This is a genomic window from Streptomyces sp. NPDC046866, assembly GCF_040704625.1.
Lineage (GTDB): Bacteria > Actinomycetota > Actinomycetes > Streptomycetales > Streptomycetaceae > Streptomyces.
In genome coordinates, this window is sequence record NZ_JBEYXN010000019.1 from 112,756 (window position 1) to 167,426 (window position 54,671).

General features: G+C 72.7%; 58 protein-coding genes. 20 read left to right on the forward strand and 38 right to left on the reverse strand.

What is annotated here, in order from left to right; translation table 11 throughout:
• Positions 1–93: 93 nt before the first annotated feature.
• The 6 genes from AB0953_RS25195 to AB0953_RS25220 form a co-directional block, all read right to left on the reverse strand.
• Complete coding sequence (locus tag AB0953_RS25195) at positions 94–906, reverse strand: phosphatase PAP2 family protein (RefSeq protein WP_366861831.1); 813 nt, start codon at positions 904–906, stop codon at positions 94–96.
• Between the two features lie 87 nt (positions 907–993).
• A complete protein-coding gene (locus AB0953_RS25200) occupies positions 994–1,977 on the reverse strand; it encodes a YihY/virulence factor BrkB family protein (protein WP_366861832.1) in 984 nt (327 codons plus the stop codon).
• Between the two features lie 40 nt (positions 1,978–2,017).
• A complete protein-coding gene (locus AB0953_RS25205) occupies positions 2,018–3,823 on the reverse strand; it encodes a diacylglycerol kinase family protein (RefSeq protein WP_366861833.1) in 1,806 nt (601 codons plus the stop codon).
• 43 nt (positions 3,824–3,866) lie between these two features.
• A complete protein-coding gene (locus AB0953_RS25210) occupies positions 3,867–4,169 on the reverse strand; it encodes a hypothetical protein (protein WP_366861834.1) in 303 nt (100 codons plus the stop codon).
• A gap of 131 nt (positions 4,170–4,300) precedes the next feature.
• Entirely contained in the window at positions 4,301–5,056 is a 756-nt protein-coding gene (locus AB0953_RS25215) for a restriction endonuclease (protein WP_366861835.1), read from the reverse strand.
• 480 nt (positions 5,057–5,536) lie between these two features.
• On the reverse strand, positions 5,537–6,082 hold the full coding sequence (locus AB0953_RS25220; protein WP_366861836.1) for a GNAT family N-acetyltransferase: 546 nt from the start codon (positions 6,080–6,082) through the stop codon (positions 5,537–5,539).
• Between the two features lie 252 nt (positions 6,083–6,334).
• On the opposite strand from AB0953_RS25220, the gene AB0953_RS25225 reads away from it, so the two are divergent.
• On the forward strand, positions 6,335–7,117 hold the full coding sequence (locus AB0953_RS25225; RefSeq protein WP_366861837.1) for a YafY family protein: 783 nt from the start codon (positions 6,335–6,337) through the stop codon (positions 7,115–7,117).
• Positions 7,114–7,605 (forward strand): nuclear transport factor 2 family protein, encoded by a 492-nt coding sequence (locus AB0953_RS25230; protein ID WP_366861838.1) that lies wholly within the window; start codon positions 7,114–7,116, stop codon positions 7,603–7,605. Before AB0953_RS25225 ends, AB0953_RS25230 begins: the two co-directional genes overlap by 4 nt.
• 238 nt (positions 7,606–7,843) lie before the next feature.
• Here the strand turns inward: AB0953_RS25230 and AB0953_RS25235 are convergent, their stop codons facing one another.
• The 17 genes from AB0953_RS25235 to AB0953_RS25315 form a co-directional block, all read right to left on the reverse strand.
• Positions 7,844–9,529 (reverse strand): ABC transporter ATP-binding protein, encoded by a 1,686-nt coding sequence (locus tag AB0953_RS25235; RefSeq protein ID WP_366861898.1) that lies wholly within the window; start codon positions 9,527–9,529, stop codon positions 7,844–7,846.
• 60 nt (positions 9,530–9,589) lie between these two features.
• Positions 9,590–10,006 carry a lasso peptide biosynthesis B2 protein gene (locus AB0953_RS25240; protein ID WP_366861839.1) on the reverse strand — a complete coding sequence of 139 codons (417 nt, stop codon included), beginning with the start codon at positions 10,004–10,006 and terminating at the stop codon, positions 9,590–9,592.
• A gap of 75 nt (positions 10,007–10,081) precedes the next feature.
• On the reverse strand, positions 10,082–10,339 hold the full coding sequence (locus AB0953_RS25245) for a lasso peptide biosynthesis PqqD family chaperone (RefSeq protein ID WP_366861840.1): 258 nt from the start codon (positions 10,337–10,339) through the stop codon (positions 10,082–10,084).
• 4 nt (positions 10,340–10,343) lie between these two features.
• Positions 10,344–12,212 carry a lasso peptide isopeptide bond-forming cyclase gene (locus AB0953_RS25250; protein ID WP_366861841.1) on the reverse strand — a complete coding sequence of 623 codons (1,869 nt, stop codon included), beginning with the start codon at positions 12,210–12,212 and terminating at the stop codon, positions 10,344–10,346.
• A gap of 111 nt (positions 12,213–12,323) precedes the next feature.
• Positions 12,324–12,431: a keywimysin-related RiPP gene (locus AB0953_RS25255; RefSeq protein ID WP_158688462.1), complete on the reverse strand. Its 108-nt coding sequence runs from the start codon at positions 12,429–12,431 to the stop codon at positions 12,324–12,326.
• A 918-nt stretch (positions 12,432–13,349) separates the two neighbouring features.
• A complete protein-coding gene (locus AB0953_RS25260; protein ID WP_366861842.1) occupies positions 13,350–13,490 on the reverse strand; it encodes a hypothetical protein in 141 nt (46 codons plus the stop codon).
• Between the two features lie 28 nt (positions 13,491–13,518).
• Positions 13,519–14,163, reverse strand: coding sequence for a LysE family translocator (locus AB0953_RS25265; RefSeq protein WP_366861843.1), 645 nt, complete (start codon positions 14,161–14,163; stop codon positions 13,519–13,521).
• Positions 14,164–14,267: 104 nt separating this feature from the next.
• Positions 14,268–15,209, reverse strand: coding sequence for a serine protease (locus tag AB0953_RS25270; protein ID WP_366861844.1), 942 nt, complete (start codon positions 15,207–15,209; stop codon positions 14,268–14,270).
• A gap of 221 nt (positions 15,210–15,430) precedes the next feature.
• On the reverse strand, positions 15,431–16,225 hold the full coding sequence (locus AB0953_RS25275; protein ID WP_366861845.1) for a cytochrome c oxidase assembly protein: 795 nt from the start codon (positions 16,223–16,225) through the stop codon (positions 15,431–15,433).
• Positions 16,226–16,236: 11 nt separating this feature from the next.
• Positions 16,237–16,728 carry a DUF2243 domain-containing protein gene (locus tag AB0953_RS25280; protein WP_366861846.1) on the reverse strand — a complete coding sequence of 164 codons (492 nt, stop codon included), beginning with the start codon at positions 16,726–16,728 and terminating at the stop codon, positions 16,237–16,239.
• A 116-nt stretch (positions 16,729–16,844) separates the two neighbouring features.
• Positions 16,845–17,564: a hemerythrin domain-containing protein gene (locus tag AB0953_RS25285; protein WP_366861847.1), complete on the reverse strand. Its 720-nt coding sequence runs from the start codon at positions 17,562–17,564 to the stop codon at positions 16,845–16,847.
• Between the two features lie 122 nt (positions 17,565–17,686).
• Entirely contained in the window at positions 17,687–18,877 is a 1,191-nt protein-coding gene (locus AB0953_RS25290; protein WP_366861848.1) for a zinc-dependent alcohol dehydrogenase, read from the reverse strand.
• 20 nt (positions 18,878–18,897) lie between these two features.
• Positions 18,898–19,365, reverse strand: coding sequence for a hypothetical protein (locus AB0953_RS25295; protein WP_366861849.1), 468 nt, complete (start codon positions 19,363–19,365; stop codon positions 18,898–18,900).
• Positions 19,366–19,463: 98 nt separating this feature from the next.
• Entirely contained in the window at positions 19,464–19,895 is a 432-nt protein-coding gene (locus AB0953_RS25300; protein ID WP_366861850.1) for a hypothetical protein, read from the reverse strand.
• Positions 19,896–20,212: 317 nt separating this feature from the next.
• Complete coding sequence (locus AB0953_RS25305; RefSeq protein WP_366861851.1) at positions 20,213–20,527, reverse strand: hypothetical protein; 315 nt, start codon at positions 20,525–20,527, stop codon at positions 20,213–20,215.
• Positions 20,528–20,622: 95 nt separating this feature from the next.
• On the reverse strand, positions 20,623–21,489 hold the full coding sequence (locus AB0953_RS25310) for a hypothetical protein (RefSeq protein ID WP_366861852.1): 867 nt from the start codon (positions 21,487–21,489) through the stop codon (positions 20,623–20,625).
• Positions 21,490–21,911: 422 nt separating this feature from the next.
• A complete protein-coding gene (locus tag AB0953_RS25315; protein WP_366861853.1) occupies positions 21,912–22,358 on the reverse strand; it encodes a DUF1772 domain-containing protein in 447 nt (148 codons plus the stop codon).
• Between the two features lie 89 nt (positions 22,359–22,447).
• Here AB0953_RS25315 and AB0953_RS25320 point away from each other — a divergent pair, with 89 nt between their 5' ends.
• Positions 22,448–23,026: a TetR/AcrR family transcriptional regulator gene (locus AB0953_RS25320; protein ID WP_366861854.1), complete on the forward strand. Its 579-nt coding sequence runs from the start codon at positions 22,448–22,450 to the stop codon at positions 23,024–23,026.
• A gap of 109 nt (positions 23,027–23,135) precedes the next feature.
• Here the strand turns inward: AB0953_RS25320 and AB0953_RS25325 are convergent, their stop codons facing one another.
• Positions 23,136–24,317, reverse strand: coding sequence for a PP2C family protein-serine/threonine phosphatase (locus AB0953_RS25325; protein ID WP_366861855.1), 1,182 nt, complete (start codon positions 24,315–24,317; stop codon positions 23,136–23,138).
• Entirely contained in the window at positions 24,307–24,531 is a 225-nt protein-coding gene (locus AB0953_RS25330; protein WP_366861856.1) for an STAS domain-containing protein, read from the reverse strand. Before AB0953_RS25330 ends, AB0953_RS25325 begins: the two co-directional genes overlap by 11 nt.
• A gap of 323 nt (positions 24,532–24,854) precedes the next feature.
• Here AB0953_RS25330 and AB0953_RS25335 point away from each other — a divergent pair, with 323 nt between their 5' ends.
• A complete protein-coding gene (locus AB0953_RS25335; protein ID WP_366861857.1) occupies positions 24,855–25,559 on the forward strand; it encodes a DUF2071 domain-containing protein in 705 nt (234 codons plus the stop codon).
• 263 nt (positions 25,560–25,822) lie between these two features.
• On the opposite strand, the gene AB0953_RS25340 is transcribed toward AB0953_RS25335, so the two are convergent.
• Positions 25,823–26,431, reverse strand: a complete 609-nt coding sequence (locus AB0953_RS25340; protein WP_366861858.1) for a hemerythrin domain-containing protein — start codon at positions 26,429–26,431, stop codon at positions 25,823–25,825.
• Positions 26,432–26,457: 26 nt separating this feature from the next.
• Positions 26,458–27,654, reverse strand: a complete 1,197-nt coding sequence (locus AB0953_RS25345; RefSeq protein ID WP_366861859.1) for a hypothetical protein — start codon at positions 27,652–27,654, stop codon at positions 26,458–26,460.
• Positions 27,655–27,921: 267 nt separating this feature from the next.
• Between AB0953_RS25345 and AB0953_RS25350 the strand changes: the two genes are divergently transcribed.
• Entirely contained in the window at positions 27,922–28,158 is a 237-nt protein-coding gene (locus AB0953_RS25350; protein WP_366861860.1) for a hypothetical protein, read from the forward strand.
• A gap of 374 nt (positions 28,159–28,532) precedes the next feature.
• Positions 28,533–28,910 carry a hypothetical protein gene (locus AB0953_RS25355; protein WP_366861861.1) on the forward strand — a complete coding sequence of 126 codons (378 nt, stop codon included), beginning with the start codon at positions 28,533–28,535 and terminating at the stop codon, positions 28,908–28,910.
• Between the two features lie 230 nt (positions 28,911–29,140).
• Here AB0953_RS25355 and AB0953_RS25360 read toward each other — a convergent pair whose 3' ends face one another.
• Positions 29,141–29,650, reverse strand: a complete 510-nt coding sequence (locus AB0953_RS25360) for a hypothetical protein (protein ID WP_366861862.1) — start codon at positions 29,648–29,650, stop codon at positions 29,141–29,143.
• A gap of 291 nt (positions 29,651–29,941) precedes the next feature.
• Here AB0953_RS25360 and AB0953_RS25365 point away from each other — a divergent pair, with 291 nt between their 5' ends.
• Positions 29,942–30,916, forward strand: coding sequence for a hypothetical protein (locus tag AB0953_RS25365; protein ID WP_366861863.1), 975 nt, complete (start codon positions 29,942–29,944; stop codon positions 30,914–30,916).
• Between the two features lie 254 nt (positions 30,917–31,170).
• On the opposite strand, the gene AB0953_RS25370 is transcribed toward AB0953_RS25365, so the two are convergent.
• Positions 31,171–32,304 carry an NAD(P)/FAD-dependent oxidoreductase gene (locus AB0953_RS25370; protein ID WP_366861864.1) on the reverse strand — a complete coding sequence of 378 codons (1,134 nt, stop codon included), beginning with the start codon at positions 32,302–32,304 and terminating at the stop codon, positions 31,171–31,173.
• 595 nt (positions 32,305–32,899) lie between these two features.
• Between AB0953_RS25370 and AB0953_RS25375 the strand changes: the two genes are divergently transcribed.
• The 4 genes from AB0953_RS25375 to AB0953_RS25390 all read left to right on the forward strand — a co-directional run bounded on the left by AB0953_RS25375 (position 32,900) and on the right by AB0953_RS25390 (position 37,032).
• Positions 32,900–33,880 (forward strand): ion transporter, encoded by a 981-nt coding sequence (locus tag AB0953_RS25375; protein WP_366861865.1) that lies wholly within the window; start codon positions 32,900–32,902, stop codon positions 33,878–33,880.
• 195 nt (positions 33,881–34,075) lie between these two features.
• Positions 34,076–35,995 (forward strand): NAD(P)-binding protein, encoded by a 1,920-nt coding sequence (locus tag AB0953_RS25380; RefSeq protein ID WP_366861899.1) that lies wholly within the window; start codon positions 34,076–34,078, stop codon positions 35,993–35,995.
• 86 nt (positions 35,996–36,081) lie between these two features.
• Positions 36,082–36,462, forward strand: coding sequence for a nuclear transport factor 2 family protein (locus AB0953_RS25385; protein ID WP_366861866.1), 381 nt, complete (start codon positions 36,082–36,084; stop codon positions 36,460–36,462).
• Positions 36,463–36,618: 156 nt separating this feature from the next.
• The gene (locus AB0953_RS25390; RefSeq protein WP_366861867.1) at positions 36,619–37,032 is read left to right on the forward strand and encodes a VOC family protein; all 414 of its coding nucleotides are present in this window, start codon (positions 36,619–36,621) and stop codon (positions 37,030–37,032) included.
• 71 nt (positions 37,033–37,103) lie between these two features.
• On the opposite strand, the gene AB0953_RS25395 is transcribed toward AB0953_RS25390, so the two are convergent.
• Both AB0953_RS25395 and AB0953_RS25400 read right to left on the reverse strand, forming a co-directional pair.
• Entirely contained in the window at positions 37,104–38,516 is a 1,413-nt protein-coding gene (locus AB0953_RS25395) for an alpha/beta hydrolase (RefSeq protein WP_366861868.1), read from the reverse strand.
• An 83-nt stretch (positions 38,517–38,599) separates the two neighbouring features.
• Positions 38,600–39,145: a hypothetical protein gene (locus tag AB0953_RS25400; protein WP_366861869.1), complete on the reverse strand. Its 546-nt coding sequence runs from the start codon at positions 39,143–39,145 to the stop codon at positions 38,600–38,602.
• A 270-nt stretch (positions 39,146–39,415) separates the two neighbouring features.
• Between AB0953_RS25400 and AB0953_RS25405 the strand changes: the two genes are divergently transcribed.
• Positions 39,416–39,757, forward strand: coding sequence for a HopJ type III effector protein (locus tag AB0953_RS25405; protein WP_366861870.1), 342 nt, complete (start codon positions 39,416–39,418; stop codon positions 39,755–39,757).
• Positions 39,758–39,825: 68 nt separating this feature from the next.
• On the opposite strand, the gene AB0953_RS25410 is transcribed toward AB0953_RS25405, so the two are convergent.
• On the reverse strand, positions 39,826–40,245 hold the full coding sequence (locus tag AB0953_RS25410; RefSeq protein WP_366861871.1) for an arsenate reductase ArsC: 420 nt from the start codon (positions 40,243–40,245) through the stop codon (positions 39,826–39,828).
• Positions 40,246–40,366: 121 nt separating this feature from the next.
• On the opposite strand from AB0953_RS25410, the gene AB0953_RS25415 reads away from it, so the two are divergent.
• Together AB0953_RS25415 and AB0953_RS25420 are read left to right on the forward strand one after the other, a co-directional pair.
• Entirely contained in the window at positions 40,367–40,681 is a 315-nt protein-coding gene (locus AB0953_RS25415; protein WP_366861872.1) for a metalloregulator ArsR/SmtB family transcription factor, read from the forward strand.
• A gap of 49 nt (positions 40,682–40,730) precedes the next feature.
• The gene (locus AB0953_RS25420; RefSeq protein ID WP_366861873.1) at positions 40,731–41,519 is read left to right on the forward strand and encodes an aquaporin; all 789 of its coding nucleotides are present in this window, start codon (positions 40,731–40,733) and stop codon (positions 41,517–41,519) included.
• Between the two features lie 87 nt (positions 41,520–41,606).
• On the opposite strand, the gene AB0953_RS25425 is transcribed toward AB0953_RS25420, so the two are convergent.
• From AB0953_RS25425 to AB0953_RS25435, 3 genes are all read right to left on the reverse strand, one after another.
• The gene (locus tag AB0953_RS25425) at positions 41,607–42,053 is read right to left on the reverse strand and encodes a sulfite exporter TauE/SafE family protein (RefSeq protein ID WP_366861874.1); all 447 of its coding nucleotides are present in this window, start codon (positions 42,051–42,053) and stop codon (positions 41,607–41,609) included.
• A 172-nt stretch (positions 42,054–42,225) separates the two neighbouring features.
• The gene (locus tag AB0953_RS25430) at positions 42,226–42,720 is read right to left on the reverse strand and encodes an N-acetyltransferase family protein (protein WP_366861875.1); all 495 of its coding nucleotides are present in this window, start codon (positions 42,718–42,720) and stop codon (positions 42,226–42,228) included.
• Complete coding sequence (locus AB0953_RS25435; RefSeq protein ID WP_366861876.1) at positions 42,717–43,079, reverse strand: metalloregulator ArsR/SmtB family transcription factor; 363 nt, start codon at positions 43,077–43,079, stop codon at positions 42,717–42,719. Before AB0953_RS25435 ends, AB0953_RS25430 begins: the two co-directional genes overlap by 4 nt.
• 111 nt (positions 43,080–43,190) lie before the next feature.
• On the opposite strand from AB0953_RS25435, the gene AB0953_RS25440 reads away from it, so the two are divergent.
• Positions 43,191–44,546, forward strand: coding sequence for an FAD-dependent oxidoreductase (locus tag AB0953_RS25440; RefSeq protein WP_366861877.1), 1,356 nt, complete (start codon positions 43,191–43,193; stop codon positions 44,544–44,546).
• Between the two features lie 137 nt (positions 44,547–44,683).
• Here the strand turns inward: AB0953_RS25440 and AB0953_RS25445 are convergent, their stop codons facing one another.
• Positions 44,684–45,532: an SDR family NAD(P)-dependent oxidoreductase gene (locus AB0953_RS25445; protein ID WP_366861878.1), complete on the reverse strand. Its 849-nt coding sequence runs from the start codon at positions 45,530–45,532 to the stop codon at positions 44,684–44,686.
• 103 nt (positions 45,533–45,635) lie between these two features.
• Here AB0953_RS25445 and AB0953_RS25450 point away from each other — a divergent pair, with 103 nt between their 5' ends.
• Positions 45,636–46,247, forward strand: coding sequence for a CGNR zinc finger domain-containing protein (locus tag AB0953_RS25450; RefSeq protein WP_366861879.1), 612 nt, complete (start codon positions 45,636–45,638; stop codon positions 46,245–46,247).
• Between the two features lie 45 nt (positions 46,248–46,292).
• Here AB0953_RS25450 and AB0953_RS25455 read toward each other — a convergent pair whose 3' ends face one another.
• Complete coding sequence (locus AB0953_RS25455; RefSeq protein ID WP_366861880.1) at positions 46,293–48,113, reverse strand: serine/threonine-protein kinase; 1,821 nt, start codon at positions 48,111–48,113, stop codon at positions 46,293–46,295.
• Between the two features lie 281 nt (positions 48,114–48,394).
• On the opposite strand from AB0953_RS25455, the gene AB0953_RS25460 reads away from it, so the two are divergent.
• From AB0953_RS25460 to AB0953_RS25475, 4 genes are all read left to right on the forward strand, one after another.
• Positions 48,395–49,441: a PI-PLC domain-containing protein gene (locus AB0953_RS25460; RefSeq protein ID WP_366861881.1), complete on the forward strand. Its 1,047-nt coding sequence runs from the start codon at positions 48,395–48,397 to the stop codon at positions 49,439–49,441.
• Between the two features lie 131 nt (positions 49,442–49,572).
• Positions 49,573–49,746, forward strand: a complete 174-nt coding sequence (locus AB0953_RS25465; RefSeq protein ID WP_366861882.1) for a CsbD family protein — start codon at positions 49,573–49,575, stop codon at positions 49,744–49,746.
• Between the two features lie 353 nt (positions 49,747–50,099).
• A complete protein-coding gene (sulP, locus tag AB0953_RS25470; RefSeq protein WP_366861883.1) occupies positions 50,100–51,848 on the forward strand; it encodes a sulfate permease in 1,749 nt (582 codons plus the stop codon).
• Positions 51,849–51,990: 142 nt separating this feature from the next.
• A complete protein-coding gene (locus tag AB0953_RS25475) occupies positions 51,991–53,763 on the forward strand; it encodes an alpha/beta-hydrolase family protein (RefSeq protein ID WP_366861884.1) in 1,773 nt (590 codons plus the stop codon).
• Positions 53,764–53,810: 47 nt separating this feature from the next.
• On the opposite strand, the gene AB0953_RS25480 is transcribed toward AB0953_RS25475, so the two are convergent.
• Positions 53,811–54,593: a CPBP family intramembrane glutamic endopeptidase gene (locus tag AB0953_RS25480; protein WP_366861885.1), complete on the reverse strand. Its 783-nt coding sequence runs from the start codon at positions 54,591–54,593 to the stop codon at positions 53,811–53,813.
• Positions 54,594–54,671 lie beyond the last annotated feature (78 nt).

The window sequence follows — 54,671 nt, forward strand, 5'->3', positions numbered from 1 at the left end:
ATACCGCTCAGAAAACGGCTCGTCCGAAGCAGTACAGAAGGTCTTGGCCGGCCCCTGCCGCCGGCAAGCAGGAGGCGGGCGTCGCCGACGGGGTCAGGGGCGGGCCCGGGGACCCAGCGGCGGCTCGGGGTGTGCGGAGCGGATCTCCGGCTCCAGGCCCTGCGCGGGCGTGGTGCGGCGCCGTCCGACGTCCGCCCGCCAGGCTTCGAAGGCCAGCGTCGTCGCCGTCACCACGGCCAGCCCGAGCAGCCAGCCCCCCGCCACGTCGCTCACCCAGTGCACGCCGAGCGCGACGCGGGTGTATCCGACACCCACCACCGAGACCGCCGCGAGCGCCCACGGCAGCGGACGCCAGCGGCGGGGCACCAGCGGCAGCAGGGCCAGCAGCAGCACCGCGCAGGAGGTGGTGGCCGTCATGGCGTGTCCGGAGGGGAAGGAGAACCCGGGCGCGTGGGAGACGGGGTCGGGCAGGTGCGGCCGGGCCCGTGCGACCACGTTCTTCACCAGCAGGCCGAGCAGGCCGCCGGCCGTCGCGGTGACGGCCGCCCACAGGGCCAGCCGTACGGCGCCGCGCACGAGGAGCCACACCACCAGCACCGCCACGAGCAGCCGCATCGTCACCGGATCCCACACCACGTGGGTCAGGAAGTCGAGCACCCGCACCCACCCGGGATGCTCCAGCGCCGCCGTGTGCAGCCGCTCGGCGGTCCCGTGGTCCAGTCGGATCAGCGGCGCCCACTGCGACTCGACCAGCACCACGGCGAGCGCGAAGGGCACCGATACGAGGGCGGTCGCGGTCACCGTCGTCAGCAGCCGTGCGCCGAACCGGGTGTCCGGTCCCGGGCGGACGGAGGCGAGTCGGGCGAACAGGCGCCTCGCGGTGGAGGGCCGTGCCGTGCGTGCCATGGTCGTGGTGCTTCCTTTCAGGTGTTCTCCGCCGCGCGCCAGGGACTGCCGGCTGCCCTGCCGGGCGTGTCCGGGCACGGCGCGCGTTCAGACGCCGGGATCCTCCGTGACCGGTTCGGTCACCCCGGCCCGCACGGCCTCCAACTGCGCTGCGAAGGCCAAGCCCAGGAACAGCGCCATGGAGGTCAGGTAGGACCACAGCAGCAGGGAGACGAAGGCGCTGAGGGGCCCGTACACCGTGGCGAACGAGCCGTTGGAGCCGACGTACAGGCTGAGCCCCCACGTCGCCAGCAGCCACAGCACCAGGTACACCGTCGCGCCGAAGGCCAGCCAGGTGTAACCGGGCTGGGTGCGGCGGGGTGAGAGGCGGAAGATGGCGCTGGTGGCGAGGAGGGCCAGCACGATGCCCACGGGCCAGCGCAGCAGGTCCCAGGCATGGAGGGCGTCCGGGCCGAGTCCGTACACCTCGGCCACGGCGCGGCTGAGGTGAGCGCCGAGGACGGTGACGGCGAAGCTGAGCCCGAGCGGCAGGCCGGCGAGCAGGGACATGACCAGCCCTCGCGTGTACTTGTGCAGGAACGGCCGGTCGCGTTCCGTTCCGTAGATGCGGTTCGCACCCCGTTCCACCTGGCACAGCGCGGTGGTGACGTTCACGATCGAGAACAACAGACCGAGCCAGAGGGCGGCTTGGCTTCCGTCCCCGGGCTGGTGCCGGCTCTGCTCCAGGGCGTCGTCCACCACTTCCTGGCTCGGCCCGCTCGCCAGCCGCCGTATCGTCAGCTCCGCTATCCGCCCGATGGCCTCGGTGTGCAGCGTGTCGGACAGTCCGATGACCGCGATGGCCAACGGGACGATGGACAGCACGGTCTGCAGGGCCAGCGCTCTGGAGTGGCTGAAGCCGTCGGCGTACCGGAAGCGGATGAAGGAGTCCCGTACGAGGCTCCAACCGCCGTGGCGCCGCAGCGCGGCCACGGCTTCCTCGGCGGACAGCTCCTCGCCCTCCACCTCCGGCACGGCCGGCGCCGCCGCCGCCACGTCCTGGCGTTGCGGTACCCGTGTCGCGGTTCCCATGCTCGCACCCCCTGTCGAAGTCGTTACTCCATGGCCCGGCTCAGCCGCCGAGGGCATGCGGGACCGGCTCGGAGCAACCGGCGTCCGCGGCGGTGCCCCGGGCCGCGGCCGACTGCCGCTGCTCCCCCGGTGTGGACGGCGTGCGCGGCGGGAGCCAGATGCGCAGCGCGCCCGGTTCCACTTCCGCGCTGAGCCGGGTGCCGGCGCCGATGACGTCGCCGTCGAGCTCGCGCGGCTGGGGCCGGGCGAAGCGGATGTCGACGCGTACGGCGCTGAAGTACTCCAGCGCGCCGCCCGCCACGGTGCCGTACGTGCCGCCGGGCCCGGACTCCGCCCGGCCCGGCAGCATCCGCGCCCCGAGGTGCTTCGCCGCCGCGAGCCAGCCACGGACCCCGCCGGGGGCGAGCAGCACCACGTCCAGCCGGCCGCTGTCGGGCCGGGCGTCGGGCAGCAGGGGCAGCCCGCCCTGCAGACTGCCGACGTTGCCGATGACGACCATGCGGGCGCGGCGCTCCCGTACGGGGCCCCCGTCGAGGCGGATCGACAGGCGCATCCGGGGATCGCCGAGGTGGCGGGCGGCGGACAGGACGTACGCGGCCCAGCCGAGGCGCTGCTTCACCCGTTCGGAGGCGTCGCCGACCATGGCGGCGTCGAAACCGGCTCCCGCCATGACGGTGAAGCGGCCCGACCCGAACCCGTCGGCCCGGATGCGTCCCACGTCGATCCGCGCGGTCTGCCCCGACAGGGCCGCCTCCAGCGCGGCGGCCGGATCGGCGGGGAGGCGCAGGTTGCGCGCCAGCAGGTTGCCGGTGCCACAGGGCACCACTGCGAGCGGGATCCCCGTACCGGCCAGCAGCTCGGCGCAGGCGCGTACGGTGCCGTCGCCGCCGCAGACCACGACGAGGGCGGTGTCCTCTCCGGCGATCCGCTCGCCGAGGCCGCCGGCGGCGTGTTCGGCGGACGTCGCCGTCCACGACTGGGCGGCGTAGCCGTGGCGGCGCAGGATGTCCCGCACGCGCTCGGCCAGTTCCGCTCCGCAGCCGTGCGGGTGGCGGACCACCACGGCCCGGCGGGCCGCCCCGTCGCGGGAGGCGGCACGGGCGGCCGGGAGGCTCTCCGAGGGCAGGCGGCCCGCCGGGACGGCGCCGAGGACGGCACGGGCCGGCGGGCGGGGCGGGGCGGGCAGCAGCAGCGCGTGCGCCATGACCAGCAGGGTGCAGGCGCCGTTGAGCAGGCCGCCCACCACGTCGGAGGGGTGGTGCATCCCCCGGTAGACCCGGGAGAACGCCACGAGCAGCGGGATCAGGAGCAGGGCGGTGACCAGGGCGTGCCGCAGCCATCGTCGCTCGTCGCGGATACGGAGCGCGGCGAGGAGGGCGAGGCCGCCGAACAGGGCCACCGACGCGCCGACGTGCCCGGACGGGAAGCTGGAGGTCGGCGGGGCGGCGTCCAGGTGGGGCACGTGCGGACGCGACCGTTCCACCACCATGGTGACCAGCAGGAAGACCGCAGACTGGGCGGCGACCGCCCCGGCCAGGAACACCGCCTCCCGCAGCCACCGCCCCCGCGAGAACGCCAGCATCGCGGCCGCGGCGAGGACGGTGAGGGCGATGATGCTCTGGGTGCCGGCCAGCAGGGACAGCCACTCCGAGAAGGGCGTGGCGGGTCCGCCGCGGTGCGCGGCCAGGCCGCGGTTGATGCCGTCTTCGGCCGACACGGGCCACTGGTCCGCCAGCGGACCGGTGACCATCAGCCCCACGCCGACCATGAGGGCGGTCTGCAGGGGCAGCAGCCACAGTACGGAGAGGCGGCCCGATCCCGCGGGCCGGCTGCGTTCAGGTCTCATTGACAGCGTGTAACCGCGCCGCGGGCCGCTCATGCGTGTCAGTTCACGACCCTGGCCTGCCGCCGCAACCCCGTCCCCTGTCCCGATACAGGCACCGTGCGGAGGGGGGCTGCCTGCACAGGCGGAGGGCTCCGGCCCGTTCCAGCGGGCGCAGGACCTGCTTGCCGGGCGCGGCGGGAGTGAGGTCTTGCTGGTGGTGTTCAAGGGCGAGGTTGCGGGCGTCCAGGAGGGAGTTGAGGCCCGAGGAGTCGCGGAAGGACAGGGGATGGAGGTCGACCACCACCTTCTGGGGCCGGGGTTGGTCGGTCAGGGCGCCCAGCAGCGTCACCTTCCCCCTGCCGACCATCCGACGGGCCGGTCAGCGTGGCAGGCGATTCCCAGCAGTGGCGCCCCACGACCACCCGCCGGCCGGCCGAGGTGACGGCGCCCGGCCCGTGACCGTCGCCCTCCCCGCAGGCAGCACCCCATCGCAGAGCGTCATGCCGCACCTGTCGGGGGAACGGGGCCGGGCGCCGGGGCCCCGGCGCCCGACGCCCAAGGCGGAGGGGTTTGCTGTTCCGTCCAGGCGGCCAGCGCCTCGCCGTCGACACGGACGATCCCGCAGGTGTCGGCGTACTCGACGGCGGGCGCAGTGAAGGAGCTCGTCGTCACGATCACGGCGACGTCCGCCCCGTGGACCGCGAAGCAGGTCCCGCCGAAGCGCTGGAGGTCCTGCGAGCCGACCCGGTGGTCCTGCGCGTAGTGCTTGCACTGGATCACCACGCGCCGACCGTCCGCCGCCGTCGCGACGACGTCGGCGCCCAGATCGCCCGCGCCGCCGACCACCTCCACCGAGGTGCAACCGTCCCGGGCGCACAGCGCCGCCACGGTGTGCTCGAACCCGTCGGCGTCGGCCCCGGCGTGGTCGAGGGCCTCGCCCCCGATGTCGGGGAGGTCCGCGGTTGCCTGCGCGCTCCCTTCGGCCCCCAGGGTGCGCGCCCGGCGCCGGGGCCGAACCGGGTCAAGGCTCCACTTCGCCAGGAGTACGCCGAGCAGCAGGAGGGCCAAGGCGGCGATCGGGGCCAGTGGGATCCCGATGCCGTCCGCCGACACCGCCTTCGCGAAGGCGGCCACGCCCGCGACGGCGGTGCCGAACAGTCCGAGTGCGAGCACCGCGTCCCGTCCCGGACCTGGGCGCCGCACGGGTCCGGCGCCCCGTACGGACACGGCCCCGTTCTCCTCGGGTGCGGTCATACGGGTCCCCCTTCTCCCCCCCGGCGACGCCGCAGTTCCCGTCCCTCCGGCACGGGGAGGGGGCCGCCGGGCGCCTAAGCCTGTCGAACGCTCGTATGGCCGCGAGTACGGATTCCAAACCGGGACTTCGTGAGGGCCAGCCCGCGCTTGACCAGCACATCCACCTGGCCGGCGTGAGTGGTGACCCCCTGCGCGAAGCCCCGTACGGTGGCCGGGTCAGCCAGATCACAGGCAAACGCCGCCACGCACGCACCGCTGTCGGCCGCCCATAACGGGGAGCCTGGCTCCGGCGTCGAACGAGGGCGTCCGGCCGTACCAGCTCGGCGAAGTGGGCTCGCGATGCACCAGCAGGACGTCGCTGCAGGGCTGCCGTGCCGCCGGCGCACCCGCCGCCAGGGACTCGGCGACCTGTGCCGCTCCCCCGCGCACGATACGGACTCCTTTTCCCTCTCCAGCAGCGGATGACCGCCCTGAACGGCGTCACGATGCTCGCAGCAGCCCCCACGTCTGCAGGGCATAGGGCCGCCCCTTCTCCTCCCCCTTGATCAGCGGCACGTCGAGCAGGCTGAATCCCGCCTTGGCGGCCACGGCAACGCTGGCGTCGTTTTCGGCCTCCAGCTCCAGGATCACCTGCTCCGCGCCCAGTTGCTCGAAGGCGTAGGCAGCCATCACCCGTACCGCCCGCACGGCCAGCCCCTGACCCCGGTGCGCCGGGCCCACCGCATAGCCGATCTCCGTACCCTCGGGGGCGCGCCGCAGCATCACCTCTCCGAGCGGCGCCTGGCCGTCAAGGGTGATGGCGAGCAGGATGGCCGTGCCTTCCGCCCGCAGCCGCCGGTCCCGGTCCAACCGTGCGCGGGCAGCCGCTTCGTCGAAGGGTGAGACCATCGGCGTCCAGTACGCGATGTCGGGGTGGTCGAACAATGCCGGCATCGCGGCCAGGTCTGCTTCTGTCCAGTCGCGCAGGACGAGGCCTTCGCCCCTGAGCTCGATCCGGTCGGGGAAGGGCGGCGTGGTGCTGCTCATGGTGCGGATCCTCCCTTGGGTGCGGGAGGAGGCAGCCTAACCGGGGCATTCATCGGCTCACAAGATCGTCTGGTTCCGGGGCACGCGTGCAGAAACCCATCCGCGTTTGGGAGCGCGACGCCTCACCGCGGTCGGGCGAGGTGATGGCTGGGCTCCGCGGCCTCGGCCGGGGGGTGCAAGCTCCGGCTCACCGAGCAGCCTGGAGCGCAACCGCCGGCCCTCCCGGCGGCAACTCGACTACGGTCGTTCCCCGTGAACCGAACCGATCGTCTGTACGCCCTGGTGGAAGAACTGCGTGCTGCCTCCCCCCGGCCCCGCAGCGCGCGCTGGCTGGCCGGCCGGTTCGAGGTCAGCACCCGGACCATCGAACGTGACCTCGCCGCCCTGCAGCAGGCCGGAGTACCCCTCTACGCCGAGACCGGCCGCACCGGCGGCTACGTACTCGCCAAGGACCAAACCCTCCCGCCGCTGACGATCACCTCGGCGGAGGCGACGGCGCTCGCAGTGGCCCTGCACGCCCTGGCCGGTACGCCGTTCGCCGGGGACGCCCGGTCTGCCCTGCAGAAGATCCTCGCCGTCATGCCGCAGAGGGAGCGCCACGGCGCAGGTGAACTGGCCGGCCGGGTCCGGCTCGCCGCGCGCGCCCGGCAGCCCGTCCGGCAGCCCGTCGGCGTGCCCCATGCCCTGCGGGAAGCGCTCTCCATGCGCCGCGTCCTGCGCCTGTCCTACGCCGACGCGCAGGGCGCCGCGACCGAGCGCCGTGTAGAGCCCCAGGGCTTTCTCGGCGGCGACCACTGGTACCTCATCGGATGGTGCCGGCTCCGGTCCGCCGTCCGCGGCTTCCGGCTGGACCGCATCCGGCACGTCGAAGTACTGGCCGAGGAGGTCCCGCCCCGGGTGCTGGACCTCGCCGAGCTCGACACCCTGGGCCGGGAGTTCGTCGGCCTCGACGAACTCGTAAACACCGACAGGGGGGTGTCGCCGGAGGCGTGGAAGCTGATGGCCGACCGACGACAGGAAGGCACTTCCCCATGACCCGCACGACCGCCACCGCCGCATCCACCGCTTCGGCCGACACACCGACGGCTGCCGCGACGACGACGACCGCCACCTCAACCGCAACGGGCTCTTTGACCCGCGCAGAGGGCACCGCGCTGCTGGACGGGTGGACACGGCTGTGGAACGGAGAGCTCTCCCTCGCCGACAGCCTCATCGCGCCGGACTTCCGGCTCCGGTTCGCCAACTCGGTGCCCGGCACCGGCCCCGACGCCACGCTCGACCGCCCGGACCTGACGGCGTTCATCGCCGCCCACCGCCGGGAACGGGAGGGCCTCACGTATGCGGTGGACGGTCCGCCGGTGGTCGACAGCGCCCGTACGGAAGTGGCCGCCCGCTGGACCGCCACCTACACCGACGGCTCGGGTCGGCCCGTCGCCAAAAGCGGCATCGACCTGCTGGCCATCACCGACGGCCGCATCGCAGCCGTCTGGTCCCTGACCGGAGACCGCCTCTTCGCGCCGTGACCGTCCACCGCCCGGCCGTGCGGCCGGGTTCCCTCCGCGGCCGTCCGTGCCGGCCCTCGCCCTGGCCCGCCGGGCCTCCGGTGGGGGCCGGCCGGCCGACGGCACCGCCCGGCTGCCGGTGGTGGTCGTCGCGGCGGCGGGGTGCGGCGGTCTGCTGGCCCTGGTGACCTGGCAGACGCTGCGCGGCCGGCCCCTGCGCCGAACCGGACGGGCCGACCTGACCGGTCAACGGAACCGCTCACCGGCCGTTCAGCAGCTGCGTGGTGGCCAGTTCGTGGTAGAGGGTGTCCGCTGCGAGGAGTTCGGCGTGGGTGCCCACCGCCCGTACGCGGCCGGCCTCCATCACCACGATGCGGTCGGCCGTGGTGACCGTGGACAGGCGGTGGGCGACGACGAGGACGGTGATGCGACCGGCGATGTCGCTGATGGTGTCGCGCAGTGCCGCCTCGTTGGCCGCGTCGAGCTGGGAGGTGGCCTCGTCCAGCAGCAGCAGTCTCGGGCGGCGCAGCAGGGCCCGGGCGATCGCGACGCGCTGGCGCTCCCCGCCCGAGAGCCTGCTGCCGCGGTGGCCTACGTCGGAGTCGAGGCCACGGGGCAGACGGTCCGCCAGCGCGTCGAGGCGGACCAGGCGCAGGGCATGGCGGAGTTCTTCCTCCGTGGCCCCGACCACGCCCAGCGTCAGGTTCTCGCGCAGGGTGCCGGCGAGGACGGGCGTGTCCTGTTCCACGTAGCCGATGGCCGCGCGGAGTTCGGCAAGGGGCCACTGCCGCACGTCCTTCCCGTCCAGCAGGACGTGGCCGGCGTCCGGGTCGTAGAAGCGTTCGATGAGGGAGAAGACCGTGGTCTTGCCCGTGCCGGACGGCCCGACGAACGCGGTCAGGCCTCCGCCGGGAACGGTGAAGGAGACGCGGTGGTGGACCTGGGGCAGCCCCGGGCGGTAGGCGAAGCGGACATCGCGGAAGGCCACGCGGGCGGGCAGCAGATCGGCTTCCGGCCGGATCGCACCGCCTTCCGTGCCGCAGTGGGCGTCCTCGACCTCCAGGCGTTCGACCTCCAGGATCCGCAAAGCCGCGGCCGACCCGATCTGGAACTGGCCGACGCCTTCCACAAGTTGGCCGATCCGGGGTGCCAGCGCGAACAGGTAGAGCAGAAAGGCCACCAGCGTGGAGAGGTCGATGGCGCCGGAGGTGACGCGTGCGCCCCCCACGCCCAGCACGACCAGGAAGGAGACCTGCACGACGATCGCCGACAAGGTCGCGGACACCGCTTCCCAGGCGGCAGCGCGGACACCGGCGCGCCGGGCGTCCTCGGCCGCCCGGTACAGCGCCCCCGCCTCCTGCCGTTCGGCACCCGACGCCTTGATCGTTCGGAAGGCGCCCAGGGCCCGTTCCAGCGCAGCGCCCATGCGGCCGACAGCCTCCTGCGTGTGCCGGGTCGCCCGACCGATCCGCGGGGCCACGACGGCGACGACGATGCCGACGAACGCGATCACGCCGAGCGTGACGCCCAGCAGCACGACGTCGAGCAGGCCCATCATGACCACCGTCGCCAGGGTGATCAGGGTGCCGGTGACCGCGGCCGACACCGCCTGGGGAGCGCTCTGCCGCAGCAGCGCCGTGTCGGACGTGACGCGGGAGATCAGGTCCCCCGGCTCGGTGCGCTCCACCACCGGCACGCGCAGCGCCAGCAGACGGTCGGTCAGCCGGCGCCGGGCGGCGCAGACGACGGACTCCGCGGACCGGTCCAGCACGTAGTGCCCGAGGCCGACGAGGATCCCGCCGGCCGCCACCAGGACACTCAGGGCGACCACCGGGCCGTACGCCGGGCCTCCTCGGCCCATGTCGTCCATCACCTGTTTGGCCGCCATGGGCTGGGCGAGGCCCATCACGCTGCCGAGCAGACCCAGCAGGACACCCGCCGCCATGCGGCCGCGCTGCGGTCGGAGGTGCCCGAGGAGGGCGAGCGACGCAGGGGTCGTCACCGCTCACTCCACCGTGAAGAAGCGCTGGAAGTATCCGGCCGACGTGCCCTCCCCGACGGGCTCGCCCTCGGCCTCCACCCAGGCGTGCGCGGCGAACGGCGGACGGGTGCGTACCCCGACGCACCAGGTGGGCCACTGGCCGCGGCAGCGGCACAGCAACACGGTGGCCAGAGAGCGCGGCAGGCAGCCCTTGTGCCCGCCCGCGGCCAGGCTCACGGCGAGCACCGTCTCCCGGGCCGCCTCCGCCTCGGCCAACGTGGCGGGGCGGGCTCCGCGGCGGATCCGGGTCAGCACGGCCCGGATCCGCCGGGGCGGCAGCCTGGCCAGCACATGGGCGCAGCCGATGACGATGCGCGCCCCGAGGCGGCGGGCCAAGGGGACGGAACGGGGGCGGTAGGGAACGGCTTCCGGGGTCGACATCTGCGTATCCCTTCTGCGGGCGGGCCGACGGCCGACGGCCGGAGTGGGGGCCGGGGGCCGGGGGCCGGGGGCCGGCTACAGCGTGATGAGCCCCGCGGAGCGGAGGTCCTCGACGATGGCCGCGACGTCCTGGGCGGCCACGTCGGTGTCCACGTCCTCGTACTTCTCGACGAGCACCGCCGCCGCCCGCTCCGCGCCGTGGCCGTCCAGGAGCTCGCGGAGCACGACGGCCGCCGTGGGGTTCAGGGTCCAGTACTCGGCGCTCTTCTGGTCGAGCAGGGCCATGCCGTACTCGGTCTCGGTCAACAGCACCCCGGGCTTCAACGTGTACATCGGCTCACCTTTCGGTCACGGGCTGCGTCCGGGACGGTGCCATCTCCCGGGAGCGCAGCCATACTTCGCAGGCCACCGTCGGATGCAGCAGATAGCTCTCCGTCTCGGCCGACAGCGCGCGGCGGCACCACTCGCGCAGGACCTCCACGTCGACGAGGCCCAGCCGGGCGAGGCGCGACTCCTCGCACAACGCCAGGAGGCGGGCGCGGTGGCGGCGCAGCCCCGCCTCCTCCTCGAACGTGGCATTGGCCTTGGTGCCGCGGGTACGGCTGGCCTCGGGGACGATGCCGCGCATGGCCTCGACGATCAGCGGCTTGTACCGCCAGGGAGTGATCCGCTCCTGGGGCCGGACGGCGAGGGCCGCCTCGATCACCCGGTCGTCGTAGTAGGGGGCCGCCACGGTGATGCCCAGCGGGGCGGCCATCTGGCCGATGTGCCGCGTCCACTGGGAGATGCCGTCCATCGCGGCCAGCTCGCGGTGCTCGCCGTGCCCGCGGCCACGGGGCTCGGCTTCCGGGAGCCGGGCGCGGAGCAGTTCCCGTACCGCCTCCACGGCCTCGGGCGTGGCCCAGCCCGGCATGCGCGGCGGCGCCGACCAGTCGAGGAGCGGTTCGTCCGCCGGGGCGGGGGGCGCGTCCAGGTCGCGGGCGACCCTGCCCAGCCAGGCGCGGTAGGAGCGGCGGTCCAGGAGCTGGCGCAGCACGCGCCACCGGGACCACTGGTACTTCGCGCTGTATCCCCGCAGGTCGCGCAGCGCGGTGAGGGGATGCGTGCCCATCAGGGCGTGCAGGCGGGCAGGGGCCCCGGCGAGGAGCTCGTCGCCCCCCAGGCCGGTCAGGTGCAGGCTCGATCCCCGGGCTGCGGCCAGGGCGATGATGTGCATGCGGCGGTTGCGGTCGACGGTGAGGATGCTGGGGGTGTCCAGGAGGTCCTCGAGGGTGTCGATGCCGTCGAACGTCATGGCCAGGTCCTGCGCGGGGACGATGTGGTGCTCGACCGCGCCCAGTGCCCGGGTGGTCCGGCGGGCCCAGTCCACGTCGTCGCCGAGTTCGTCGTGCAGGGCTGCGGTGTACGCCACGACCTTCGCGTCCCCGCGGGCTGCGGCGCAGCACACGGCGGTGGAGTCGAGCCCGCCCAGGTCGGCCGTCACCAGCGGCCGCCCGCGCGTCCGCGTGGCCACGGCGGCGGTCAGCGCCTCCCGGAAGCGCCCGGCACCTTCGGCCAGGGAAAGGTGCGGAGCCGGGGGCGACCACCAGCGGCGCTGCTCGGCCCGTCCGTCAGGGTCGAGGGTCAGGCAGTGGCCGCCGGGCACGGCGTGTACGCCCTTCCACATCGGGGAGCCCGACAGCGGGTGCGGCACGCCCAGGGTGAGCAGTTCGAGGGCGAGCCTGCTTTCGTCGAGTGGGGCGCCGACCAGTTCGGCGAGTACGTCGGCCCGGTCGCAGGCCAGGCTGAAGCCGCCGGATCCTGTGAGGGCGGCATCGGTGAAGAACACCCGCTTCATGCCGACGACGCCGCCCTGCACCCGGACCCGCCCGCCGCGGCTGGCCACGAGGTGGAGGCTGCCGGCCCAGGCGGCACTGGCGCGGTCGAGAGCCGAAAGGGACGTGTCCTCGGCGGCCTTGGCTGCGCGTCGGGCCGCTTCGGCCGTGACGGAGTGCTCACCGAGCACGGCGATGCGGGTCCCTCCGCACTCGCCCACCGTCATGCGGGAGGGCTCCCAGCGGCCCACCAGCCAGGGGCGCCCGGATCTGTGGCGCAGGCCCCGGGTGGCGTGCGCGAGGGCTTTGGCGGCGACCGCGGCTGCCGCATCGGTGTCGGGCAGGACGGCGAACCAGGTGTGCAGGGCCTGGAGTGACAGAGAGTCTTCCACGGCTGCGGCCTTCGCTCGGCGACGTGTGGGGCGGGGACGGGGTGGGGTGGCGGCGGGGGCCGCCACCCCTCGGCCCGGCCGCCGGTTCAGCGGCGCGGCCGGGCCCTCACGTCAGAGGAGCTGCTTGCCGCCGAGGACGTCCTTGGGCCCCGTGTTCTTGATGCCGGTCACCTTGCGGAAGCTGCCGGCCTTGGTGAGGGTGGGGCGCTCGTACGTCATGGTCGAACTCCTTTTCGCTTCGGGGGACGTGCGGCGTGCATGCGCATGCGGCGGGCTGCCGGTCCGGAGACCGGTCATTCCGCTGAGTCACGCTACGGAGGTCAACGGATCATCACAACGGCGGAAGGAGTCCGCGCCGCGGCACGCCCGCAGCGCGCGAAACGCCCTGCGCGCCGCCCTGCGATTCCGCCCGCCTCCGGATCCGCGGGAGAATCCGACCCGCGCGCCACTCCCGCAACAGCGAGGCCGTAAAAGCATACTTTCGGCGGTCAGTGCGGGGCGGCCGCTGGGCGGCTCATGACCGGTCACAGCTGCCCGCGGCCCTTCAGGCCGCGGCGGCCACGGGCGAAGGCAAGCCGCACGTTTCATGGTCTTGCGGCGCACGACCTCGGCGACCACCTCGTCGGCGCCGTCGACCCGCAGAAGACCAGCCCCGGCTGATCGCAGCGGCCCGCGCCGTCGCGCCGGCGCGCACCGAAACGGCGCGGGACGGAGCGCCACGGGCTGCGCGCCGCCAGGAGTACACAGCCGGCTTCTACGGGCGTTGCCCCAGGTCGTGCGCGCTCTGGGCGGCTGCGTCATGGCGGACCCGGTGGTGCGGTCCGCACGGTCGCACGCCGTCACGCTCAGCCGGTACGAGGGCCAGTCCGGCGGGGGTGAAGGCAGGCCCCCAGGGCGGCTCCACGAAGCAGGTGTCGCGCGGGCCGTGCGCGGGGTGCCTGCTCAGGAGGTCGGCGTAGTCGCAGAGGTGCGGCGGGTGTTGGTCCTGACACGGTCGAGGTTGTGGCGGGTGGCGTCGTGGACGTCGGGGCCGAGTTCGGCGGCGTGCACCGTGACGCCGAGCCGGGTGTGCCGAAGTGGTGGCTGAAGTCGCCCGAGCCGCAGAAGAGGTCCAGGACGAGCGGATCGGGGCCCTCGTCAGGAGAGCCCCTCGGGGCGTCCGCACATGAGCCTTCCGGCTCCGCAGAGTTGCTCGCGGCTGAGCTCACTGGTGCGCAGTTCGCCGAGGAGCCGGTCGCGGAAGGCGAAGTAGGCGGCATGGAGGGGGCCGGACTTCACGACGTCGTAGGGCAGGCGCGGGTACGGCTCAGGCCGAGACAGGCGTACGGGTCAGGGCGGTGCGCAGCGCGAAGATGCCGAGCAGGCCGCCCGAGGCGAACCGCTGAGCGGTCATCACGCGGGGCCGGGCGGCCAGAAACCCCGACACCCGTGCTGCGCCCAGCATGATCAGAGCGTTCACGGAGATGCCCACGATGATCTGCACACCGCCGAGCTGGAGCAGTTGCGCCCAGTCCGGGCCCGCCTGCGGATCCATGAACTGGGGCAGAAGAGCCGCGTACATGAGAGCGATCTTGGGGTTGAGCAGGTTGGTCAGGAGCCCCATCGAGAACAGGCGGGCGTCAGAGACCGGAGGCAGGTCCTGGGCCGGGGCGAAGGGCGAGCGGCCCCCGGGCTTGAGCATGCCCCAGGCCAGGTAGGCAAGGTAGGCGGCCCCGGCGAGCTTGACCACCGTGAACGCCAGCGGCACGGCGGCGAACAACGCGGACAGGCCCGCGGCCGCGGCCAGCAGGTAGCACAGGAAACCCACGGCGGTCCCGCTCAGGCTGACCAGGCCCGCCCTGCGGCCTTGGGTGATCGCGCGAGAGGCGAGGTGGACCATGTTCGGTCCCGGAGTCAGGGCCATACCCAGTTCGACCAGGGCCACTCCCCCCACTGCGGCCAGACTGATCACCGGTCAACTCCTTGGCTTTTGCCGGGTACCGAGTACCCGGAATCGGGCGGCGCCCGGCTGCGACGGGCGGCCGCGACGCATCGGCAGTGCCTGCATCGCCTGCCTCAGGATACGGCCCTGCCGTTCGGTGTCTGCGTGCACCCTGACTCCGGTCGGCCGACAACCTCAGCAGGCCCCCCGATCGCATCGGCGACGGCACCGCGTGGCGAACTCGGCGGTTGCCGCCGGGGCCAGGAGTTGTGCGTGATGGTCTGCCGGATCCAGTCCGCGTACGCGGGCGCGCTGGTGTAGAGGCCCGGCCCGGCCGAGCACGGGACACCGGGGGCGCCCGGACCCGAGGTCACTCCGATGAGCTCCCACCGCCCGTGCCGGCCCTTCTGGAGCTGCGGCCCGCCGGAGTCGCCGAAGCAGGCCATGGCCGCGGGCGTGCGGCTGATCGTGCACAGCCGGGTCCGGTCCGCGAAGCCGGGGGCGCATTCGGTCTCGGCGCCCCGGCGCGTCTGGAGCTCCCGCAGCTGCTCCGGGAAGTTCAGTTCCGTGTCGGAGGTCGTGCCGAATCCCAGGATCCGGGTCGGGGTGCCGGGTCGCCCGGCCCGTTGCGCGATCCGGACCGGCCCCTCGGATACGGGGCGGTCCAGGCGGACCAGGGCGATGTCGTCCGTGTTGGCGGCCTTCCCGTCACCGTTCACGTAGCCCGGGTGGACGAAGGTCCGGTCGATGGCCCGGACGGTCCCGCCGGACTTCCGGTCCGTGCTGCCGATCCGGACGGTGCCGTCCAGCTGAAGCCCGTCGCCCCGGAGGCAGTGGGCCGCCGTCAGCACCCACTGCGGATCGATCAGCGAGGCACCGCAGTTGCCGTCGTACAGCCCCTGCTCGGGTGCCGACTCCGGGATCACCGCCATGAACGGGTAGTGCTCCGTCGGCTCCGTCCCGTTGACGATGGCTCCGGCGCTGCCGGCCATCAGCGTGGCGCACGTCGCCACCGCGAGTGCGCCGACCGCGGCCCTGCGCGCCGCCCGGCGGCGGACCGACTTCATGCTGAACATCCGGGGTTCCCCTCGTCGTTCGTACGTCCCGATGGTTCAACCCTGTTCGTTCCGACGGCGGCGGGACCATCCGGCTGGCACCCGGAGACGGTCGGCCGTCGAACGGCCGGGCCTACGACGTCCTCGTCCACCTCAACCGGGTCCGGGTGGCCGACCAGCTGTGAACCGCAACCCGGGAGCGGCGACCGCGTGGGGCACTTCGCGCCGTTGGCTCCACGCGATCAGGTCCTCACGGCGGCTCTCTGGTGGCGCAAGCGGGCGCGGCCGGCAGCCGCGTACCAGGAGCCGGCCAGGACGACGGCCAGCGCGGCTTCGACCAGGTCGCCCCCGTAGTACATGAGCTGGGCCGCGGTCTGCAGGTCGGTGGTGCCGAAGGCGGTGCCGGGCGGCCCGGTCGCATACGTGCTCCTGGCGAGTGCTGCATGCCCGGCGCCGGCGGCCAGCAGGGTCGCCCCGCGCACCGGCAGGCTCCAGCGGCAGCGCACGGGGTCGAGCTGGCAGACGGCGACGGTGAACAGCAGCCCGGCTGCCAGGACGTGGGTATGGACCAGGACCCCCAGCCACGGCAGGTGCTGCCCACTGGCGAACAGCCCGGTGCGGTACAGCAGCCACAGCCCGCCGACATCGAGCAGCGCCGCCAGCGGAGGGAAGAGGAGCCAACCCACCGCAGCGGAGTGCGTCAACGTCAGGAGCGCCCGGCGCCCGGCGCCGGGGGCCAAGGCGCGCAGGAGCAGGGTCAGAGGGCGGCCGAGGACGAACAGCAGCGGGGCCGCCATGCCGACGATCAGGTGCTGCACCATGTGGGCGGTGAACGGCCCGCCCGGCAGCGGGCCCGCGGCAGCCCACGCCAGGCCCGTGCTGCCGGCGGCGAACCACGCATCACGCCCCCAGGGCCAGGCGTCCCCGCGGCGCCGCAAGCGGGCCGCCCCTGACGCGTACGCGGCGGCCGCCCCCAGCGCGGCCGCCGCGGTGACCAGCTCTGCCGCTCCAGGGGCCGTGGCCGTGCCGGGGTGCACGTGCGCAAGGATCACGAGGCTGCCCCGGTCCGGCCGCGGCCGGCCGCACGGAGGGACAGCGCCACGCCGATCAGCAGCAGCACCATGCCGCCGAGGTTCCACGCCCAGTCATAGGGCGTGACGTCAACGCCGTAGCGGATCTGGTGCAGGCGCAGCAGTTTGTGGTCCACGATTCCGTCGAAGAGCTGGAAGACTCCCGCGCCCAGGAAGAACCCCGCCCAGGCGTGGGCCGCGGCCAGGGCGCGACGGCGCCGCAGATCCGCGAAGAGGAAGAACCCGGCGACCAGGGCCAGCAGCTCGGCGGTGTGCAGCAGCCCGTCCGACAGCAGTCCCACGCCGGGGGTCGAGCGGTCGTAGAAGTGGTGCCAGCCCAGGATCTGGTGGAAGACGATCTCGTCCACCGCGGCCGTCACCGCCGCCCCGATCACTCCGCACACCACCGTCGACCTGCGTGGCTCAGGACTCGCGTCGGGGACCGCCGGCGGGTGGGCGGATGTGCTCATGGGCCTGCCTCCTGACCACGACTGCGGCTGCGGCTGCGGCTGCTGTCCCGTACGCCTACCCCCTCGCACCGGCAGCGGTCCCACCGGCAGGCATCCGGGTGAGCCGCCCCCACTCGTCAACGATGAGCCGAAGAAGGCCGTCTGCGGCTGCGGCGCCGTGCGGCGGCACCGGCCAGGCAGGCGGCCAAGGCGGCTGCTGCCAGCGCTGCCGCGGTCCACCGGCCGTGAGAGCGCAAGGGCGCGCACAGATCTGCGCACAGGTCTCGTACGCGGTCGAAGACGCTCAGCGGCACCCCGGCCAGGGCGTTGCCGGGGGGCCGGCGCGACACGGCGGGGTGGGGCCGGGTGGGAGCGGTGCGTCGTACCGTCTCCCATGCCGAGCCGAGCCGCCGCAGCCGGGCGGTGTCGTGCTTCAGAGCCTCCTGGAGGCGCGGAAGCAGCACGTCTTCCTCGTCTCGGATGTCCTCCCGGATCAGGGCGAAGGCGGCTGTGACGAGCTGGTCGTGCCGGCGGTCATGCGGATCAGTGGACTCGATCGCCATCGCCAGGTCGTTGATCTGCTGGTGTTCCGCTTCGACCCGGGAGGTGAGTTCCTCGCCGTCGGCTGCGAGCCGGCGCAGGGCGGGCCACAGGACGGTCTCCTCCGCGAAGGCATGGCTGAAGGTCAGCTGGAAGATGTCCCTGAGGACTGCTTGCTGCGCCGACAGGGGCAGGTCCGTCGACTCGTACAGGCGCATCAGCCGGTCGAGTTCCCCGTGGTCGCGGCGCTGGCGGACCAGGACGCTGGCCTCCCCGCCGAGCTGGTCCGGGCTCTGCTGCGCAAGGGGCAGGGGCATGGGAGTGGCCTTCCGTCAGGCTGTGCTGCCTTGGTCGATGAGCAGGCCGCGGATCCACAGGGGGAGGTAGATCGGGGCGGCGAGCTGCACGGGGGTGCGGGAGGCGGCTCGGGTGCGGGTGGTCATGAGGGTTCTCCCTCCGCCCGGGCCGGGGGACGGTGCTGCGTTCCCGGTCGGATGACGGCGCGTACGCATCCGTCGGTCTTGTGCTTGAACATGTCGTAGGCCCGGGGCGCCTCGTCCAGGGGCACCGTGTGCGTGGCCAGCTGGGAGGTTTGTATGTCGCCGGCGGCCATGCGGTCCAGGAGCATGGGGATGTAGCGCTGGCCGTGCATCTGGGCGCCGCGCACGGTGAGGCCCTTGTTGATGATCGCGCCGAGCGGGAACTTGTCGACGGCTCCGGTGAACACGCCGAGGACGAACACGGTGCCGGCCTTCCGGCAGGCGTGGATGGCCTGGCGTACGGCTGTCGGCCGGTCGGTGTGCAGGCGCAGCTGCTGTTTGACCTGGTCGTACAGGTGCGCCGGGCCTTTGCTGTGGGCCTCCATGCCCACCGCCTCGATGCAGACGTCCGGGCCGCGGCCGCCCGTGCGCTCGCGCAGTTCGGCCGCGATGTCGGTGGAGGCGTAGTCGAGGGTCTCGGAGCCGACGAACCGCTCGGTCATGGCGAGGCGTTCGGGAACGCGGTCGATGGAGATGACGCGTTCGGCGCCGAGCAGGATCGCCGCCCGGGCCGCCATCTGGCCGACTGCGCCGCAGCCCCAGACGGCCACGGTGTCGCCCGGCTGCACACCGCCGAGGTGGGCGCCCATCCAGCCGGTGGGCACCGAGTCCGAGGCGAACAGGGCGCTGGTGTCGTCGACGCCTTCGGGGACGCTGAAGGCACCGTAGTCGGCGAAGGGGACGCGTACGTATTCGGCGTGGCTTCCCCGCAGTCCTCCCATGGCGTGCGAGTAGCCGAAGATTCCGGCCGACTCGTACCCGAAGAGCGCCTGCCCGATCCCGGGGTTGGTGTTGGTGTTGTCGCACAGGGACCACAGGTCGTGGGCGCAGTACCAGCACCGTCCGCATCCGACGAACGAACAGACCACCACCCGGTCGCCCACCCGGTGTCTGCGCACCTCCCGGCCCGTCTCGACGACCTCGCCGATGAACTCGTGCCCGATGACGTCACCGGCCTGCATGGCCGGGATGTAGCCGCCGATCAGGTGGAGGTCCGAACCGCACGTCGTGCCGGCGATCAGCCGTACGATCACGTCCTGGTCGTTGCGCATCCGGGGGTCGGGCACCTGCTCGACGGAGAGCTTGTTCACGCCTTCCCAGCACAGGGCCTTCACAGCACTCCCTCCCCACCGGAACGCCGGCTGATCAAACCGACCAGCTTGCCCATCGGCGTGCCCCCGCGCGCCGTCGGCGGGTGGTCCGGCAGCATCACCTCACCGGCCTCGAGCAGACCCTTGGCCTGTCGAAGCGCGGTACGGAGCTCCTGGCGCGGATCGCGGCCTGCCAGCCGGGCGGGCAGCGAGGAAGTCAGCCGCGGAACGGAGCGCTTCGGCCGTACGGCGAGCTCGGTGCCGCGGTCGCCCGGGGCGGGGCGTACGCGCACCTCCAGCCCGTCGGCGAACCGGTCCAGGGGCGGCGGGGGGCCACCGCCCGCGTAGACGTCCGTCGGTGCCCGGTTGACCGTGACGACCAGCCAGCGGTCCCCGTCGTCCCGGGCCGGGCTGCGGGCCCTGCCCAGGGCGGTCGCGGCGGCGGTCAGTCCTGCGCCGAGGAGAACCGTGCGGTAGAGCCACTTCACGTCTGCCTCCCGGGCGACTCGTGTCGTTCCGGCGCCTGCCCGGGCGCGGTACCCGCAAACGAGGCACCCCGGGCGGTCCTCCCCCTTCTCGAACACGGTCAGGCTTCCTTGTCGGTGGCCTGGCGGCGGCCGGCCCACATGAGCAGCAATCCGATGGCTGCCAGCAGTACGAGGGCACTGCCGAGGACGATGTCGAGAACACGGTTGCTTGCGTAGATCGACGTCTTCTGCACATCCAGGAGGAACGGGGAGGCGACCAGCCATGCCCCGGCGATACCGACGACCAGATCCGACCTCATCCCGGAGCCGCGGTAGAGCCGCGACGCGGCGGCGAACAGGACGACGGTGCCGATGATGGCCTCGTTGACCTGGGCGTCTTTCGCACCGTCTTGCTGGACCATCGGGACCATGCACAGAACCAGGGCCACGATCAGCATCAGCAGTCCCACGATCTGATCGTGGAGCCCCTTGAGCATCGTCTGGCGGTGATCTTCCCGGGGGATGGCCCGCTGGTGGATGGTCACAGTCATATCGGCCTCCTGTGGGTGTGCGGGTCGTCCGGCCACCACCGCCCGTACCGGGGACAGGGCCGGCCAGGCGGCGCCCACCGCTACGGGAGGGCGGGCCGCATGCACCCCGAGTGCTTCAGGAGGGACGGCACGGCCATTCATCACCCGACCGCTGGAGTGCGCTCGCACGAGGGCGACGTGTGGTCCCGCCTCCGATGGCGCATTAGGCGACTAACCCATGCAAGGGGCGGTAAACCATGCTCCGGAAACTGCGTCCGTCCTCCGGGGAGGGAGAGACACCGTACGCAGACCGGCTCGCTTGCGTTGCGGCGCCCCGGTCAGGGCCGCGGGTTGGCGCGCTGCCACCGCACACGGGCGTCCGCGCCCCTGCGCCCGGCGACCGCGGCGCACCGGCGGCACAGCCGCTGTACGCGGTCGGCCGCCCCTCCGGACTCCGGGATCGCGTCCGTCCAGGGCACGTGCGGGAACCGGGTCAGCTGCGATCGGCTCAGGGCGAGCCCGCACACTGTCTCGTTGCGGCCCGGCTCCCATGCATGGACCTCTCCGGTGGGAAGTCTGCGCCGCCCCTCACCCTCGTCCTCGGTCCACTGCCCGGTGGCGGCGACCGCGTAGCTCTTGCGTGATGTGGCCATACCTGGCGGCTACCACGGCCACGACCCGTCACACCTCCTCCCACCGCCCGGCAGGGCGGGGGAGGGCGCAGGCGTCAGCCGTCGCCTCTTGGGTATCAGATGCTGAGGTCGAACACGCCCCACGCGGTGAACGGCTCGGCCTGGACGTAGATCCTGCTTCCTCGGCTGGCGACCCGTCGGCGGCCCGGGGCAAGGCCATCGGTCGGCGTGAGCAGGCCGACGTCCGTCGGCTCGACGGACGTTTCGGTGATCCTTCCGTGGGCGAGTCGGTCCCGCTCCTCGCCGTAGCCGCCGTAAAAGACCACTCGATCGCGGTGGACGGCCACCGCATGGGCGCCCCGTATGCGGTTTGCCCACACCCTCACGGGCCGCTCGGGGCGGTCGGGGCTTATTTCGACGAGCGGGAAGTCGGTGTATGGGCACGCCCAGCTGGTGGTGCCCGACACGTTCAGGGCGTAGCAGTCGAAGAGACCGGGGATGCGGGCGCCGTCCGACGTCCAGGCGAGCTGACCCGTGGCGCTCCAGCGGCGGATTCCGGCCGGGTTCTCGTCGAAGTGCCCGACCCAGATGTGGCCGGCCTCGTCCACGAGCAGGTGCTCGATGGCGTCCCCGACGGAGAAGGACGAGGTCTCGCGGCCGAGCGGGTCGAAGACCTGGACCTGGTCCGCGTCCTCGTACCGGCGGGCGCGAGACGCGGCGACGATGAACCCGCCGTCGGGCAGGCGGTCCAAGCGCGGCCAGCGGGCCCGCACGGCGCTCAGCTCGGTGAACTCGACGTTTCCGCCGGGATGGACGGAGACGACCAGGGCGTCGAAGGGCAGGACATCGCCGCCGGGCTGCGGAGCGCGTTCGGCAAGCAGCCAGTGGGCGGCGCCGAAGACGTCGACGGTACTGCTCAGGACGTGGCGGTCGTGGTGCGCTCGGGGGAGGTGGGCGTAGGGAATGAGGGTGGTCTTCTGCACGGGCGGGCTCTCCTGGGTGGGCGGTCACGGCCATCGGGCGCTACGGGGAGCAGCGGTCGGCGGCGCGCGAGCGGCGGAGAGGGGAGCGGGGCGCCTAGACGGCATGGCCCTTTCTGGTCGTCATGAGGTGATCATCGCCGACGTCGGACCTCGTGACAAACCTTTTCGGGCGCACCTCCCCATCGCCCGAACGGTGCGAAGGCAGGGACTTGACCCACTACAGACCTGAACCGGACGCCCGTCCTCCCTGCGAGGTCGCCGCCATGCTCGCCCGCCGCGCCGTTACCAAGGGCCGACGGCATCCCCGGGCGCTGCCAGGCCGGGTCGTTCCCACCGCCCTGCCTGGTCCTCCCGTTGCCCAGATCGCGAACGAGACGGTGGCCAGGGTGATTCAGGAGCGGTCAACGGCGTTGGGCGGTGGCTCAGGCGAGGGCAGCGACCAGCAGGGTGAAGGCGGCGATGATCACTGCGACGCGAGCGTAGTGGAAGCGGTCCCAGCGGTTCATCTGCTCCTTCCAGTCCTCGGGCCGGTTCTCGGGGGTCCACGTCTTGCTCCGGTTGTTGATCGGGACGAGCAGGAGGACCGACATGACCACACTGAGGATCAGCAGCGCGCCGGCAGTGACGACGAGGCCGGTTCCCTCGTGGTGCCGTCCGACGGCGGCCCAGACGGCGACCAGGACGAGCGAGGTGATGTACCAGACCGGCATCACGGCGCCGAGCATCCGGCCTCCGTGGGCACGGCCGAGTTGGCCGCCGTCGCCGGGGAGTGCGTTGAGGATCGGGTTGATGACGAAGGCGACGGCGAACTCCACCCCCACCATCACGCCGACGGCCACGGTGGTGAACACCTCGAGTGCGTTGAGCATGATGACCCCTCCGGATCTAGCGTTGCTAGCTGATGATGCAACGCTAGTACGGTCGGCGCTTTCTTGTCTAGCGACGCTAGGATCGAACCATGTCGGTACAGGAACGCAAGCAGCGCGAACGGGCGGAGCGCGAGCGCCTCATCGTGGCCACAGCCCGCGAACTCGCCGAGCAGCAGGGCTGGGACGCGGTCACCACCCGCCGGCTCGCCGAGCGCATCGAATACAGCCAGCCCGTCCTCTACAGCCACTTCCGCGGCAAGCGCGAGATCATCGGCGCCGTCGCCCTCCAAGGCGCCGCCGAGATGGCCGCCGCGCTGCGGGCCGCGACCGCCACCACGGACGGCCCCCGCGACAGGGTCACCGCCCTCGCCCGTGCCTACCTCGACTTCGCCGAACGCAACCCGGCGGTCTACGACGCCATGTTCCGGCTCGACGGCGGCCTGGCGTTCGCACAGGAGGACACCCCCGAGCCGCTGAAAGCCGCCTTCGCCGCCCTGCTGGAAAGCCTCCAGGAAGTCGCCGGGGACGGCGTCCACCCGGGGCTGTTCACCGAGGTGTTCTGGGCAGCCCTGCACGGACTGGCGACTCTCACCCGCGCGGGCCGGCTGCCTGCCGGGGACGCCGAACGGAGGGTGGAGCTGGTGGTGGACCGGCTCGCCATCGTCTGACGGGCCATCCCGGCTCAGCGCGGCAAGCCAAGCCGTCGCGGTCGGCTGCCGGGGTGCGCCCTTCGCGCTGCGCGCGAGGCGGCCGCTGCGGCCCGGCGCGGCGGACCGCTCAGCTGCTGCGCCCGTACGGCCCGTGCCAGTCCAGGCACAGGACGGTGGCGTCGTCCTTCGGCGGGCGGCCGTCGTAGGCGTCGGTGACCGCGCCGACCAGGGTGCGCACCACCTCGCGGGGGTGGTCGGATGCGGTCTTGCGCAGGAGGGCGGGCAGGTCGACGACCGAGGCGTCGCGTTCTTGCATGCCGTCGGTGTGCAGCAGGAGGCGGTCGCCGGGGCGCAGGTCGAGGTCCTGGACCCGGTAGATGCCCTGCTGGGGGATGCCGAAGGGCAGGTCCACGGCCAGGGGCAGTTCGGTGACCGCGCCGTTGCGCAGCAGGAGGGGCCAGGGGTGGCCTGCGTTGACGAGCTGGGCGTGGGTGCCGCCCAGGGCGACGCGCAGGAGCTGTCCGGTGGCGATGCTGTGACGGCCGTGTTCCAGGAGCGCCTGGTGGGTCTGGTGGGCTTGCTCTTGCAGGTCGCATCCGGCGCGGCGGGCGCCGCGGGACGCGTTGACCAGGAGGGTGGCCATCAGGGAGGCGGCGACGTCGTGGCCCATGGCGTCGGTGATCGACAGGTGCAGGGTGTGGGTGTCGAGGCTGTAGTCGTAGGTGTCGCCGGCGATGTCGGATGCCGGGACGAGGGCGCCGGCCAGGGTGAACTCCGGGGCCTGGCAGCAGGAGGCGGAGGGCAGGAGCTGGCGCTGGATCTCGGCGGACAGGCTGACCGGGCCGGTGCGGTTGCCCCAGTGGTAGAGGTCGGTGAAGCGGCGGTCGGTGACGATGATGTACGCCAGCGCGTGAGCGGCCTCCCGGACCTGCTCGCACACCCCGGGCGTGACCTGGGCGAGGAAGAGTTCCAGGACGCCGATGGTGTCGCCGCGGTTGGTGACCGGGGCGAGGACCCGGTGCCCGTCCTGGCCGTCCGCCGTCACCACCAGCTCCTGGCGGCGCAAGACGTCGTCGTAGATGCTGCTGCCGGCGAGCGGAACCTGCTCGGCCGGCTGCTGTCCCGGCTCGGCGGCGGTGTCGTGGACGCGCAGCAGGCGCCGGCCGACGATGTCGACGAACAGGAACGACACCAGGCGGGCATCGAACCGGTCCCGGAGGTTTCGGGCCACGACATCGAGGGAACGCACGGGCGCGGCGCCCTCGGCCGCTTGCAGTACCTCGCCCAGTCCGATGCGGTCACGCGCCACAGCAGCCTCCACGGGTTCGCCCGCCGGCCGCGCGGGTGTGGTCCGGGCGGACGGTCAGCACATCCTGCACCCCGCTCAGGCGCAGCAGGCGGGCGACCGGCCGACTCAGCGCGGTCAGTACGAGGGATGTGCCGGCCTGCCGGGCCGGCCGGTCCACATCCAGCATGACGTGCAGGCCAGTGGTGTCGCAGAAGGTGACCTCGGACAGGTCCACATCGATGCCGCCGCGGCTGGGTAGTGGTCGCGGCGGCCGTGGCATACCCCGGGTGAGGTAGCCCGCGTTCTCCAAATCCCCGACGATGGCCCCCGCCGCCCGTTCGGTGAGGCCACAGCAGTCGGCCAGGTCGCGGACCGTGGCGACGTCGGTCGTCTGCTCCTGCCCCCGACCCGCCCCGACCCGCCGCAAAATCGCTGGGGCGCGGCGTCCGAAGCGCTCGCGGGAGCGTGGCAGGCCGTGTGTCGCAGGCGCCGATGCCCGGTCTGCGGGTCCATCGTGGTCCCATGACCACCACGCGCCGATCCTGCCGGTGACCGCCCATGCGTGAAACGCGGTACGGAGCTCCACACGTCACCCCGGCCGTGCTGACCATGCACTGGCGGCAGCAGACGCTGGTGCACTGGCGCTATCCGCCCGAAGCCGTCCAGGGTCTGCTGCCGCCGGGGCTGCTCGTGGACGTGTTCGACGGGGCTGCGTGGGTCAGCCTCACCCCCTTCGTCATGCGGTCCGTCACAGCGCTGCGGTGTCCTCTGCCGCCTCCCGTCTTCCTGGAGACGAACCTGCGGACCTACGCCCGCCTGCCCGACGGCCGCCGCGGCCTGTGGTTCTTCTCCCTCGACGTCGCCAACCCGCTGATGCTCGCGGCCCGCGCGATCGGGATCCCGTACCACCTGGCCGCCTTGTCGATGGAGTCCCGGGCGTACGAGGTCGGCTATTCCGGGCAGCGGCGCTACGGCGACGCCTCGTACCGGCTGCGCGTCCGCGAGGGCGCGCCCGTGACGCAACCCGACCCGCTCGACGACTGGCTCACGCATCGGTGGGCCGCGTTCTCCCGCCGCGCCGGGCGCCTGTGGCTCACCCCGGTGGAGCACGAGCCGTGGCCCCTTCGCCGGGGCACGGTCCTGGAACTGAGCCAGACCCTCACCCGTAGCGCGAAGCTCCCGGACCCCGACAGCGACGTACTGGTTCACACCTCACCCGGGGTGGGACCGGTACGCATGGGGCTGCCGCGGCTCGCGGGATGACCGGCACGAGGGCCGGCATGGTCCAGCACGCTCAACTGGCCAAGCCGCCACGCTCTCGGAGGTCGGCGAGCCCGTGGCCCCAGCGGCATCAGCATGCTGCCGGCGGCTCCCCGGCAGCCCGAGGGGCTGCGCTGCGCCATGCCCTGCGGACCGGACATCGGCACGGCGCCGACGTTCCTCGCCGTCGACCTGGTTGTACGTCCCGCGGTGGCGGGTGAGCCCGGGCAGCGCCCACGGGCGCCGTGGTGCGCTGCCCGCTGCCGTCAGGCGCTGTCGCCTTCGCTGTCGCTGTCGCCGTCTTCCATGGCACGGCGAATGGCGTCGCGGGTCCGGTCGACGACGGCTGCCATGGGACCCAGCGCGAGGTTCGCAGAGGCCGATTCGACGCCCGGGCGCGGATGTGTCGGCGCGGTCGCCTCGGCCGCCTTGACGGCCTTGGCCATGAGGGCCAGCCGGGCGGGCGATGAGCTGCGGCGCAGCAGAGCGAACTCGTAGCGTTCCTCCGCCCGGGCATGGGCCAGGACGGCGTCGCGGAGGGACAGCAGGGTGGGCATGAACTTCGGGTCCGAGACGTCCAGGTTCTCCAGAGCGGAGAGCTTCTCCTTGGCGGCCTTCTCCTCGGCGAGCCGCTCCTCGACCACGTCGCCTCCGCCTTCGAAGGCTGAGCGTGCACGGGGGTGCACGACCTCTTCCTCGGCGGTCTCGTGTACGGCCAGCAGGTGGACCAGGCGCCGGAAGGCGTCGGTGCGTTCCTCGCCCTCGGTGGTGCGGACCTCGTCGAAGAGGGTGTGGATCTGGCCGTGCTGGCGCATGAGGAGGGCCACCACGTCCTCGTCGGCCGCCGGGTCGCCCTTCTGGGCCTGCTCGTCCATGACGTCTTCTTTCCCGGTCCCCGCCATCAGGCGCGCTCGGATTCGACGGGGTGGGGACCCTCGGTCTCCACGCGGTAGTCGCGGTCGAACGTCTGGCGGTGCTGGTCGATGACGCGGTCGCTGGGCGGCTTCTCGCCGTCGTGGAGGCGCTGCTGCATCTGCTCGAACCGCTCGTGGGCCTCACGGACGTAGCCGGCGCCCAGGGTCGTGAGGTCGAACTGCGTGGCCAGGAGCTCGCGCAGGTACTCCTTGTTGGGCTCGAAGGTGAGCACCTTGGGCAGCTGCGGAGCAAGGACCTCTTCCGGGTCGCGGCCGTCGTGGCGGCGCATCAGGTCGCCGGCGATCCGCAGGTGCTCCAGCTCCATGTTGAGGTGCAGCTCCCACAGCGCCTTGACCTTGGGGTGGGACTCCTGCTCCATGAAGGAGTAGTACAGGTAGCACTCGTTGTACTCGTGGTTGACCAGCTGCTCCCACCAGGTCTCGCCCGGGTCGACGAGGGACTCGTAGTGGGTGACGTGCTCCTCCTCGATCAGCCCGATCTCCTGGTAGAGCTGTCGGGCGATCGGCTCCATGTAGGTGGGGCCGGTGTTCATGTAGAAGTTCATCGTCTGCTGCTCCGCCGACATCACGGTCAGAGCGTGGAGCTTCGACAGCGGGTCGGTGGCCGCCTTGTCGTAGGGGTCGCGGACGTTGTCGTACGGGTGCCGGTGGTGCATGCGCGTGGGCCGGCCCGGCATCACCTCCGTGAGGCCGTCGACGATCGCCTCCGCCTTGCGGTGCTCGATCATCTCGTACAGGTTCGCGTACCGGTACAGGTGGTCGAAGTCCTCCAGCACACCGAACTGGTACGCCTGCTGCAGGTACGGGTCGGGCTCCATCCGGGCGATCCAGGACGTCAGGTCCACCGCAACCTGTTCGTAGGCGATCGTCGTCTCCAGCACGGAGGACACCCCGGGCAGCAGCCAATTGACGGCCTTCTGCTGCTGGGCCTCGACATAGCGGACCTCGGCCAGCTTCCGCTTCACCTCGGGGTCCACGGTGTTCCGGGCGAGCTGGTGGCTGAACAGGCTCGCCTCGACCTCGATGCCGTTCATCGTGATGATCCGGCACCGCGTGTACGGGTCGGACGCGTCCGGATCGATCGGCGAGACGTTCAGCTCGCGCCAGCTGCGTACCTGTCGGTCCAGCGGGATGCCCCGCTGCTCCAGGGGGTTGAACGTCATACGGCACCAGCCTTCGGTGGAGAGACGGACGGGCGTGGGGAGGACAGTCAGTCATCCTTCCCGCCGTCCCGGCCGCCGCCGGTGCCCCCACGCGCAGAGGCCTTGGCGGCTCACTCCATCAGCCGCCTCCCCTGTGCAGGCTGCGCAGGCGGCACCGGTACGGCGCGCCGTGGGCGCAGACGTGACGCCCCGCCCGCCCCGCGGTCCTTAACCACTGGCTGCGACGGGCACCCTGTGACGAGGACTGACACCCAGCACAGGCTGTCCATGGGCACCGAACTCCCCGCGTGCACCGAGCGGATGTTCGTTGGTCCGGCGGTCGAACGCCTGGGCCATCGCCAGGATCTCGAACACCTCGGCCGTGAGCTCGCCGGCATCCGGGAACATGCCCTGGCGCGCGTCGGCGACGTGCACAACGCCTTGCGCACGTTGGATCCGCGGGGTGCCTGCGCTGCCGCGCGCTGGTGCCGGAAACACTCAAGTGAACCGACCGATCGGCGCTGAGCAGAACGTCACGGCTCCCCCGCAACGCCGCGAACCGCATTCATCGAGGGGTGGCCGGGGGGCCGGCCCCGGCGAGGTGCTTGTTGACTTGGGGGGCGAGTTCGGCTCCCGGGGAGCGGACGGGATGTGTGAGACTCCCCCGAATGATCATTCGGGGGAGTCTCATGGTGCACGTGTTCTTGAAGAGGTTGTGGATCGGCCTGGCCGCGACTGTGATCGTGAGTCTGGCTGCCGTGGTCCTGCCGGACCGGGTACAGATCGACGACGACGGACGCGTGCACCTGGGCGCGCCCTTGTCCAAGCCGTCCGGATCTGCGTCAGCGCCCGCGTCGCCGGAGCCTGAACCCACGTCTCCGCCCCTCACACGGGAGGAGGTGGACGAAGTGATCCGGACGGCGGTCCGCGCGGCCGGCCTCGACCCGGAGCAGGGCAAGTCGACGGGCCCGGCCGGATCCAACCTGAACAGGACGGGCTGGATGGCTGTCCGGGAGAGGGCCGCCGCACAGTCCGAAATGAAGGCGATCGGAGCGGACTTGGAGCGCCAGGGCTGGGTGCTGAACCCTCACGGCGACAGCGCCGCCGCCTCCCGCAGCTACAAGCACGGGGGCTGGTACCTGCTGGTGAGCACGCGCGGGAAGACCCAGGCACCGTCCAACGCCCTGAGCGACTCGCAGACCTACCTGACCCTGACCGGGCTGCAGCTCAACCTGTCCGACCTACCCCTCCCCGAGGTCACCGTCCGCATACGCTGACCACTCACGGCACCGGCCCAGAGCCTGCGCTGCGGGGCGGTCGGGTGCCCGAGGCGAGGGCGTCCCGGCGGTGCAGTGCCCTCTGGTGCGGGCTGGTCCGGCAAGGGCGCTCTGGCCTCTGCTGAGAGGCGCCCTGCTGTCCGGTTGCCTCTCTACGAAGGTGGAGAGCGGCAACGGACTGCATGGTCGGGGCAGAGAAGAGAGCTCGCACGGACTGTGAGCGCCAGCTCTCAATGTTCCTGCGACACGCCGAGGTCTTGGCGCATGGCGGTTCTCAGGGTTCGGAGCAACTCCCAGACCTCGTACTGGGCGTGCGCCGCGGTCTCCATCGTTTCGCCTGGTTGGGGGACACCGCGTTCGAGGCGCTTGACCTGGCCGTAGATTTTGTTCAGGGCTTGATTGACGGCGCTCGCTCGGCTGAGTACTTCGTCCGGGGCGATCATCTGCGCTTCGGAGTATCGATCGCGGTGCGCGTTCTTCGCCTCTTCGAGTGCGTCGCTGTCGGACTCGTCCACGCCGCGTTCCCTCATGACGTGCAGGTGGCGGTTGAGTGCGGTGGTGAACTGCCGTGCATCGCGGTTGAGTTCCGCATAGCAGGCACGTCGCAGCGAACGGTTCTCGCGGACCTCCTCGTGCTCTCGAACGAGCTCTATCTCCAGGCGCTTCGCTCGTTGGGAGCCGCGCTGGGTGAGGAGCGCTCCGCCCAGGGTTCCTGCCACGCCCGCCACAGCGATGATCACTGAGCTGAGATCCACCGACGTACCCCGTGAAATTCTTCGCCTCGTGCCCGCTGCACATGGCCCAGGCCGTCAAGTCTGCCGCGCCCCGGTGCGCCGCGCTGCGAGGTGAGTTCGCAGGCTACGGCGGTCCCCGCGATGTGCACGGGGCCACGTGGCTGACCTGGGCCGAGCTGAGCCGTACGCCTTGTCGTCCGGTTCCACTGACTCCGCTTCGGATCGGTTGGCCCGTCGTTTGTCCCATGGGCCGGCCCTGGCCGTCAGCCCGGCTGAGCTGGGCGTTAGCCTCGGCGCATGATTCCTGTGCGGCCTCCGAAGGTGAGCACGCGCCACCGCGACGGGGCGATCCATGCGTACGTCACGAACTCCGGCGCCACGGGCGCGCTGGAGCCCGTCGCGGTGTTCCGGCCGCGGCCGGGCGACGAGGTCGTGGAGTCGGCGGTCTGGCCCGATCTGCAGCGCGTCGTGTACACGACGCTGAACAGCGTCGTCTGCCTCACACGCGCCGGCGACGTCGTGTGGACCTCGGCCTTCGAGCCGCACTCGGACCAGCCCCATGGCCACCGGCCTGGCTGCGCGCTGTCCGCAAACGGCCGGAACGTGTGGGTCTACCGGCCGGACGCGATGGCAGGACGCGGGGGTGGGGACCAGTGGGTCGTGCACGACGCCGCCAGCGGCGCGGTGATGGTACGCCGGGAGCTGGAGACCGTCGGGCACGGGGCCGTCCATCGCGTGCACCCGGTGGACGGCAGCATCTGCCTCGACGTCGGTGAGGGTCAGGACGGCTCCGTCATATTCAGGGCCGCGCCGGGGAGTGGCGGCGAGCCGGAGTTCGTGACCTATCCGTGGTGGGACCGGTGTCTGATCGACCTGTCGCCGGACGGCGAGCAGTTCATGACCGTCGACCACGGACAGAGGGATGTCGCCTTCCACCGCCATCCCAGCGGCGACGTGCTCTTCACCCTGCCGGTGGAAGCCTTCGGGTACCCGGAGGAGACGTTCGTGGAATGGGGCGGCGGCTACCTGACCCCGGATCTGGCCGTGGTCGTCCTCGGCGGTGAGGGCCAGGACGAGGAGGAGTGGTTCCGCTACCGCCTGATCGATGTGCGCACGGGGACGCTCGACGCCGAACTCGCCGTCGAGGCGGGCAACCCCTACGAAGTGGTGCCTCTGGGCGACGGCTCCTGGCTCACCAGCGGTCCCGCGGGCCACCCCGTCCGTTGGTCACGCGCTCTCTCGGCTCCCGCACCGCGGCAGCCAAGGGGCTGAGGGAGCGGGCGGGGCTTGCAGGGCGTGAAGATGTTGGACGGTTTTCAGGTCGCGGTGCACCAGGTCGCAGCTGTGGATGGCGAGCAGCGCCTTTGCCAGCGCGGGTGACCGTCGGGGTCGGCGGCGAGCGCCGGCCGGGCGGGCGGGCTTGACCGCGAACCGGCGGCCACCGGGAGAACGGCCCCGGTAGAACGGGGGGCCTGCCGGAAGAGCGGTCGGTTGTGACCGGCGCCGTCGAATGTCGCCTCGGGCATTCATCGGGGGTCCTTGTCGGTGAACATCTTGATCAGGTTCTGGGCGGTGTTGTGCTCCGAGTCGATGGCCGGGATCTCTCCGCCCTCGAAGGTGGCGGGCTCGGAGCTGCGGGGGAACATGGCCTGCTCGTACTCGCTGAGTGCGGCCTCGACGTCGTCGGGCTGCGCGGCGAGCGCCATGCCGAGTTCGGCGCCGTCGTACATGGCCAGGTTGGCGCCTTCGCCGTTCGGGGGCGCGAGGTGGGCGGCGTCGCCGAGCAGGGTGACCCCCGGCACCCGGTCCCACCGGTGCCCGGTCGGCAGGGCGTACTGGGGGCGCAGGACCGGCGCGGTGTCGCCGTCGGTGATCAGCGCGGTGAGTTCGGGCGCCCAGCCGTCGAACTCGGCCGCGATCCGCGCGGCGGCCGCGGCGGCATCGGTGAAGTCCATGGCGGCGAACCACTCCTGCGGCCTGCTCAGCGCCACGTAGGCGTGCAGGGTGTCGCCGCTCTCCCGGTGGGCGAAGATCGACCTGCCGGGCGAGGGTGCCATCAGCATCCCGCCGCCGACCGCTTTGGCCGCGGCCGGGTGGCGGGTGTCGGCGTGGAACAGGTAGGTCTCGACGAACGACGTGCCGGTGTACTCGGGTGCGGCGGTGGAGAGCAGCGGCCGTACCCGTGACCAGGCGCCGTCCGCGCCGACCAGCAGGCCGGTGACGACGGTGCCGCCGTCGGCGAACGTCACCTCGTGGCGGCCCGGGCCGACGGTGCGGGTGCCGGCGGCCTTGTGGCCCCACCGGACGGTGCCGGCCGGGAGCGAGTCGAGCAGGATCTGCCGTAGCGCGCCGCGGTGCACCTCGGGGCGGCCGCCCGTGCCGTCGTCGGCCTTGTCGAACAGGACGGTCCCGTCCGGGTCGAGGACTCGCATCGCCTGACGGCCCTCGAGGACGATGGCGTGGAACTCGTCCATCAGGCCGGCTGCCTTGAGGGCGAGCTGCCCGTTGTAGTCGTGGATGTCGAGCAGCCCGCCCTGCGTGCGCATCGTCGGGGAGGACTCGGCCTCGTAGACCGTGGCCGGGATTCCGTGGAGGTGCAGGACGCGGGCCAGGGTGAGTCCGCCGAGTCCGGCGCCGATGATCGTGACGGGTGTGTGCACGGTGACTCCTGGGGTTCGGGGCCGCCCGGTGGGTTCGGCCGGCTGTTCCTGGAACGTTCCAGGACCTCACCGACAAACCACCGACATCGAACCGGCAGCCGCCGACGGATCACCGACACCGCATGTCGGTGCCGACACCGGCCTGGTCGAAGGCCGTGCCCGTTCACAGCCGGACGGCCGGGGATGGTCGCGGCCGCGGTTGCGGCGAGACCGGCGTCGAGTGCGGTCCGGCGCTCTATGCCGCCCAGGTGGACGGTGCACGGACGACAGCAACCCGCTGATCCGGTCCTTCATCGGGACCGCGACCACCGCCTACCGTCACCGAGCACACCGGCGGTTGCGGCCGGGGCTCGCGCACCGAAGGGCTGCCCGAGGGCTCCCGGGGGCGGGGCGCCTGAGGAGGTCGCTGTGGCCGTTGGGGCCGGCGAGCCGCATGTGCCCGATCGGGTGGTGTGGGGTCCGTCAACGCGACCTCTGCGTTCCGGCGGCGGTTAGGGGGCCGGAGAAACCACCCGGCAGCCTTCGGGCGGCGCCGCCGGAAGGCCGCCCGTGCGGCGCGGTGCCGGGACGAGACCGAGGAGCAGGAAGAGCACACATGAGGCAGTCAGCAAGGGTCCGACGGGCGCGGGTGGGCATCGCGCGGCGCTGCCGCACGGTCACGGAAGCGCCGGCCTTCTCGCTCGGCGTCTTCACGATGATCGTCGGCAATGCGGCGCTCCTCGGGGTGGAGACCTACGGCGGCCTCGTCGAGCGGCACGCCGGGGTGCTCGACGCGGCGGAACGCTTCTTCCTCGCCGCGTTCACCGTGGAGATGCTGCTGCGGCTGGGCGCCTGCGCCGACCGGCCGCGCTCCTTCTTCCGCGACCCGTGGAACTGCTTCGACCTGCTCGTCGTCGCAGCGGCGTTCGTCCCGCTGCTGCGCGAGAACACCACCCTCCTGCGCCTCCTGCGCCTCGCCCGTGTACTGCGCACCGCCCGCTTCCTGCCGCAACTGCGCATCCTGCTCATCGCGATCGGCCGCAGCCTTCCGGGCACCTTCAGCTTCCTCGTCGTCGGCGCGCTGATCCTCTACGTGTACGCCATGCTCGGCTGGATGTGCTTCGCCGGCAGCGACCCCGCCCACTACGGGTCCCTGGGCCGCGCCGGGCTCACGCTGTTCCTGCTGATGACGCTGGAGGGGCTGGGCGACGCCGTGCACGCGGGTCTGGCCGCCTCGCCGTGGTCGATCCTCTTCTACGCCTCGTACGTGCTGCTGGCCTCCTTCGTCCTGGTCAACGTCCTCATCGGGGTCGTCCTCAACTCACTGGAGGAGGCGCGGGAGATCGAGGAGGCCGCGGCCCGCGCGAAGGCGTCCGCCCCCTCCGGCTCCCCCGGGGCGGTGGCCGTGCCTGCGGCGCCTCCCGCAGCGGGTGAGCGGGAACTGCTGGAACGGCTGCACGCCGCCCGCCGGATCCTCGAGGAGGCCGAGGCACTCCTCGGCCGCGCGCCGATCCCGGCCGGCCCCGTCGCCGAGCCCGTCGCCGCAGAGGCGCCCCGTCCGCACGGGCTGGCACTGGAGCCCACCGGGCGGGTCTGACCCGCCGCGGCGCGCGCCGGTGCCGCCGACGGCGCGCACGGTCCGCGGGCGAGCGCCTCTCCCGCCCTTCCTGCACCTCGGGCCCCTGCCGTACGTCGGCTCCCAGGCGTGCACGCCCGTCCGACGAGGCATGCTCCCGTGGTGCGGCCCTCGCGTCACTCCTCGATCCCGCCGTCCGCGGAGCCGGTCGGCCGGATGGTCGTCTGCGGAGACGACGGACTCGCCCACCGGCTCACCGCGGAACTCCTCGACGTGTACGGCGAACACGTCACCCTGGTCGTGCCCGTGGCCCGCGACGCCGAACGGGTGCTCGCGCCCCGTCGCGCCCGCGGGCCGGGACTCGGGCTGCTGGCCCGCGTACCGCTGCCCAGGCAGTGGGAGTCCGGCCCGGGGGCGGAACGGCCGGCGGTGCGCGAACTGCGGATCCTGGAGGCGTCCGAACCGGACGAAGCGGTCCTGGCAGCCGCAGGAGTCGGTGGCGCGCCCGCGCTGTCGCTGGTGTACGAGGACGACGACCGCAACGTGCAGGCCGCCCTGGTGGCGCGGCGCCTCAACCCCCGCCTGCGCCTGGTGATCCGCCTGTACAACCGCAAGCTCGGCCTGCACCTGGCCGAACTGCTGGACCAGGCGGCGGCGGTGGCGGACCCGTCCATGCGCCTGCTGGACGTGGACGCGTCCACCACCGTCCTGTCGGATGCCGACACGGCCGCCCCCGCCTTCGCGGCCACCGCCGTCGCCGGCACCAGCAAGGTGGTCCAGGCCGACGGACTGCTGCTGAGGGCAGTGGAACGCCCACCCCGGCGGCGCGGGGCCCCGCCCGCCTCCACCCTGTGCACCCTGGCCGTGCTGTCGGCGGACGCGGAGCAGCCGGAGGGCGGCGACACCTCCGGGTGCGCTCACGAACGGGACCGCGACCGGGGCGGGGAGCGGGGTCCGAGGCTCCTTCCGGACGACCGCGAGACCGCCCGTGCCGACGGGCGCACCGTCATCGCGCTGGAGGCCGTGGCCCCTGCGGGCCGGCGCTACTTCGCCTCTCCGCTGCTGGGGGCGGCGGCCCTGGTGGGCTCGCTGGGCTCCGTGTTCTCCCCCCGCCTGACCTGGTCGTTGGGCGCGGTGGCGGCAGCCGTGGGCGGACTCGGGCTGGCCTCGTGGCTGACGACGGGCGACTCCCCGTACCACGCCGCGTACGTGACGTTCCTCGACGTCTTCGCCTTCAACGACCCGGCGGTGCGCGAGCCCGCCGTACGGCAACTCCTGCAGGTCCTCGGCGGGTTCGTGGGCATGCTGCTGCTGCCGGTGCTCGTGGCCGCCGTGCTGGAGGCGCTGGGCGCGTTCCGCACGGTCGCGGGGCTGCGGCGGCCGCCGGGCAACCTCTCGGGGCACGTCGTACTGGTGGGGCTGGGGAAGATCGGCACCCGCGTGCTGGCCCGGCTGCGGGAGCTGGGCGTGCCGGTCGTATGCCTGGAGGAGGACCCGCTGGCGCGGGGGCTGGCACTCGCCCGGCGCCTGCACGTTCCGGTGGTGATGGGCGACGTCACCCAGGAGGGCGTGCTCGAGGCAGCGCGTATCCACCGGGCGCGCGCCCTGCTGGCCCTGACCAGCTCCGACAGCACCAACCTGGAGGCCGTACTGCACGCCCGCACCGTCAAGTCGGACCTGCGCGTCGTGCTGCGCCTGGACGACGACGACTTCGCGGCGGCCGTCGACCGCACCCTGGCCACCGCCCATCCCGCGGCGCTCACCCGCAGCCGCAGCGTCACCCACCTGGCGGCTCCCGCCTTCGCCGGGGCGATGATGGGACGGCAGATCCTCGGTGCCATCCCCGTCGAGCGCTGTGTCCTGCTGATCGCCGCAGTGGAGGTGGCGGGTCTGCCGGAGCTGGAGGGCCGCACCGTCGGGCAGTCCTTCCGGCCCGGCGCCTGGCGCGTCATCGCCCTGGACGCGGCGGTTCCCGGTGTGCGGTCCCCGGACGACGCCGCTGCCGTCGGCGGCTTCGTGTGGGGCCTGGACCCGGGGCGTGTCCTCACCGCTCAGGACCGCGTCCTGATGGCCGCCACGCGCCAGGGACTGGCCGACCTCCTGGGCCGCCGCCGGACCCCGACGCCCCGGCCGTGACCGGTTCCGGCCGGCCTCGCCGGTTCGGGACAGGGCCGATGTGGCGCTTCGCGCCGGAGGGCGGGCGTGGGCCGTACGGTGGGCCCATGAGCGATCCGGAGAGGAACAAGGCCACCGCCCAGGCGTTCTACGACCTCATGTTCAACCAGTGCCGTCCGCGCGAGGCCATCGAGCGGTACGCGGGCGACACCTACGTCCAGCACAATCCGCACGTCGGCGACGGCAAGGAGGCGTTCGTCGACTACTTCGAGCGCATGGCCGCCGAGTACCCCGGCAAGCACGTCGCGTTCAAGCGGGTGTTCGCGGAGGGCGACCACGTCGTCCTGCACTGCCACCAGACGTGGCCGGAGGAGGAATACGCGGGCATCGACATCTTCCGCTTCGACGGCGACGGCAGGATCGTCGAGCACTGGGACGTCCTGCAGGTCGTCCCGCCGACGTCCGCGAACGACAACACCATGTTCTGACCGGTCGGCGGCGGTCGGCGGCCAGGGCTCGCCGCCCTGCGGTGCACCGGACGGCCGTTCACGGCGCACCCGGCGCCGATACCGCGGGAACCGGACGATCCCCTTGCCGGGCGGGGTATTCGGTGTGCGGACGGACGACGCGGGTACACGCGGCCCATGAGCGTGCAGAAGACACCCGTACTCGCCCTCGACTGCGCCGAGCCCGAGACGCTGGCGCGGTTCTACGCCGACCTGCTCGACGGAGAGGTCCGGCCCGGCCCCACCGCTGACGAGGTGGAGGTGGCGGCCGCGGCCGGGATCCGGCTCGCCTTCCGCCGCGACCTCGGCTTCGCGCCGCCGAGTTGGCCCCGGCCGGAGGACTCCCAGCAGGCGCACCTGCTGATCCGCGTGGCCGCCGCCGACCTCGACGAGGCCGAACGGGAAGCGGTGTCCCTGGGCGCCCGACCCCTCGGCACCGCCACCGAGGACGGCCCCCGCCCGGTGCGCCGCCTCAGCGACCCCGCGGGCCACTCGTTCGCGCTGGCCGCGGCCGAGCCCGTGGCCGCGGAAGCCGGTCCTGCCCTGGAGTGAGGCGCCGCGCCCGGCGGCGGTTCCCTCGGATCGCCGCCGCCGAATTCCCGGGCGCCGCCGCGGGCTTCGGGTCAGCCGGCTGACAGCTTCTCCTGCAACCAGTCGAAGACGACCTCGCAGTGCTGCTGCGGCGCCATCGGGGAGCAGTGCAACTGCGCGCCGGTGGCCGCGGTGAGCTTGACGTAGTCCTTGGGGGCCTTCAGCCTGTCGTACATCTGGCGCGGCTGGCCGGGATAGAACTGCTCGTCGTCGTAGTCGAGGACCAGAGTGGGCATCTTGATGCGGCCGACCACGCTCGTGATGTCCAGCGACTCGATGATCTTGGCCGGAGTGTAGAAGTCGGTGAACATCTTTCCCTTGCGGGCGTCGAGCATCGCAGGCACGGAGAACGGCTCGAAACGCTTCTTCATCGTCTCGGCAGCGGACGGAGGCAGTTCCGGAACCACCTCGTCGTTCCAGATGCGGTTGGTCGCCTCCTTGTCCGGGGTGAGGATCTTGCGGATCTCCGCGGGAAAGCCCAGCCAGGGCGCGAGCACGCCGGGCATCGCCACCAGCGCGGCGATCCTGTTCTCGAAGGCCGCGGCCCGGGGGGCCAGGTCCCCGGCCATGCTGAGCCCGGTCAGGGCGATCCTGCGGGTGTCCACGTCCGAGCGGGCGGCCAGCCAGTCGACGATCGGCGAGACCACGGTCTCCCAACGCGGCGTGAAGACCACCTGGTCCACGAAGAGGAGCTGCCCCTGACCGGGCCCCTCGTACACCAGTGCGTTCCAGCCGCGCTCCAGGGCAGCGGAGACGCCGTAGGTCCACATGTCGACGTTCTGGCCGTCGCTGCCGTTCGTGAGGAGCACGGTGGGGCGCCGCTCACCGGACTCATCCGGCCGGAAGAACCACACCGGCAGCGGGGTCTTCCCGTACGGCACCTTCGCCGTCACCGGTGCCGGGTCGCACAGCTTGCAGAACGTGTCCCAGGCGCCGCGCCCGGCCTTGTACAACTGCTCCTCGGTGCCCGGGTCGTCGGAGCCCAGGACGAAGAACAGCGCCTGGGCGTAATACTGAGCGGCCCGCAGGGCACGGAAGCGTGTGGTCTGCGTCCCGGCCTTGCCGCCCTGGGGCGCCGCCATCAGCTGGTCGCCGAGTTTCTTGAAGGTCTCGGTGTACGTCTGTGCGGAGAGGCCGGCCTTGTTGATCGTGTTCGCGGCGGTGAGCACCTCGCCCACCTCACCGGCGCCGTAACCGGACGCACCGAGCGCGAGGAGCCCGCTGAAGTTGAAACCCGGGTCCTTGAAGAGCGTCATCACCCCCGGCGTGGGGCCGCCCGCCGGGGCGGAGGCCGACGCCGTGCCACCGGCAGTGGGCGCATTGCGGGGCATCGCGCCCGTCGCGGTGCACCCAGCGGCCAGCACGGCCCCCGCCCCGCCGAGGAGCCCTGCGAGCGCGGTGCGGCGGGTGGAGCCGGATGCGCGGTCGTTCGATACGTACGTCATGCCAGCCGAACGTACGAGCCGGGCCCGCGGACCCTTCTCCGCGACACCCGCCGTTCCCCCGAACGGCGCTCCGGACGGTCCCCCTATCCGGAGAGTTCGGCGCGCCACTGCCGCGGCCACTCGCCGGACGGCGGAGGGTCTCCCTCGATACCGAGGTCACGCCGTGCGCTCTCGTAGAAGGCATCACGCGCCGAGCTCGCCAGCCGATGCGCCTTGGTCCACATCTCGGCGTCGACCGGCCCCTCACGGACCAGCAGCTCTATGGTCCAGATCGTCTCGTGCCAGCGCCGCGCCGCCGCGATCGCCGCCGCGTCCCCGACGAGCAGGACGGACTCCCACTCCGTCGCGCGGCGGGACTCCGCCTCGGCAAGCAGCGGCAGACCGTCGGCCGGCTCCAACGGATCGGCGACGTCCGCGAACCCCAGGGCGGCGCCTATGCGTTGGGCGACGCGGAGTTGCGCCTTGAGGGCACTGGCGTACCGGCCGTACGTCTCGAAGCGCTTCTCGTCCCACCGTTCCTCCCGCTGCCGCTTCCACCGCCGGCGCTCGGTCAGGCTCTGCACGGCATACGAGCCGATGGAACCGACCACGACACCCACCAGAGCGGACAGCTGATCCAAGAACGCCACAGTTCCTCCCCCGACGGTCCCCTGATGCCGCACGCTCGTCGCTGCACGGCCGGGAAGCCCTACCCGCTTTCGCCACCGAACACTTCCATGCGGCGAGAAGCCGAAGGGTACGCTCCCGGGTTCGCAGTACACAGGGTCCGCACGCATTCTGGCCTGCGGAGATGCTGCTCGTTCCGACATGTGGCGCGTTCGGACCGGCCGACCTCAAGGGCGGTACTGTCGTCCGTCACGGACGGCGATCGGCCGTCTGTTCAACCCGGGAGGACCGACATGACCGATCTGGATTCGCTGCGGGCGAGCCTTGCGTCGGGTGAGCACGAGTTCGCCGACACCTTGGCCTTCGTCGCCGCGCATTACGAGTACCAGCCGCAGGCGTTCCGCAACGGAGAACTGGAGAACGCCGCAGGCGAGAACGAAGGCTCCTGCAAGACGCTGGGACTGGCCCTGCTGGAAGGGCTGAGCGACGAGGAGGCGCTGCTGGCGTTCGGAGAGCACTACCGCGGTGTGCTGGCCACGCCGAACGACACCGACCACGGCAACATTCGCAACCTCATGGCCCATGGCCTGGCAGGGGTGAGCTTCGCGGGGCAACCGTTGACCCGCAAGAGCTGATCGGGGAATTCGGTTCATACCGGGACGGCGGGGGCGGGGCCGGGTGGGGCCTGCCTCGGCTGCGACGGTCAGGCGTGTTCCTTCGCGTCGATCTCGGCGACCAGGCCTTCGATGAGGCCCTTGATCTCGTCGCGGATGGGGCGGACGGCTTCGACGCCCCGGCCGGCCGGGTCTTCGAGCTGCCAGTCGAGGTAGGTCTTGCCGGGGAAGTACGGGCAGGCGTCGCCGCAGCCCATGGTGATGATGTAGTCCGACGCCTGGGCGGCCTCGGGGGTGAGGACCTTGGGCTTCTGGTCGGAGATGTCGATGCCGAGTTCGGCCATGGCGGCCACGGCGGAGGGGTTGATCCGGTCCCCGGGCACGGATCCGGCGGAGCGGACCTCGACGCGGTCGCCCGCGTAGTGGCGCAGGAAGCCGGCGGCCATCTGGGAGCGGCCGGCGTTGTGGATGCAGACGAACAGCACGGACGCGAGTGGGGTGGTGGACATCGTTCGTTCCTTCACTGGCGGGCGGGCTGTGCCGCATCGGCTTGCGGCAGAGTGCAGGGTTCAGGGTTCAGGGTTCAGTCCAGGCTGGTATCAGTCCTGGATGATGTGACAGTATCAGCGGATGATGACGTCAGTCGACGCTGATCTGATCCGGGTCCTGGCCGACCCGCTCAGGCTCAAGATCGTGACTCTGCTCGCACGGGAGACGCTGTGCACCACGCACCTGGTCGAGGAGACGGGCGCGAAGCAGACGAACCTGTCCAACCACATGAAGGTGCTGCGCGAAGCGGGGGTCGTGGAGACGGAGCCGTGCGGGAGGTTCATCTACTACCGCCTGCGCCCGGACGTGATCGAAGCCCTCGCCGGTCAGTTCGCCGGCCTCGCCCGGACCGCGCGCGCCACCGCCGAGGCGAACCTCAAGCGGTCCTGCCCGTAGCCACCCGAGGGCTTGTCGGCCCTGCCCCACCTGCCGAGGAGAACCCGCCTTGACCGCCACCGAGCCCGCCGCGAGCGACGCCGCAGCCCCCGCGGACACGTCGCCGCAGTCCGCGCCCGGCGCGACCCCGCCCCGCAGCCCGCTGACCGCCCGTGCGGCCGCCGAGCTGGTCGGCACCGCCGCGCTGGTCGCGATCGTGGTCGGCTCGGGCATCCAGGCCACGGAGCTCACCGACGACGTCGCGCTGCAGCTGCTGGCGAACTCCACCGCCACCGTCTTCGGCCTCGGCGTCCTGATCGCTCTCCTCGGCCCGGTCTCCGGGGCCCACTTCAACCCGGCAGTCACCCTCGCCGAGTGGTGGACCGCCCGCCGCGGCGGCGCCGGGGTCAACGCCCGCGAGGCGGCGGTCTACGTGCCCGCGCAGATCGCCGGCGCCATCGCGGGCGCGGTCCTGGCCGACGCGATGTTCGGTGAGCCGCTGGTGAGGTGGTCGCAGCACGACCGATCGGCCGGGAACCTGCTCCTCGGCGAGGTCGTCGCCACCGCGGGCCTGATCCTGCTGGTCTTCGGCCTGGCGAAGTCGGACCGGCTGCGGTTCGCGCCCGTCGCGGTCGCCTCCTACATCGGTGCCGCGTACTGGTTCACCTCTTCCACCTCCTTCGCCAACCCCGCCGTCACCATCGGCCGCACGTTCACGGACACCTTCGCGGGCATCGCCCCGGCCTCGGTGCCCGGCTTCATCGCCATGCAGGTCATCGGCGCCGCGGTGGGCCTGGCGCTGGTGGCGGTCATCTTCATGCGCGGCAAGGCCGACGGGGGGCACCAGCCCGCGGCATGACGCGGGGCACGGCGTCTGCGCAGTCCGCCGGGACGGCGCTTTCCTGCCGGCTCCCGGCCGCCGCGAGTACAACGGCCGCCGGTGGCGTCACGTCAGTCGCGGCGGGCCGGCTTGTGCGCGGAAAACCAGCGAAACTGCCGTCGCGGCTGTAGCGGGCGAAGGCGACCAGCATGGTCGGCAGGGGGTGGCGGAGCGCATCCGGACGGCCCAGGAGGCTCCGGCCCACGCGCCGAGCAGGCTGCCGGCCAAGAGGTCGGCCGCGACGGGCCAGCGGGAGGCCGACTCGGCGGCCGGGACCGCCGCCAGCCGGGCGGGGAGCGCGACCAGGACCACGACCAGGCTCATCGCCTTGTTCAGGATCACCGCCGAGAGCGCGGCGAACCCGAACAGGCCCATCAGCAGCGGCAGGCGGAACTCCGCACCACCCAGCCCGATCATCCCGCCCGGAACACCGATCGCCGCACCTTCAGCGAACACCACGGGCGCCGTGCGGGGCGGGCGGAGGCGGGCGGGGCTCGGTTCCGTACGCGTCACGGCATCCTTGCCGGTCACCGGCTCTCCCGCCATGGCCGGGCCGCAGCTTCGGGAAATGCCACCGGTCCGCCGGCCGGTACTCCTCGACACCTGCGAGCCTCGGATCCGGCGGCCCGGCCCCAAGCCCCCGGGCCCAAGCCCCCGGGGCGCGGACCGACGCGGAGCGAGCGTCCTACGTCAGGACGGGGCTGCGGCGTTCCAGGAGGATGACGTCCCGCCAGATTCCGTGGTGGCGGCCGATCCGCTCGCGGGTGCCGATGATCCGGAACCCGGCCCGCGCGTGCACGGCGAGACTGGCGGTGTTCTCGGGGAAGATCCCGCACTGGATCGTCCAGATCCCCGCCGCCTCCGTGGAAGCGATCAGCGCATCCAAGAGGGCTCGGGCGATGCCGCGGCCGCGGGCGCCGGGGTGGACGTACACGGAGTGCTCGACCACGCCCGCGTACGCGCACCGGTCGGAGACCGCGCTCGCCGCGACCCAGCCCAGCACCCGGCCGTGGTCGCCGAGCGCGACGAAGCGGTGGCCGGGCAGCTTGGCCGCGTCGAACGCGGCCCAGGCGGGGGCGGCCGTCTCAAAGGTGGCGTTGCCCTCGTCGATCCCCGCCTGGTAGATCGCCAGGACCTCGTCCGCGTGCGCCTGCGTCAACGCGGTGATCACAAGGGTCATGCGCCGGCCGCGCGGGTGAGGAGCCGGCCCATGGCGGCGAGCACGGACGGCTCGACCCGGTAGTACACCCACGTGCCGCGCCGCTCCGCGGACAGCAGCCCGGCCTCGCGGAGCTTCTTCAGGTGGTGGGAGACCGTGGGCTGCGAGACGCCGACGTCGGAGATGTCGCACACGCACGCCTCCCCGCCCTCGTGCGAAGCCACCAGGGAGAACAGGCGCAGCCGCACCGGGTCGCCCAGCGCCTTGAACATGACCGCGGTCCGCTCCGCCTCCTCAGCCGTCAACGGCCGCTCCGACAGGGGCGGGCAGCACGGCGCCCCGGTCTCGGGCTCCACCAGCGGCAACACCTTCGTGGTCATGCCCCCATCATCGCCCGAACTTCGACGGATGTCTATGTTGACGAACGTCGATGTGCGGTGCCAGGGTGGGAGCAGGACATAGACAGTTATCGAATCAATGGGAGCCCCGCAGTGAACGCATCCACCGAAGCCCTGCCCGTCGTGGTGATCGGCGCCGGGCCCGTCGGCCTGGCGGCCGCCGCGCGGCTCCTCGAGCGGGACCTCCGCCCCGTGGTCCTGGAAGCCGGGCCCACCGCCGCGACGGCCGTACGGGAGTGGTCGCACGTGCGGCTGTTCTCCCCCTGGTCCGAGGTGGTCGACCCGGCCGCCGAAAAGCTCCTCGCGCCCACCGGCTGGGTCCGGCCCGACGGGGCCGCCTACCCCTCCGGCGCCGACTGGGCCGGCCTCTACCTCCAGCCGCTGGCCGACGTCCTGGGCGAGAGGGTCCGCTACAACGCCGCCGTCACCGGCGTCTCCCGTAGCGGCCGCGACCGCATCGTCGACGCGGACCGCGACGCCCAGCCGTTCGTCGTCCACTACACCGGCCCCGGCGGCACCGAGGAGCGGATCCACGCCCGCGCCGTCATCGACGCCTCGGGCACCTGGTCCACCCCCGGCCCGGCCGGCGGCAGCGGCCTGCCCGCGCTCGGCGAGAAGGCCGCGGCCGACCGGATCTCCTACCGGATCCCCGACCTCAAGGACCCGGCCGTCCGGGCCCGGTACGCCGGCCGGCGCACCGCCGTCATCGGCTCCGGCGCCTCCGCGTTCACCGCGCTCGCCTCCCTCGCCGACCTCGCCGGGTCCGACGACGGCACCGGCACCCGCGCCACCTGGATCCTGCGGCGCGGGATCTCGGGCTCCACCTTCGGCGGCGGCGAGGCCGACCAGCTGCCCGCCCGCGGCGCCCTGGGGCTGGCCGCGAAGGCCGCCGTGGACGACGGGTTCGCCGACGCGGTGACCGGCTTCCGCACCGACGCCTTCGAACGCGACGGCGAGGGCCGCCTGATCCTCGCCGCCGAGGACGGGCGCCGGCTGGAGGCGGTCGACGAAGTCATCGTCCTGACCGGACTGCGCCCCGACCTGGCCTTCCTCGGCGAACTCCGGCTCGGCCTGGACGAGCGCCTCCAGGCCCCGACCGCGCTCGCCCCGCTGATCGACCCCAACCAGCACTCCTGCGGCACCGTCCACCCCCACGGCGCCGGCGAACTGTCCCATCCCGAGAGGGACGTCTACCTCGTCGGCATGAAGTCCTACGGCCGCGCCCCGACGTTCCTCGCCATGACCGGCTACGAGCAGGTCCGCTCCGTCGCCGCCCACCTGGCCGGGGACGAGCAGGCCGCCGAGCGCGTCGAACTGACCCTGCCCGAGACCGGAGTCTGCGGAGGAGCAGGCCTCTTCGACGAGCCGGGAACCGCCGAGCAGGGCGGCTGCTGCTCGGCTCCGGCGGCGCTCACCATCGGCGGACCCGCCTCCTCCGGCACCTGCTGACCCGCACGCCGCCGGTACGGAGGTCCGGGTCGAAGCCGTCCGCCGCGGCTTCGACCCGGACCGACTGGTCACGGCCGGGCGGTGACGGGCCGGGCCGCCTCCGCCCTGACCGCGTCCCGGCGTGATGCGTGGCCCTGCTAGCCGTCGACGGCGTCGGTCACACGCTGCCAGTTGTCCAGATCCGCGATCCGCGCCTCCAAGGCGGGACGCATGCCCGTCGCGCTGGCGGTGCCGAGGGCCAGGCGCAGCGGGGGGTTGGGGCTGTCGACCACGGTCCGCATGCCGGCGGCGATCCGCGCCGCGGCGGAGAACGCGGACGCCGGCAGCTCTGCGATGCCCTTCTGGACCTCGCGGACGGTCTGGTCGTAGTCGCCCAGGCCGGCTGCGACATCGAGATGGGCGAGGAAGGGGGTCGCGGTCATCCCGGGCTGGATGATCGTGACCTTGATGCCCAGCGGTGCGACCTCGGCCGCGAGCGCGTCCGACAGCCCCTCGACCGCGTACTTGGTGGCGGCCAGCAGACCCACGCCGGGGTGGGCGGACTGCCCGTAGACCGACGAGCCCTGGAGGATGTGCCCGGACCGCTGGGCGCGGAGCACCGGCAGCGTTGCGCGGAGCACGTTGAGCACTCCGAAGACATTGGTGTCGAACACGGCGCGGGCCTGCGCGTCGGATGCTTCCTCGACGGCTCCGAAGAGCCCGTATCCCGCGTTGTTGGCCACGACGTCGATACGGCCGAACCGTGCGAGCGCGGCGTCCACCGCACCCCGGACGGCTCGCTCGTCGCGTACGTCCGCCTGGAGGGGAAGCAGGCGCTCACCGTGCGCCTGCGCCAGTTCGTCCAGGGATGAGGTGTCGCGGGCGAGGGCCGCGACGGTGTCGCCGCTTTCCAGTGCCTGGAGCGTCAGTTCGCGGCCGATGCCGGACGTGGCGCCCGTGATCAGCCATGTGCGGAGGTGGGTCGGGTGGTTGCTTGTTCCATTCATGTTGCGACCGTAAGCCGTTAGCTCGCAACTGGTCAAGCCAGCCACCTCGTGGTGTTGCCCCCTAGGTGACTTAGCTCCGCTCACGCTGAGGTAGGATGGCTCCATGAGCAGTGCGGTATCCGGATCCCCCAAGCCCATCCCGCGCACCGTCACGCCGACGGTGGAGACCGTTCTCGCGTTCGTGAACACGCGCGCCGACGGATCCGGGCGCCAAGAGCTGTTCGGGGACGGGGACTCGTTCGCGGCGTGGCTGGCGGGGCGCGACGAGTTCGGCGGCGAAGCCGTCGTGACCGACGCCGACGCCGCGGTCGCGCGCGAGCTGCGCGACGCCCTGGTGACCGTGCTGCTCGCGCACTCGGGTGACGAGGAAGGCCAGGGGGAGGCGCTGCTGCGCGCCGAGCGGCACCTACGACGGGTGGGTTCGCTCTACCCGCTGGCGACGGTGGTCACGGCCGGCGGTGTGGAGCTGGCCTCCCCGCAGACGGGGGTGCCGCGCGTGTTCGGAACCGTGCTCGCTGCGGTGACGACGTTGACCCAGAGCAGCGACTGGGGGCGCATCAAGGCGTGCCGGAACCCCCCGTGCCATTTCGGTTTCCTCGACCGCACCCGCAATGGAGGAGGGCTGTACTGCAGCACCGGCTGCGGCTCCCAGGTGTCCATGCGCAAACACCGCCATCGGCAGCGCCATGGCAGCGGTGCGCCGTCCGGGACGTGAGAGCGCCTCACGCACGGACGGGGCGTACGGGCCGGGAGCGGGGGGTCAGTGCTTCTTCGGATCCTCGGCGTTGCGCCATACGGTGAGGTCCACCGTGATGTAGTTGCTGGCGTCCTTCGCGTCCGACTTGCCGCGGTACGTCACCACGGCGATGTGTCCCGCGTCGCTGAGCACGCAGATCTCGGAGCCGTCGGTGAGCTGGTCGAGCTTGATCTTCTCGGTGTAGCGGGTTTCCCCCCGGCAGGTCTCCAGGGAGCCCTTCTGCGCGTTGTTCAGCACGACCAGCTTGCCGTTGGCCGTGCCGACTTGCTTGTCTCCGAAAAGGCTGTCGACGTAGTAGTAGAAGTCCCCGTGGTTGTACAAGACGCCGCTGCTGCCGCCCGAGGTGGGGCGGGGCGGGTTGTCGGCCAGCATGACCTGGTAATTGGCCGTGATGTTGATGCCCTGGTAGGAGGCCGGAGCGGGGTCGGGCCGCTTCTGGTTCGGGGAGTTCCCGGCGGCCGCACCCGCGCCGCTGTTGGTGCCGCTGCTGGTGCTGCCGCCACTGCCGGTGTCCTTGCCGGTCTTGGCGGAGCCGTCCGGGAGCAGGGACCCGACGACCGCTACGCCGATGACCGCGACGGCGATCGCCCCGGCGATGACCAGCCCCTTGGGTCGGCGGCTCCGGGGGGCGGCGGGCGGGTAGCCGGGGTGGTGGAGCGGCGGCGGCGCGGGATGGCCGGGGGCCGCGTAGCCGGGCGGGGGTGTGGAGTAGCCGGGCGGCGGCGTCGGGTAGGCCGGGGCCGTCGCCGGGGCGGCCGGGGCGCTCTGCGTCGGCGCGTAGGCCGGTGCCGGGGGCTGCAGGGGGTACGCGGCGGGCGCCGGCGCCGCGGCAGGGGCGGTGGCCGGCTGCGGCGGGGCGGAGAGCTCGGTCGGGGTGGGGCCGGCGGTCGGCTGCGGCGGCGGGGTAGCGGCCGGTTCGGGCAGCTGGAGCCGTTCGGTGATGGAGCCGGCGACGGCCTGCGGGAGCCAGTCCTCGCCCTGGCGCAGCGGCGCGGGCGAGAGGGCGTGGCACATCTCGATGACCTCGGTGAGGGTGGGCCGGCCGGCGGGGTCGCGGCTCAGGCAGCGGGTCACCAGGGGCCGCAGCTCGGCGGGCAGCGCGCTGAGGTCCGGGTCCTCGTGCACGATGCGGTACAGGATCGCGTGCGAGTTCCCGTCGCCGTAGGCGGGTGCGCCGATCGCCGCGAAGGCGATGATCTGGCCGAGGGCGAAGATGTCGGTGGCAGTGGTGACCGCCCCGGCGGAGGCCTGCTCGGGCGCCATGAACGCGGGCGTGCCCACGCTGACACCGCTACTGGTCAGGGAGGTGGCATCCGCCGCGCGGGCGATGCCGAAGTCGATCACGCGGGGGCCGTCGGAGGCGAGGAGCACGTTCGCCGGCTTCAGGTCGCGGTGGACGATGCCCGCGCCGTGGATGACGTGCAGCGCCTCGGCGACGCCGATGGTCAGCAGCAGGACGCTGCGCAGCGGCAGCCCGCCGTGCCGGGCCACGGCGTGCGCGAGGGAGGGGCCCGGTACGTAGGCGGTGGCCAGCCAGGGCTGCGCGCCCTCGGTGTCGAAGTCGATGACGGGCGCGGTGTACAGGCCCTGCACGCGCTGCGCGGCGCGTACTTCCTGCTGGAAGCGCCGCCGGAACTCGGGGTCCTCGCTGAACTCGGGCCGGATCACCTTCAGGGCCACGGGGCGCCCGCCGGGGGTGTAGGAGAGGTACACCTTGCCCATGCCGCCCGCGCCGAGCACGGCGGCCAGGCGGTAGCCGCCCACCGCGGCCGGGTCGTCCTGCCCGAGTGGTCGGAAGAGCTCGGCCGGATGTGTGCCGCTCATGAAAAACCGTCCCCCATCAGGCAGTTCAAAACCCGCCTACGCCCCGAAGCCGACCGGGAGAGAGTATCCGACTCCGGTCGGGCCGCGCGAAGTCCCGGGCGCGTCACCGGAGCCGGCAGAGAGCGGCACCGGTGGTCGGCGACGGTGAGGGCCGGGACGGGGCCGGTGGGGCGGGTGGCGCGGCGTCCCGTTCTCGACCGCCCGGGGGCGGGATTCGGCCGATGCCGTCCGAGGAGAGGCGCGTCGTCGCGGGGCGCGCTACCCTCCCCGCCATGTTTGGCATGGACGCGACATCCGGAGGGGCGGCCTTCGGGCGCCCCGGCACCTCATCCGCGCGAAGAACCGGCCTCCGCCTCCTGGTGTGCCTCTTCCTGCTGGCCCTCCTCGGCGCACCGAACGCCTCGGCAGCCACACCTCCGCAGCCCTCCCCCGCCGCCGCCCGCTGGGGTGATCGGCGCCTCGACGAGGTCTCGTTCCTCACCACCCACAACGCCTTCACCAACTACGAGGACTCCCGCTGGAGTTCGGTCAACCAGTCCGAGTCGGTGCGCGCCCAGCTCGACAACGGGGTGCGCGGCCTCAGCCTGGACACGCACTGGTACGAGCGCAGCACCTGGCTCTGCGTCATCAGCTTCGGCAGCGACTGCTACCCCAGCGACGTGTACCTGTGCCACGGCGACTGCAAGGCCTTCGCCGGAGCCACGTACGCACTGCCGAGGCAGTCCCTCCACGGCACCATGCAGACCGTGGTGGACTTCCTCGCCACCCACCCGCAGGAGGTGGTGACCGTCTTCCTGGAGGACTACGTCAGCGCCGAGCAGCTCCGGCAGTCCCTCGGCAGGGTCCGCGGCCTCGACGAGCTGCTGTTCCGGCCCGACGACTGGGGCGTACGGCAGAAGGGCTGGCCGAAGGTGGCCGACCTCGTCACCGCCGGCAAGCGCCTGCTGCTCTTCTCCGACCGGTCGGACCGCGAGCACCTGGGCGTCATGTACGACAGGTCCTGGACGGTGAGCAACTACTGGAGCCTCGGCGACCTGGGCGACGACCTCGCGTGCGTCACCCGCTGGCCCGACGTGCCCCTGGACCGGCAGGAACCCGGATTCCGGCGGCTGTTCACGATGAGCCACCACCGCAACGTGCCCACGGTTCTCACGGCGGCCCTCGACAACGGCGCCAAGCTCAGGAACCGCATCGCCGGGCAGTGCAGGACCGCGACCGGCGGCCGCGCTCCCAACTTCGTCTCCGTCGACTTCCACCGCCTGTCCGACGGCAGCGGCCACACCCCCGCGTCGATCGTCGCGGAGCTGAACGCGGCCGCGGCCCCCTGAGGGCGCAGGGCACCGCACCCCGCGCCGGCCGGCGTCGCGGAGGCGGGCTTTCGGGACGCGATGTTTGCGCGCGGCGAAAGGGAGCACGTGAGGGGTTACGACCAATCCGGTACGTCACGAGGAGGTCCCCGATGTCGGGTACGGAGAAGGGCAAGGCCCGCGCCGAACAGGCCAAGGGCAAGGCGAAGGAAGCGCTCGGGCGGGCGGTGGGCAACGAGCGGTTGACCGCCGAAGGCCGCGCCGAGCAGGCGAAGGGCAACGCCCGGCACGCGAAGGAAGACGTCAAGGACACCTTCCGCCCCTAGACCGCGCGGCACCCGCCGCGCCCTACCAGCCGGGCCCCGGCCGACTCCCCCTCGGCCGGGGCCCGGCCATGCTCCGAGCACCGCGCTCGTACGGCGCCGGCTCGTCCGCCCGGCTGGCGGCCGCATCGGGTGGCCACCGGCCGGGTGATGTACGCGGCCGGCGCGGGCGTGTGCAGCGGCCGCCCCCGAACGCACGGACCAGGATGACGGGTCGAACCCCTCACCTCCCACCCCCTCACCTGCATGGCGGGAGCCTCCGTGCTCGAACGCAAGAAGATCCGGGCACACCGGCGCGCCGTACCGGCGGCAGGCAGCGCCGTGCACTCGGGAAGGGCGGCGGCCGGGGACGTCCCGTGACGAGCGGGCGGGAGGGCCGCGGTCTCCTCTCCCGGTTGCGGGCCGTTCCGGGCATCCGCGCGGCGTCGTCGTACCGGCGGGAGTGGCTGGTCAAGGACCTGGTCGCGGGCGTGGTGCTGACCACGCTGCTGGTGCCCCAGGGCATGGCGTACGCGGAGTTGGCGGGGCTGCCGGCCATCACCGGCCTCTACACGACGGTCCTCTGTCTGGTCGGTTATGCGGTGTGCGGGCCGTCCCGGGTCCTGGTGTTGGGCCCCGACTCCTCGCTGGGGCCGATGATCGCCGCCACCGTGCTGCCCCTGGTGGCGGCCGGCGGGGATCCGGACCGGGCCGTGGCACTGGCGTCGGTGCTCGCGCTGATGGTGGCGACGATCATGATCCTGGCATCGGTGGCGAAGCTCGGCTTCATCGCCGACCTGATCTCCAAGCCGACGAGGATCGGCTACATGAACGGGCTGGCCCTGACGATCCTCATCGGTCAGCTGCCCAAGCTGCTGGGCTTCAAGGTCGAGGCGGACCACCTGATCGGCGAATGCGTCGGCTTCGTACGGGCCCTGGCCGACGGGGCGGCGGTACCGGCCGCCGCCGCGGTCGGTGTCGGCGGGATCGTCGTCGTGCTGGCGGTGCAGCGCTTCGTGCCCCAGGTGCCCGCGGTGCTCGTGATGGTGGTCCTGGCCATCGGTGCGACCGCCGTCCTCGACCTGGGCGCCCACGGAGTGGCCTTGGTCGGGGAGCTGCCCGCGGGCTTCCCTCCGTTCACGATCCCCCAGGCGCGGCTCGGGGACCTGGCGCTGCTCTTCGGCGGTGCGGTGGGCATCGCCCTGGTGTCCCTGGCGGACACGATCTCCAACGCCTCGGCCTTCGCCGCGCGCACCGGGCAGGAGGTCCGCGGCAACCAGGAGATGGCGGGCATCGGGGCGGCCAACCTGGCGGCCGGTCTCTTCCAGGGCTTCCCGGTCAGCACGAGCGGATCCCGTACGGCGGTGGCGGAGCGGGCGGGGGCCCGCAGCCAGCTCACCGGGGTCGTCGGGGCGGCTCTGATCGTGCTGATGCTCGTGTTCGCTCCGGGCTTGTTCCGCAATCTGCCCCAGCCCGCGCTCGCCGCCGTGGTCATCACCGCGTCGCTGTCCCTGGCCGACGTCTCCGGGGCCGTACGGCTGTGGCGACAGAGGCGGACGGACTTCCTGTTGTGCTGCGTGGCCTTCGTCGGCGTGGCGCTGCTCGGCGTGCTGACGGGGATCGCCATCGCCGTGGCGCTGTCCGTGCTCAACGTCTTCCGGCGCGCCTGGTGGCCGTACCACACCGTGCTGGGGCGGGTGCGGGGGCTGGAGGGCTACCACGACGTCCGCTCCTACCCGGAGGCCGAGCGGCTGCCGGGGCTGGTGATCTACCGGTTCGACGCCCCGCTCTTCTTCGCCAACGCGAGGACGTTCCGCGACGCGATCAGGCGGCTGGCCGAGGCGGACCCGCGGCCGAACTGGATCGTGGTCGCGGCGGAGCCCATGACGGACGTGGACACCACCGCCGCCGACGTCCTGGAGGAGCTCGACGAGACGCTCAACGCGGACCGCGTCCACCTCGTGTTCGCCGAGCTGAAGGACCCCGTCCGGCGGAAGATCGAGCGGTACGAGCTCACCCGCACCATCGATCCCCGGCATTTCTTCCCGACCGTGGAGGCCGCCGTCGAGGCCTACCGCCGGCGCACCGGGGCGCAGTGGGCCCCGGCCGACACCGAAGACCGTTGATCCGCGGGGGCGGTGCGTCGGGACGAGCAGCCCCGCGGTCGCCGGCCCCGTGCTGACTGACGGACGGGGGCTTCGCTCAGGGTCGCCGGTCCGGATGGCAGGGGCGGCCGGAGCTTGGGACGATTGCCCCGAAAGGACAGCCATGACCCAGGATCCGCCGGCGGCGCCGTCGTCTCCGCCCACCCCGCCGACCCCGCCCGCCCCGCCCACTCCGCCCACTGCGTCGGAGGAGCCTGCGCCGAGCCGGGACGACGGGGGCCCGGAGCCGTCCTCCGGCAGCCGCCGGTTCCGGCGCCTCTTCCGCGCCACGCTGCCGGGGTGCTGGGGCGCGCTCGCCTTGGCGTGCCTGTCGTTCACTCCCTCGCTGCTCCCCCGCGGGGGCGTGCTGCAAGGCCTGGTCTGCGGCATCAGCGCGGCCATCGGGTACGGGCTCGGCGTGCTGGCCGCCTTCGTGTGGCGCGCGTTCGCCGCGCGCGACGCGCGGAGCGCCTCGCGCAGGTCCTGGCTCGTGCTGCTGGTCTGCGCGATCGTGTTGTTCGGGCTGGCGTTCGGGCTCGGGCAGTACTGGCAGCACCGCATCCGCGAGCTCATGGGGGTCACCGACTACAGCGCGCTCGCCACCGTCGCCTCCCCGTTCGTCGCCGCTCTCGTCTTCTGGGTCCTGTTGATGTCCGGTCGCGGGCTGCGCCGCCTGTACCACTGGGCCGCCCGGCTGCTCGGGCGGTGGATCGGTCCGCGAGCCGCGCGGGTGGTCGGCTGGCTCGCGGTGGTGGGGCTGGCGTGGTCGGTGTTCAGCGGGGTACTGCTGAGCGGCTTCGTGAGCGCGGCCAACGAGGCGTTCTCCCTGCGCGACACGCAGACGCCGGAGGGCATCAGCCGGCCGACGTCGACGCTGCGCTCCGGCGGCCCCGGTTCCCTCGTGCCGTGGGACACGCTCGGCCTGCAGGGGCGGGCCTTCGCCGGCAGCGGGCCGACGGCGGCGGAGATCGGCGCGTTCACCCACCGCCCGGCGCAGGAGCCGGTCCGGGCCTACGCCGGGCTGGAGACCGCCGGGGACGCCGAGGGCCGGGCGGAGCGGGCCGTCGCCGACCTGCGCAGGGCGGGCGGTTTCGAGCGCGAGAACCTGCTCGTGATGACCACCACGGGAAGCGGCTGGGTCGATCCGGCCGCCGTGGACTCCTTCGAGTACCTGAGCAGCGGCGACTCGGCCACCGTGGCGATGCAGTACTCGTACCTGCCGTCGTGGCTGTCCTATCTCGTCGACCAGTCCAAGGCGCGCCAAGCCGGCCGTGAACTCTTCGACGCGGTCTACGACGTCTGGTCCAAGCTTCCGCAGGAGCAGCGGCCGCGGCTGTTCGTCGCGGGCGAGAGCCTGGGGTCGTTCGGCGGTGAGACGGCCTTCAGCGGGGAGTACGACCTGCGCAACCGCACCGCCGGCACCCTGTTCGCCGGGCCGCCCAACTTCAACACCCTGTTCCGGGAGTTCAGCGACCAGCGCGACCCGGGCAGTCCCGAGATCGAGCCCGTGTACAAGGGCGGGCGGACCGTGCGGTTCACCGACGACCCGGCCGGCGGCATTCCTCCGGCGGACCGCCCGTGGGACGGCACGCGGGTGCTCTACCTGATGCACCCCTCGGACCCGATCGTCTGGTGGAGTCCGGGGCTGGCCCTCTCCGAACCGGACTGGATCGGCCAGGCCCCCGGCGACGACGTGCTGGAGGAGATGGTCTGGATGCCCTTCGTGACCTTCTGGCAGGTCACGGCCGACCTGCCGTTCTCCACGGGTGTGCCCGACGGCCACGGTCACACGTACAAGGCCGCGTACGTCGACGGCTGGAACGCCGTCATGCGGCCGGAGGGCTTCACCGCGCAGGACCTGGACCGGCTGCGCCACATCATCCGGCCGGAGCCCTGAGCCGTCGCCCCGGACGGGGCGCGCGGGCCGGCAGGGCGATCACACGGTCAGCGCAGCAGGAAGCCGACCAGGTAGCCGAAGGCGTTGACCGCCCAGTGCAGGCCCATGGGAGCGAGCAGACTGCCGCTGCGGCGCCGCAGTTCGCAGAACAGCACGCCGGCCGCCGCCGTGAACAGCACGGCCGACAGCACCACGAGGACGGCTCCGGTCCCGGAGGCGCCGAAGACGGCGCCCAGCGCCGGTTTCGCGGTGGCCAGGCCCAGGGACGGCAGGACGTGCCACAGGCCGAACAGCAGGCTCGACACGGCCGTCGCCCACGCCGCCCCGCGGGCGCGGCACACCACGCCGTAGAGCACGCCGCGGAAGGCGAGCTCCTCGACCAGGACGGTGCCGACCGGGACCAGGACGAGGACGCGCAGCGCCAGTTCGCCGCTGCCCATCCCCGCGTACCGCCGGTCCTCGAACAGGGTCCTGCCGGCCGGCAGCAGGGCGCCGATCAGGTAGACGGCGGCGACCAGGCCGATCAGGGCCAGTGCCCAACAGGCGCCCCGGGCGAGTGTGCCGCGCGCCAGGCCCGCGTCGGCCCACGTACCGCCGGCCCAGCGGAGCACGGCGAGCAGCAGGGCACTGACGACGACGGCCGTGACCAGGCCGAACGGGCCGGGCCACCGGTGCGCGGCCAGGTTGGCGGCGACGAGCACGGCCAGGATGAGGCCGGTGGCCGGCCCGGTGCCGATCGGGCCGCGCCATCGGCTCCGCGGCGTTCCGCTCGCGCTGCGGCCCGGTCCTGGCTCGCGCGGCTCGGCGCCACCGGGGTCGCGGCAGGGCATGCGCGTTCCGTCCTTCGATCCGGCCCGGCGGTGCGGCCCGGCCCTCCTGCCGGCCCACGCTACCGGGCGGCTGCCGGG

Excerpts from the sequence above, each read along its gene's own strand:
- AB0953_RS25195 (WP_366861831.1), bottom strand. The coding sequence starts at position 906 with ATGGCACGCACGGCACGGCCCTCCACCGCGAGGCGCCTGTTCGCCCGA.
- AB0953_RS25200 (WP_366861832.1), bottom strand. The coding sequence starts at position 1,977 with ATGGGAACCGCGACACGGGTACCGCAACGCCAGGACGTGGCGGCGGCG.
- AB0953_RS25205 (WP_366861833.1), bottom strand. The coding sequence starts at position 3,823 with ATGAGACCTGAACGCAGCCGGCCCGCGGGATCGGGCCGCCTCTCCGTA.
- AB0953_RS25210 (WP_366861834.1), bottom strand. The coding sequence starts at position 4,169 with ATGGTCGGCAGGGGGAAGGTGACGCTGCTGGGCGCCCTGACCGACCAA.
- AB0953_RS25215 (WP_366861835.1), bottom strand. The coding sequence starts at position 5,056 with ATGACCGCACCCGAGGAGAACGGGGCCGTGTCCGTACGGGGCGCCGGA.
- AB0953_RS25220 (WP_366861836.1), bottom strand. The coding sequence starts at position 6,082 with ATGAGCAGCACCACGCCGCCCTTCCCCGACCGGATCGAGCTCAGGGGC.
- AB0953_RS25230 (WP_366861838.1), top strand. The coding sequence starts at position 7,114 with ATGACCCGCACGACCGCCACCGCCGCATCCACCGCTTCGGCCGACACA.
- AB0953_RS25235 (WP_366861898.1), bottom strand. The coding sequence starts at position 9,529 with ATGGCGGCGGGTGTCCTGCTGGGTCTGCTCGGCAGCGTGATGGGCCTC.
- AB0953_RS25240 (WP_366861839.1), bottom strand. The coding sequence starts at position 10,006 with ATGTCGACCCCGGAAGCCGTTCCCTACCGCCCCCGTTCCGTCCCCTTG.
- AB0953_RS25245 (WP_366861840.1), bottom strand. The coding sequence starts at position 10,339 with ATGTACACGTTGAAGCCCGGGGTGCTGTTGACCGAGACCGAGTACGGC.
- AB0953_RS25255 (WP_158688462.1), bottom strand. The coding sequence starts at position 12,431 with ATGACGTACGAGCGCCCCACCCTCACCAAGGCCGGCAGCTTCCGCAAG.
- AB0953_RS25270 (WP_366861844.1), bottom strand. The coding sequence starts at position 15,209 with ATGTTCAGCATGAAGTCGGTCCGCCGCCGGGCGGCGCGCAGGGCCGCG.
- AB0953_RS25280 (WP_366861846.1), bottom strand. The coding sequence starts at position 16,728 with ATGAGCACATCCGCCCACCCGCCGGCGGTCCCCGACGCGAGTCCTGAG.
- AB0953_RS25285 (WP_366861847.1), bottom strand. The coding sequence starts at position 17,564 with ATGCCCCTGCCCCTTGCGCAGCAGAGCCCGGACCAGCTCGGCGGGGAG.
- AB0953_RS25300 (WP_366861850.1), bottom strand. The coding sequence starts at position 19,895 with ATGACTGTGACCATCCACCAGCGGGCCATCCCCCGGGAAGATCACCGC.
- AB0953_RS25305 (WP_366861851.1), bottom strand. The coding sequence starts at position 20,527 with ATGGCCACATCACGCAAGAGCTACGCGGTCGCCGCCACCGGGCAGTGG.
- AB0953_RS25315 (WP_366861853.1), bottom strand. The coding sequence starts at position 22,358 with ATGCTCAACGCACTCGAGGTGTTCACCACCGTGGCCGTCGGCGTGATG.
- AB0953_RS25320 (WP_366861854.1), top strand. The coding sequence starts at position 22,448 with ATGTCGGTACAGGAACGCAAGCAGCGCGAACGGGCGGAGCGCGAGCGC.
- AB0953_RS25335 (WP_366861857.1), top strand. The coding sequence starts at position 24,855 with ATGCGTGAAACGCGGTACGGAGCTCCACACGTCACCCCGGCCGTGCTG.
- AB0953_RS25340 (WP_366861858.1), bottom strand. The coding sequence starts at position 26,431 with ATGGACGAGCAGGCCCAGAAGGGCGACCCGGCGGCCGACGAGGACGTG.
- AB0953_RS25345 (WP_366861859.1), bottom strand. The coding sequence starts at position 27,654 with ATGACGTTCAACCCCCTGGAGCAGCGGGGCATCCCGCTGGACCGACAG.
- AB0953_RS25350 (WP_366861860.1), top strand. The coding sequence starts at position 27,922 with ATGGGCACCGAACTCCCCGCGTGCACCGAGCGGATGTTCGTTGGTCCG.
- AB0953_RS25365 (WP_366861863.1), top strand. The coding sequence starts at position 29,942 with ATGATTCCTGTGCGGCCTCCGAAGGTGAGCACGCGCCACCGCGACGGG.
- AB0953_RS25375 (WP_366861865.1), top strand. The coding sequence starts at position 32,900 with ATGAGGCAGTCAGCAAGGGTCCGACGGGCGCGGGTGGGCATCGCGCGG.
- AB0953_RS25380 (WP_366861899.1), top strand. The coding sequence starts at position 34,076 with ATGGTCGTCTGCGGAGACGACGGACTCGCCCACCGGCTCACCGCGGAA.
- AB0953_RS25385 (WP_366861866.1), top strand. The coding sequence starts at position 36,082 with ATGAGCGATCCGGAGAGGAACAAGGCCACCGCCCAGGCGTTCTACGAC.
- AB0953_RS25390 (WP_366861867.1), top strand. The coding sequence starts at position 36,619 with ATGAGCGTGCAGAAGACACCCGTACTCGCCCTCGACTGCGCCGAGCCC.
- AB0953_RS25395 (WP_366861868.1), bottom strand. The coding sequence starts at position 38,516 with ATGACGTACGTATCGAACGACCGCGCATCCGGCTCCACCCGCCGCACC.
- AB0953_RS25405 (WP_366861870.1), top strand. The coding sequence starts at position 39,416 with ATGACCGATCTGGATTCGCTGCGGGCGAGCCTTGCGTCGGGTGAGCAC.
- AB0953_RS25410 (WP_366861871.1), bottom strand. The coding sequence starts at position 40,245 with ATGTCCACCACCCCACTCGCGTCCGTGCTGTTCGTCTGCATCCACAAC.
- AB0953_RS25415 (WP_366861872.1), top strand. The coding sequence starts at position 40,367 with ATGATGACGTCAGTCGACGCTGATCTGATCCGGGTCCTGGCCGACCCG.
- AB0953_RS25430 (WP_366861875.1), bottom strand. The coding sequence starts at position 42,720 with ATGACCCTTGTGATCACCGCGTTGACGCAGGCGCACGCGGACGAGGTC.
- AB0953_RS25435 (WP_366861876.1), bottom strand. The coding sequence starts at position 43,079 with ATGACCACGAAGGTGTTGCCGCTGGTGGAGCCCGAGACCGGGGCGCCG.
- AB0953_RS25445 (WP_366861878.1), bottom strand. The coding sequence starts at position 45,532 with ATGAATGGAACAAGCAACCACCCGACCCACCTCCGCACATGGCTGATC.
- AB0953_RS25450 (WP_366861879.1), top strand. The coding sequence starts at position 45,636 with ATGAGCAGTGCGGTATCCGGATCCCCCAAGCCCATCCCGCGCACCGTC.
- AB0953_RS25455 (WP_366861880.1), bottom strand. The coding sequence starts at position 48,113 with ATGAGCGGCACACATCCGGCCGAGCTCTTCCGACCACTCGGGCAGGAC.
- AB0953_RS25460 (WP_366861881.1), top strand. The coding sequence starts at position 48,395 with ATGGACGCGACATCCGGAGGGGCGGCCTTCGGGCGCCCCGGCACCTCA.
- AB0953_RS25465 (WP_366861882.1), top strand. The coding sequence starts at position 49,573 with ATGTCGGGTACGGAGAAGGGCAAGGCCCGCGCCGAACAGGCCAAGGGC.
- AB0953_RS25475 (WP_366861884.1), top strand. The coding sequence starts at position 51,991 with ATGACCCAGGATCCGCCGGCGGCGCCGTCGTCTCCGCCCACCCCGCCG.
- AB0953_RS25480 (WP_366861885.1), bottom strand. The coding sequence starts at position 54,593 with ATGCCCTGCCGCGACCCCGGTGGCGCCGAGCCGCGCGAGCCAGGACCG.